Origin of the sequence: Faecalimonas umbilicata (assembly GCF_004346095.1) — a bacterium.
In the GTDB taxonomy this organism is placed as follows: Bacteria; Bacillota; Clostridia; order Lachnospirales; family Lachnospiraceae; genus Faecalimonas; species Faecalimonas umbilicata.
On record NZ_SLZV01000005.1, the window covers coordinates 1 to 57,671 of the forward strand.

General features: G+C 42.4%; 48 protein-coding genes and 5 tRNA genes. 8 read left to right on the forward strand and 45 right to left on the reverse strand.

Annotated features, from left to right (window positions below; genetic code table 11):
* Nucleotides 1-500 precede the first annotated feature (500 nt).
* From xylB to EDD74_RS03200, 17 genes are all read right to left on the reverse strand, one after another.
* Entirely contained in the window at nt 501-1,958 is a 1,458-nt protein-coding gene (xylB, locus tag EDD74_RS03115) for a xylulokinase (RefSeq protein ID WP_008977537.1), read from the reverse strand.
* Nucleotides 1,959-2,003: 45 nt separating this feature from the next.
* Complete coding sequence (locus EDD74_RS03120; protein WP_116440900.1) at nt 2,004-3,026, reverse strand: M20/M25/M40 family metallo-hydrolase; 1,023 nt, start codon at nt 3,024-3,026, stop codon at nt 2,004-2,006.
* Between the two features lie 21 nt (nt 3,027-3,047).
* The gene (locus EDD74_RS03125; RefSeq protein WP_116440901.1) at nt 3,048-4,253 is read right to left on the reverse strand and encodes a MalY/PatB family protein; all 1,206 of its coding nucleotides are present in this window, start codon (nt 4,251-4,253) and stop codon (nt 3,048-3,050) included.
* 213 nt (nt 4,254-4,466) lie between these two features.
* The gene (locus EDD74_RS03135) at nt 4,467-5,951 is read right to left on the reverse strand and encodes an L-fucose/L-arabinose isomerase family protein (protein WP_116440902.1); all 1,485 of its coding nucleotides are present in this window, start codon (nt 5,949-5,951) and stop codon (nt 4,467-4,469) included.
* Nucleotides 5,952-5,967: 16 nt separating this feature from the next.
* Complete coding sequence (locus tag EDD74_RS03140) at nt 5,968-6,579, reverse strand: DUF4867 family protein (RefSeq protein ID WP_008977545.1); 612 nt, start codon at nt 6,577-6,579, stop codon at nt 5,968-5,970.
* Nucleotides 6,580-6,786: 207 nt separating this feature from the next.
* Entirely contained in the window at nt 6,787-7,608 is an 822-nt protein-coding gene (locus tag EDD74_RS03145) for an AraC family transcriptional regulator (protein ID WP_008977546.1), read from the reverse strand.
* A gap of 58 nt (nt 7,609-7,666) precedes the next feature.
* Complete coding sequence (locus tag EDD74_RS03150; RefSeq protein WP_116440903.1) at nt 7,667-8,365, reverse strand: CvpA family protein; 699 nt, start codon at nt 8,363-8,365, stop codon at nt 7,667-7,669.
* A 15-nt stretch (nt 8,366-8,380) separates the two neighbouring features.
* Nucleotides 8,381-9,568, reverse strand: a complete 1,188-nt coding sequence (locus tag EDD74_RS03155; RefSeq protein WP_009263723.1) for a DUF5711 family protein — start codon at nt 9,566-9,568, stop codon at nt 8,381-8,383.
* Nucleotides 9,569-9,682: 114 nt separating this feature from the next.
* Nucleotides 9,683-10,813: a LysM peptidoglycan-binding domain-containing protein gene (locus EDD74_RS03160; protein WP_008977549.1), complete on the reverse strand. Its 1,131-nt coding sequence runs from the start codon at nt 10,811-10,813 to the stop codon at nt 9,683-9,685.
* A gap of 158 nt (nt 10,814-10,971) precedes the next feature.
* Nucleotides 10,972-11,514: an HDIG domain-containing metalloprotein gene (locus EDD74_RS03165; protein WP_008977550.1), complete on the reverse strand. Its 543-nt coding sequence runs from the start codon at nt 11,512-11,514 to the stop codon at nt 10,972-10,974.
* 11 nt (nt 11,515-11,525) lie between these two features.
* Complete coding sequence (locus EDD74_RS03170) at nt 11,526-12,467, reverse strand: transketolase family protein (protein WP_008977551.1); 942 nt, start codon at nt 12,465-12,467, stop codon at nt 11,526-11,528.
* The gene (locus EDD74_RS03175) at nt 12,455-13,291 is read right to left on the reverse strand and encodes a transketolase (protein ID WP_116440904.1); all 837 of its coding nucleotides are present in this window, start codon (nt 13,289-13,291) and stop codon (nt 12,455-12,457) included. The genes EDD74_RS03170 and EDD74_RS03175 overlap by 13 nt, the downstream gene beginning before the upstream one ends.
* A gap of 66 nt (nt 13,292-13,357) precedes the next feature.
* Nucleotides 13,358-14,011, reverse strand: a complete 654-nt coding sequence (gene fsa, locus EDD74_RS03180) for a fructose-6-phosphate aldolase (protein ID WP_008977553.1) — start codon at nt 14,009-14,011, stop codon at nt 13,358-13,360.
* A gap of 69 nt (nt 14,012-14,080) precedes the next feature.
* Nucleotides 14,081-14,677, reverse strand: a complete 597-nt coding sequence (recR, locus tag EDD74_RS03185; protein WP_008977554.1) for a recombination mediator RecR — start codon at nt 14,675-14,677, stop codon at nt 14,081-14,083.
* 20 nt (nt 14,678-14,697) lie between these two features.
* Entirely contained in the window at nt 14,698-15,054 is a 357-nt protein-coding gene (locus EDD74_RS03190; RefSeq protein WP_009263727.1) for a YbaB/EbfC family nucleoid-associated protein, read from the reverse strand.
* A gap of 13 nt (nt 15,055-15,067) precedes the next feature.
* Nucleotides 15,068-16,633, reverse strand: a complete 1,566-nt coding sequence (gene dnaX, locus EDD74_RS03195) for a DNA polymerase III subunit gamma/tau (RefSeq protein WP_116440905.1) — start codon at nt 16,631-16,633, stop codon at nt 15,068-15,070.
* 92 nt (nt 16,634-16,725) lie between these two features.
* Nucleotides 16,726-17,802, reverse strand: a complete 1,077-nt coding sequence (locus EDD74_RS03200) for a 6-phosphofructokinase (protein WP_008977557.1) — start codon at nt 17,800-17,802, stop codon at nt 16,726-16,728.
* Between the two features lie 240 nt (nt 17,803-18,042).
* Between EDD74_RS03200 and EDD74_RS03205 the strand changes: the two genes are divergently transcribed.
* From EDD74_RS03205 to EDD74_RS03215, 3 genes are all read left to right on the forward strand, one after another.
* Nucleotides 18,043-18,906 (forward strand): methionyl aminopeptidase, encoded by an 864-nt coding sequence (locus tag EDD74_RS03205; protein WP_116440906.1) that lies wholly within the window; start codon nt 18,043-18,045, stop codon nt 18,904-18,906.
* Nucleotides 18,907-19,003: 97 nt separating this feature from the next.
* Nucleotides 19,004-19,795, forward strand: coding sequence for a zinc dependent phospholipase C family protein (locus EDD74_RS03210; RefSeq protein WP_008977559.1), 792 nt, complete (start codon nt 19,004-19,006; stop codon nt 19,793-19,795).
* A 24-nt stretch (nt 19,796-19,819) separates the two neighbouring features.
* Entirely contained in the window at nt 19,820-21,082 is a 1,263-nt protein-coding gene (locus tag EDD74_RS03215; RefSeq protein ID WP_008977560.1) for an MFS transporter, read from the forward strand.
* 144 nt (nt 21,083-21,226) lie between these two features.
* Here EDD74_RS03215 and EDD74_RS03220 read toward each other — a convergent pair.
* From EDD74_RS03220 to EDD74_RS03250, 7 genes are all read right to left on the reverse strand, one after another.
* A tRNA-Gly gene (locus tag EDD74_RS03220) sits at nt 21,227-21,297 on the reverse strand.
* Between the two features lie 40 nt (nt 21,298-21,337).
* Nucleotides 21,338-21,408: transfer RNA gene (locus EDD74_RS03225), tRNA-Gly, on the reverse strand.
* 4 nt (nt 21,409-21,412) lie between these two features.
* Nucleotides 21,413-21,485 (reverse strand) — tRNA-Phe (locus tag EDD74_RS03230).
* Between the two features lie 205 nt (nt 21,486-21,690).
* A complete protein-coding gene (locus tag EDD74_RS03235) occupies nt 21,691-23,931 on the reverse strand; it encodes an alpha-galactosidase (RefSeq protein WP_116440907.1) in 2,241 nt (746 codons plus the stop codon).
* 22 nt (nt 23,932-23,953) lie between these two features.
* Entirely contained in the window at nt 23,954-24,784 is an 831-nt protein-coding gene (locus tag EDD74_RS03240; protein WP_116440908.1) for a carbohydrate ABC transporter permease, read from the reverse strand.
* A gap of 15 nt (nt 24,785-24,799) precedes the next feature.
* The gene (locus EDD74_RS03245; protein ID WP_116440909.1) at nt 24,800-25,714 is read right to left on the reverse strand and encodes a carbohydrate ABC transporter permease; all 915 of its coding nucleotides are present in this window, start codon (nt 25,712-25,714) and stop codon (nt 24,800-24,802) included.
* Between the two features lie 60 nt (nt 25,715-25,774).
* The gene (locus tag EDD74_RS03250) at nt 25,775-27,067 is read right to left on the reverse strand and encodes an ABC transporter substrate-binding protein (protein ID WP_116440910.1); all 1,293 of its coding nucleotides are present in this window, start codon (nt 27,065-27,067) and stop codon (nt 25,775-25,777) included.
* A gap of 368 nt (nt 27,068-27,435) precedes the next feature.
* Between EDD74_RS03250 and EDD74_RS03255 the strand changes: the two genes are divergently transcribed.
* Nucleotides 27,436-28,311: an AraC family transcriptional regulator gene (locus EDD74_RS03255; RefSeq protein ID WP_016441182.1), complete on the forward strand. Its 876-nt coding sequence runs from the start codon at nt 27,436-27,438 to the stop codon at nt 28,309-28,311.
* Nucleotides 28,312-28,437: 126 nt separating this feature from the next.
* Here the strand turns inward: EDD74_RS03255 and EDD74_RS03260 are convergent, their stop codons facing one another.
* The 4 genes from EDD74_RS03260 to EDD74_RS03275 all read right to left on the reverse strand — a co-directional run bounded on the left by EDD74_RS03260 (nt 28,438) and on the right by EDD74_RS03275 (nt 32,415).
* A complete protein-coding gene (locus tag EDD74_RS03260; RefSeq protein ID WP_242990021.1) occupies nt 28,438-29,169 on the reverse strand; it encodes an anti-sigma-I factor RsgI family protein in 732 nt (243 codons plus the stop codon).
* Entirely contained in the window at nt 29,166-29,642 is a 477-nt protein-coding gene (locus tag EDD74_RS03265; protein WP_008977562.1) for an RNA polymerase sigma factor, read from the reverse strand. The genes EDD74_RS03260 and EDD74_RS03265 overlap by 4 nt, the downstream gene beginning before the upstream one ends.
* 14 nt (nt 29,643-29,656) lie before the next feature.
* On the reverse strand, nt 29,657-30,010 hold the full coding sequence (locus EDD74_RS03270) for a hypothetical protein (protein ID WP_116440911.1): 354 nt from the start codon (nt 30,008-30,010) through the stop codon (nt 29,657-29,659).
* Between the two features lie 152 nt (nt 30,011-30,162).
* Nucleotides 30,163-32,415, reverse strand: a complete 2,253-nt coding sequence (locus EDD74_RS03275; RefSeq protein ID WP_116440912.1) for a glycoside hydrolase family 3 C-terminal domain-containing protein — start codon at nt 32,413-32,415, stop codon at nt 30,163-30,165.
* Between the two features lie 237 nt (nt 32,416-32,652).
* On the opposite strand from EDD74_RS03275, the gene EDD74_RS03280 reads away from it, so the two are divergent.
* On the forward strand, nt 32,653-33,519 hold the full coding sequence (locus EDD74_RS03280; RefSeq protein WP_016441185.1) for an AraC family transcriptional regulator: 867 nt from the start codon (nt 32,653-32,655) through the stop codon (nt 33,517-33,519).
* A 105-nt stretch (nt 33,520-33,624) separates the two neighbouring features.
* Here EDD74_RS03280 and EDD74_RS03285 read toward each other — a convergent pair whose 3' ends face one another.
* Nucleotides 33,625-33,804, reverse strand: coding sequence for a hypothetical protein (locus EDD74_RS03285; protein ID WP_008977566.1), 180 nt, complete (start codon nt 33,802-33,804; stop codon nt 33,625-33,627).
* Nucleotides 33,805-33,942: 138 nt separating this feature from the next.
* Here EDD74_RS03285 and EDD74_RS03290 point away from each other — a divergent pair, with 138 nt between their 5' ends.
* Nucleotides 33,943-34,791 carry a helix-turn-helix transcriptional regulator gene (locus EDD74_RS03290; RefSeq protein WP_116440913.1) on the forward strand — a complete coding sequence of 283 codons (849 nt, stop codon included), beginning with the start codon at nt 33,943-33,945 and terminating at the stop codon, nt 34,789-34,791.
* A gap of 146 nt (nt 34,792-34,937) precedes the next feature.
* Here EDD74_RS03290 and EDD74_RS03295 read toward each other — a convergent pair.
* Both EDD74_RS03295 and EDD74_RS03300 read right to left on the reverse strand, forming a co-directional pair.
* Nucleotides 34,938-35,024: transfer RNA gene (locus EDD74_RS03295), tRNA-Leu, on the reverse strand.
* Between the two features lie 199 nt (nt 35,025-35,223).
* Nucleotides 35,224-35,305 (reverse strand) — tRNA-Tyr (locus EDD74_RS03300).
* 227 nt (nt 35,306-35,532) lie between these two features.
* Here EDD74_RS03300 and EDD74_RS03305 point away from each other — a divergent pair.
* On the forward strand, nt 35,533-36,096 hold the full coding sequence (locus EDD74_RS03305) for a TetR/AcrR family transcriptional regulator (protein WP_116440914.1): 564 nt from the start codon (nt 35,533-35,535) through the stop codon (nt 36,094-36,096).
* Nucleotides 36,097-36,207: 111 nt separating this feature from the next.
* Entirely contained in the window at nt 36,208-38,175 is a 1,968-nt protein-coding gene (locus EDD74_RS03310; protein ID WP_008977576.1) for an oleate hydratase, read from the forward strand.
* Between the two features lie 119 nt (nt 38,176-38,294).
* Here the strand turns inward: EDD74_RS03310 and EDD74_RS03315 are convergent, their stop codons facing one another.
* The 14 genes from EDD74_RS03315 to EDD74_RS03380 form a co-directional block, all read right to left on the reverse strand.
* Complete coding sequence (locus tag EDD74_RS03315) at nt 38,295-39,407, reverse strand: DUF3048 domain-containing protein (RefSeq protein ID WP_116440915.1); 1,113 nt, start codon at nt 39,405-39,407, stop codon at nt 38,295-38,297.
* A 41-nt stretch (nt 39,408-39,448) separates the two neighbouring features.
* Complete coding sequence (locus tag EDD74_RS03320) at nt 39,449-40,846, reverse strand: alginate O-acetyltransferase AlgX-related protein (RefSeq protein WP_116440916.1); 1,398 nt, start codon at nt 40,844-40,846, stop codon at nt 39,449-39,451.
* A gap of 34 nt (nt 40,847-40,880) precedes the next feature.
* Nucleotides 40,881-42,362 carry an MBOAT family O-acyltransferase gene (locus EDD74_RS03325; RefSeq protein ID WP_242990023.1) on the reverse strand — a complete coding sequence of 494 codons (1,482 nt, stop codon included), beginning with the start codon at nt 42,360-42,362 and terminating at the stop codon, nt 40,881-40,883.
* A gap of 224 nt (nt 42,363-42,586) precedes the next feature.
* Nucleotides 42,587-44,083: a M81 family metallopeptidase gene (locus EDD74_RS03330; protein WP_116440917.1), complete on the reverse strand. Its 1,497-nt coding sequence runs from the start codon at nt 44,081-44,083 to the stop codon at nt 42,587-42,589.
* A gap of 30 nt (nt 44,084-44,113) precedes the next feature.
* Nucleotides 44,114-45,076, reverse strand: coding sequence for an ABC transporter ATP-binding protein (locus EDD74_RS03335; protein ID WP_009263755.1), 963 nt, complete (start codon nt 45,074-45,076; stop codon nt 44,114-44,116).
* A gap of 1 nt (nt 45,077) precedes the next feature.
* Nucleotides 45,078-46,073 (reverse strand): ABC transporter ATP-binding protein, encoded by a 996-nt coding sequence (locus EDD74_RS03340; RefSeq protein ID WP_009263756.1) that lies wholly within the window; start codon nt 46,071-46,073, stop codon nt 45,078-45,080.
* Between the two features lie 27 nt (nt 46,074-46,100).
* Nucleotides 46,101-47,018 (reverse strand): ABC transporter permease, encoded by a 918-nt coding sequence (locus EDD74_RS03345; protein WP_009263757.1) that lies wholly within the window; start codon nt 47,016-47,018, stop codon nt 46,101-46,103.
* Nucleotides 47,019-47,038: 20 nt separating this feature from the next.
* The gene (locus tag EDD74_RS03350) at nt 47,039-47,959 is read right to left on the reverse strand and encodes an ABC transporter permease (RefSeq protein WP_116440918.1); all 921 of its coding nucleotides are present in this window, start codon (nt 47,957-47,959) and stop codon (nt 47,039-47,041) included.
* A gap of 158 nt (nt 47,960-48,117) precedes the next feature.
* Entirely contained in the window at nt 48,118-49,722 is a 1,605-nt protein-coding gene (locus tag EDD74_RS03355; RefSeq protein ID WP_039930869.1) for an ABC transporter substrate-binding protein, read from the reverse strand.
* Between the two features lie 382 nt (nt 49,723-50,104).
* Complete coding sequence (locus EDD74_RS03360) at nt 50,105-52,132, reverse strand: glycoside hydrolase family 13 protein (protein WP_116441380.1); 2,028 nt, start codon at nt 52,130-52,132, stop codon at nt 50,105-50,107.
* A 35-nt stretch (nt 52,133-52,167) separates the two neighbouring features.
* Nucleotides 52,168-53,997, reverse strand: a complete 1,830-nt coding sequence (gene ftsH / locus EDD74_RS03365; protein ID WP_008977582.1) for an ATP-dependent zinc metalloprotease FtsH — start codon at nt 53,995-53,997, stop codon at nt 52,168-52,170.
* Between the two features lie 14 nt (nt 53,998-54,011).
* Nucleotides 54,012-54,539: a hypoxanthine phosphoribosyltransferase gene (gene hpt / locus EDD74_RS03370; protein WP_008977583.1), complete on the reverse strand. Its 528-nt coding sequence runs from the start codon at nt 54,537-54,539 to the stop codon at nt 54,012-54,014.
* Nucleotides 54,523-56,040 (reverse strand): tRNA lysidine(34) synthetase TilS, encoded by a 1,518-nt coding sequence (gene tilS, locus EDD74_RS03375; protein WP_116440919.1) that lies wholly within the window; start codon nt 56,038-56,040, stop codon nt 54,523-54,525. The genes hpt and tilS overlap by 17 nt, the downstream gene beginning before the upstream one ends.
* 92 nt (nt 56,041-56,132) lie before the next feature.
* Nucleotides 56,133-57,539: a SpoIIE family protein phosphatase gene (locus tag EDD74_RS03380; RefSeq protein ID WP_008977586.1), complete on the reverse strand. Its 1,407-nt coding sequence runs from the start codon at nt 57,537-57,539 to the stop codon at nt 56,133-56,135.
* Nucleotides 57,540-57,671: the final 132 nt, after the last annotated feature.

A 57,671-nucleotide genomic window follows, 5' to 3' on the forward strand; every position in this document is an offset into this window, starting at 1 on the left:
TCATTTGTTCGAAATTTTCAGGGTTGTGTTGTCTATTGTTTAATTATCAATGTTCTGTTTTGCTTTTCGTAATCAGCTGTTTTATTTTATCACAGTGTTTCTTACTTGTCAAGCACTTTTTTATTTTTATTTTTTCGTTATCGCTTGTCGCGACAACTTCTATATCTTATCACTTTATTCTTTCTTTGTCAACAGTTTTTTTATTTTATTTTTCATTTCCTGTTAACTCTGATTGAAACATTTCAAAAAAATATAGCCACTGCTGTTTGCAGCGACATTTATAATATCATCTTATTCAAAAACTGTCAATACATTTTTCATTTTATTTCAAAAAGCTTTACTCTTTCTTCTCTACCGCTTTCCTATCTCATCCATAATTCATTCGCAATTCCCGGCACGGGATCCGACTTTATGCTGATTTGCATTATTCTTCTTCGAATCCCCGTACCTCAGGAAAATTTTTAAACCTAGATAATCAAACGATTCCCACGCTTTTCAGACTAAAACAGATTTTTTACCGCCGGATAGATATTTTTGAATTTCTGATATCTTTCCTCGTATTTTTCTACAAGTTCCTTTTCCGGCTCTACGGTATCGATAGTCTTCACAAATTGCTTTGTCGCTGTTTCAACATCCGGATATTCTCCACACCCGACTGCTGCAAGCATGGCAGCTCCAAGCGCCGGTCCTTCTTCACTCTCTATCACTTCTACTTTTACGTTCATGACATTTGCAATAATCTTTTTCCAAAGTGGACTTTTTGCACCTCCACCGCAGATTTTCGTTCTCGCAATATTTATGCCAAGACTTCTCGCAACCTCAAGAGAGTCTCTTAATCCAAATGCCACTCCTTCTAAAACTGCCTGTGTCATTTCTTCCCGTGTTGTGTCCATAGACATTCCGATAAAAGCAGCCCGGACTTTTGGATCATTATGCGGAGATCTTTCTCCCATTAAATATGGAAGATAGAATACGTTATTCTCACCAAGTTTTGTAATACCTGCCTGTTCGTTTACAAAATCTGTTGTTTTCAATATTTCTTCTGACCACCACTTATTGCAGGATGCTGCACTTAGCATACATCCCATCAAATGATAGTTTCCATCTGCATGTGCAAAAGAATGAAGTGCATTATTTTCATCTACTTTAAATTTTTTACTGGAAATAAAAATCGTTCCGGAAGTTCCAAGGGAAATATTACACATTCCCTCTCCTACTGTGCCTGTACCCACCGCTGCCGCCGCATTGTCTCCGGCTCCTGCAATCACTTTTACCTCTTCCGTCATTCCAAGTTCCTCGGCAATATTCTTCTTTAAGGATCCTACGACCTCATAGCTTTCATATAGCTTCGGAAGCTGTTCTTCTGTAATACTGCATATCTCAAGCATTTCTTTTGACCAGCATTTATTTTTCACATCCATCAAAAGCATACCGGAAGCATCCGATACATCTGTACAAAATGTTCCGCACAATCGATAAGCAAGATAATCTTTTGGAAGCATGATTTTTTTAATTTTCTGAAAACGTTCCGGTTCATGACGTTTCATCCAAAGAATCTTTGGAGCCGTAAAACCGGCAAACGCAATATTGGCAGTATACTTCGAAAGTGTTTCTTTTCCGACTACTGTATTTAAATACTCTGTTTCTTCTCCTGTACGACCATCATTCCACAAAATCGCCGGTCTTATTACATTATCTTCTTCATCCAGGACAACCAACCCATGCATCTGTCCACCAAAACTGATTCCTGCAATTTGCGATTTATCACATTCTGCAGTCAGCTCTTTCAGGCCGTTCATAGATTGTTCGAACCAATCTTCCGGATTTTGTTCTGACCATCCAGGGTTCGGGAAAAACAAAGGATATTCTTTCGAAACTATTTTTTTAATTTCTCCGTTTCCATCCATCAGAAGCAGCTTCACAGCCGATGTCCCTAAATCGATACCTATGTATAACATATTTATTTCCTCCAACTACCTTCCTGTTAACTTACCACACATTCATTACGGCTCAGTAAACGAACACAAAAATTCTGCAATCACTTCAATACAGCCTTCTACATCTTTCATATCCGCAATTTCTCCCGGTGTATGCATGTTCCGCAGTGGAACTGCTGTAAATACTACCGGTACCCCTTGATTGGAAAAATGAATCTCATCTGCATCCGTATAGCTTCTTGCACTTGCCGCCTCACGCTGTGTATGAATGCCGATGCGTTCTGCACATTCCTGCATTTTTTTATTCAACCGTTTGGATGCTAACGGACTATTGCAAAGAGATGGTCCCCCTCCAAGAACAACATCTCCCGCTACTGCCGGATTTGGGAACCTGCTATAATCCGTACAATTCGTAACGTCTACAACGACGGCTGCTGTCGGCTGAATCCGTGTACTAGACCAATATGCCCCGTTTTTAACCGTCTCTTCGCCAACCGTCGCTGCAGCATAAACTCCTATCTCACAGCCTCTCTCCCTCGCTCTTTTTAATGCCTCCATAATTACAAAAACACCAATTCGATCATCGAATGCCCGCGCTGCAAGTCTGCCATTTGCAAGTTCTCTTACTCCTGCATCCAATACAACCGTATCTCCAAGCGATACATATTCTTCCGCATCTTTTTTCGAAGTAGCACCGATGTCAATCAAAAAATCAGAAGCTTTTAAATTCTCTTGTTTAAACAATTCCCTGCTGCACTCTACAACACCATACACAATCCCCTTTTGCGTATGAATCCGAACTTTCTGTCCCGGATAATTCTGATGAATGATACCTCCACGCTCAATCGCCTGAATTCTGCCTTCCTCTGTAATCCTCGTGACAAGAAGACCAATTTCATCTGCATGTGCAGACAGCATGACTCTAACCGGACTTTCCGGATTTAAAATACAGATTACATCTCCCATTTCATCTGTCCATATCTCATCTGAAAAGGGCTGCATGTGAGATTTTACTACCTCTTGTCCACACTCCTCACATCCAGATACCGATATCTGCTCTAATAGTTTATCCAAAAATTCCCTATCCATCTTCTACACCTCTAATTGCTTTTACTTTTTATTGTTTGGCGCTATTTTGTAATACTGTGCCCCAATCCTTTCTAATGCTTCCTGTAGATAACTCCTTGACGTTGCAATATTGATCCTTATGAAAGAATCAGTATGCTTCCCATATCTGCTGCCCATATAAACAGATACCTTTGCATCTTCGATAAAAAACTTTTCTAACTCCTCCGGACTGATCTGAAGCTTTTCTGTTTGCACCCATGCCATATAAGTACCCTCTGATGGGATCACTTCCAGTTCCGGCATATTCTTTTCAAGATATTTTTTCAAAAACTCATAATTCTCATACAGATATGTATTGACCTGTTCTATCCATTCATCACATTGCGTATAAGCCGCTTCCATAATACCGGCAGCAAAAATATTCGGATTATGAAGTCCCCAACGGTCCATGGTTTCTTTCATCCGTTCCCTGATTCCTTGATCCGGAATCAATAAGTTCGACAAGATAACTCCCGGTACGTTAAATGTCTTTGTAATCGAATTGCACACAATCATCCGTCCCTGAAGATCCTCTTGAAAGTGCAGGCACGACACAAATTTATGCCCTTTTTTCACAAAGTCTTCATGTATTTCATCCGATATCAAAAGCAGATCATATTCCTTACAAATATCAACTACTTGCTGCAGCTCCTCGATTTCCCAGACTCTCCCCGTTGGATTATGTGGATTACATAAAAGCATGATTTTTGCACAGACACCTTGCGCTTTCTTCTCGTCCAGATTTCTTCTCAACTGCTGAAAATCCATTTTATATCTACCGTTCTCCAACACAAGAGGACTTTCAATCATAACACGGTGATATTTCTCAACTGCATTTTGGAGCGCTGTGTAAGCCGGAGTATGAAGAACAATCCCATCTCCCTCATTTGTAAAAGTTTCCACTGCCATATTCAACGCCATATTAATTCTCGGAGAAAATACAACCCATTCGTTCTTAGTTTCTTGTCCATAACGACGCTTCATCCATTGAGAAACCAGTTCTTCATAATTCTCTGGCCAAATAGTATATCCAAACACACCTTTCTCAACAATGTTCTGCATTGCCTCTATGATTGGCTTTGGGGAGCGGTAGTCCATATCTGCCACTCCCAAATGCATCACGTCTGATCCAAACAACGCATCCATCTCATCAAATTTCGCGCTGTTTGTATTTCTTCTGTCTATTTGTTCATCAAAATCATATTTCATAGATTATCCCTTTACTGCACCAGCCATTGAACTTTCCAAAATCTTCTTTGAACAGAACATAAATAAAAGAAGAATTGGAATAACTGATAGTGTTACTCCTAAATATATAACACCATAGTCCGTCTTGTATACCCCTTGCATCTGCTGTACCAAAATAGGAAGTGTAAAATTGCCCATACGCAAAAAGTATAGGCAACTTATCGATTCACTTATTTATCCCCATGGATTTTCCGTAGGATATCTCACACCTTTTGGCTGATTGTATCCGATTTCTTCTACTGGAACTCCAATATATTTGAATACTTCAAATAATACTTTTCCATGTTTTCCAAACGCAACTGCTCCGTGGTGCGGGAAGTTTTTCTCAATCAACACATGACGATAGAATCTTCCCATCTCCGGAATCGCAAAAATACCGATCGAACCGAATGATCTTGTAGCAACCGGAAGAACTTCTCCCTGTGCAATGTATGCACGCAGCTTACAATCTGCTGTACTTTGGAGTCTGAAGAATGTGATATCGCCCGGAACAATATCTCCTTCCAAAGTTCCCTGTGTCACTTCTTCCGGAAGCGATCTTGCCATGATCAGCTGATATTTCATCTCGCAGAAAGAAAGTTTTTTGCTTGCAGTGTTTCCGCAGTGGAAGCCCATAAATGTGTCTTTATGTGTATAATCAAATTTTCCTTCAATATCCTCCCGATAGAGATCTGCCGGAACATTGTTATTGATATCCAGTAAGGTTACGATGTCATTACTTACTACTGTACCGATAAACTCACTCAAGGCTCCGTAAATATCTACCTCGCAAGATACCGGAATTCCCTGCGCTGTAAGACGGCTGTTCACATAGCACGGAACAAATCCGAACTGAGTCTGGAATGCAGGCCAGCATTTTCCTGCAATGGCAACATATTCTCTGTACCCTCTATGCTCCTCTACCCAATCTTTTAACGTCAGCTCATACTGTGCTAATTTTCTAAGAATCTCTGGTTTTTTATTTCCTGCACCAAGTTCCTCTTCCATTTCTTTTACAATTTCCGGAATTCTCTCGTCATCTGCATGTTTATTAAATGCTTCGAAGAGATCCAACTCAGAGTTTTCTTCAATCTCAACCCCTAAATTGTAAAGCTGCTGAATCGGGGCATTACAAGCTAAAAAGTTTAACGGACGCGGACCAAAGCTGATAATCTTTAAACTATGCAGTCCGATAATGGCTTTTGCGATCGGAGCAAATTCATGGATCATATCTGCACATTCTTCTGCGGTTCCCACCGGATATTCTGGAATATATACTTTGACATTGCGAAGCTTCAGATTGTAGCTTGCATTCAACATTCCACAATATGCATCACCACGTCCCTGGATCAAATTGTCTCCTCTTTCTTCTGCAGCTGCAACAAACATTTTTGGTCCGTCAAAATGCTTTGCAAGTAAAGTTTCAGAAATTTCCGGTCCAAAGTTTCCAAGGTATACAACCAATGCATTACATCCTGCTTTTTTGACATCCTCTAAAGCCTGAACCATGTGAATTTCACTTTCCACGATGCAAATCGGGCATTCATAGATTTCTGCTTCTCCATATTTTTCAACGTAAGCTTTGATAAGTGCTTCTCGTCTTGTAACAGATAAACTTTCCGGAAAACAATCCCGGCTTACTGCTACCACACCAATCTTAAGTTTTGGCATATTATTCATTTTTTCTCCTCCTGATTTACTCCAACGTAATATTCAGACCTTTGAGTCCATTAAAAGCTCCTTCAATCTTTGCATCTTCGTGAGCGATTAACCATTTGTTTTTTGCGACCATCAATTTTTCTTCACCCTCATCGGATGTTTCAAACGTAAGCTCTGTGTTCGTATCCTTTGGAAGTACGATCACACAACGAAATCCCTGATCTTCCACGTTACACGGTGCATAGTGAAGCGTCGTTGCATATAATTCTACCGCAGTTCCTGCCGGTACATAAAAAGCTTCTACCCGTTCCGTGTCATATGTAAAGTCGTCCTCTATATCCTGCTGACAGCCAAGCAACAGAATCAGATCATCCACCGCCACATCCACTTCTGAGCAACGGTGATATTCCAGTGCATTCAATGACTTATTATGTCCGTTGCAATATCCTATCTGAATATCTAAGCCGCCGTATATACTATTTTTCAATTTCTGCGCTACATCCGATTTTTCCAAGCATTCCATTGATGGTACATAAATAACATCCTCCGGAACTTGTGTAGCATTCATTTTTTCTAACAAATCCGAGAAATCTAAATTGCTTATCACTTTCCCGTATTTTTTAAAAGATTCATCCGTTACCTTTTTCATTTTTAAGCTTCTCCCCCCTCTTTTGGAAATTTTTTTATATTTTAACAAGTTTTTTTATTCTATTCAACCAATATATTGCCTTTTCAATGTCACTTTCTTGTCATTTTTCCACAGCACCCTCTTTATGACTTGCAACATAAAAAAAGCGTATGCGAAACACTTCTTTCCGATTTCATTCGGAAGCAGCTGTCTCTGCATACACTTCTTTTAGTTTTTCTCTTTTCTAAAATCACTTGGCAATCTTCCATACTTTTTACGAAATGCATTTGCAAAGGCTTTGCTATTGGCAAACCCATGATTCAATGCAATATCGCTAATCATGTGATCCGTCTCCATTAACTCCTTACTGGCACGCTCCAATCTCACATTTTGTACGTAATCCCTATAATTAATCTTTGCATACTTTTGAAACATCTTCGACAAATACGTTGGAGAATATCCGAAGATTTCCGCCAGACTCTCCAGCGACAATTCTTTTTGATAATTCTTTTTAATATAATCTGTAATTTCCGTAAGCCGACTTAATTTCTGATAACTTTTAACCGCCTCAGGACTAATATCCGTATCTCTATATTCCGTAACGAGTGTGTAAAGCAATTCATAAAAATAGCTTTGTACTCGAAATTCATATCCGCATTCTTTTTTCACATAGGTATCATACATTTTATGCATCAGCTTCATCAATTCCTGATTGCGGACGCGTGGCTCATGCGAAAAAGAAATAAATTGTTCATTTGTATAGTATTTTTTAAAAACGACAAGTGGAATCTGAATCACAACTGTTACATTCGGCTTTGGAGAAAAAATCGAATGTACTTCGTTGGAGTTTACTAAAAGGAATTCCCCCGCATTCATTTTATACTCTTCTTCATTCAAAAAGAAGCGTAAACTACCTTCAAAAATTGCAAAAATCTCTATTGAGCGATGCCAATGTTTTCCTCTGACATAGTTCCCATTTTTCCCTTCAAATAGAAACATTTTAAAGCTCAAATCCTCATTTGGCAAAATAATCTCATGACTATATCCCATCTCATCTCTTCCTCTTTTTAAATATGTTTTCTATTTCTGTTATCGAAGTCCTTCTTGCTTAAAGCAGCATTTCTCTTAAAATCACATTCGCTCTGTATAATTCTGACAGGAATCTACTTGACTGTATCTGTCGGAAACACTCCGCTCCCAACGGAGTACCTCCAAACAAAGTAAGCACCAAAAAGAACATCCACACAAAAATGACTCCTAGAAAAAAACCAAGTGCCGCTCCTGCCCATCGGTTCAATCCATGCAGGATCGGAATCTTTGTGATCACATCCAATGTAAACAAAGTCATCCTTACCACGATTGTAAGGAAAACAAATGTCGTCAAAAAAGCGATTACATTGATCACAGTCCTCGTAATATAACTGCTGATATAATCTGCAAATCGTTCCACTCCGAGTATCCCATAAATTTCCCGGTTATTGTTTTCCAAAAGGATCCGCTTGAAAAATTCTGGAAGTTCTGCCTGTTCGATCGTCTGAATCTGCTCTTGAAGGGAAACCTCTTCCTTTTCTGCAATCTCCGCCGGTGCAAAAATCTCCATGCAATTTTTCTCGATCACCTCATCCACAGACGTCCACTTCATGATTGCTTCCCCGACATGTGGCGTAAGGATACTCACCAGTATCACCGTAAAAATTGTCGCAACAAAAGAAACACAAAGCCTGAAAAACCCTTTTCGATAGCCATTGCAGATACTGATCACAAAAATTGCCATAACAATGACTGCCATCCAGTTTGTCTGATCCATTTCTCTTTTCCCCTTCTATTTTACCAGACGAACTTTCTGGATTCCGTTGATATTCATGACCGTATAAGTGTTGATCCCCCCCACCGGAACTATATCGAGAATCTTATCTTGAAATTGTCCGGCAAACCGCTTCACACCATTCGCAGTGTAAATACAGCAATTTACACCGTCATACATCATCACCGTTTCTCCGACCATCTTTACATGTGCATAATCCCCTTGAAACTTTTTAGACATCGTCCGCTGTCCTTTTTGATTATAAAGACAGATTTCATATCCCTTTTTGTCCTTTGCCTTTAAAACAAAACCGATATACTTCTCTGTATGATATACACTCTTGATCTCTGTATCAAATTTTACTTCTTTTTTCAATTTAGGCTTGTCTGTTCCCTCATAAATATAAAACCCAGACTCCCCGACCAGCACAGACGTCTCATCATCCATAAAAAAAGCACTTGGAACAATCTGACCCGTATAGCTTTCTCCGGCAACCTGATTATTTTTCTCTTCTCTTCCCGCATCCCCAAAGTTGTAATACACCACGTTGGAAGCAAGCGCTCCGCTTTGTACATGTAAATAGGACACGATCAAAGTTGTCCCATCATTGGAAAGTGCGATTTCCACTGGATAACCGTCTTTTGCTGCTGATACTTTATTTTCTACGAGAATATTTCCCGTCGAATCATAACACATCACCTTCGGAGAAACTTCATCTTTTAACACTGCTGCCACAATTCCATTCGTGGAAATAGACAACTTTTCGATTGGCTGTGTCGTCTCAATCTCTCCTTTGATCCCTTCATGGTCGATTACAATGATACTGTTTCCACCACTGTCTCCGATTGCTGCAACCTCATGATTGATCTCAATGATCGGATTCTTGATCTGATAAGAGTGATTCCATATTTCTTTTCCTTTTTGATCAATCAGTGTCATCCCGTCTTTTGTATATTTTAAAACGGAATCCCCGAACATCTTATAGCTTCCATCTGCCGAACTGTCTCCTTTGTATGTACGAATCACTCGTGTATTTTCATATGTGCGGTACTCCAAAAGCAGATAAGATCCAAAAATGATCATAAATCCCAGAAATGCTGCCGTAATAATTCTTTTCCACCTCATTAATTTATGCTTTCTGATCTTTTCTTTCAGATTTTGCATCGACTCTGACAAATGTAATTCTTTATTGATTTTATCAGTCATAGTTTTCCCCTTTGTTTTTTCGGGATCTAATCGTTATCCCGCTGTTTTACTTATATTCGCGTACATTATATCACACTTTTTCTTTCTGGTGTGTTTTTAATTTTCTTTTTCTGATTACGGAAGAAGCAGTTTTTGTCCTACATAGATAAAGTCATTTTCTTTCAAACCATTGATCTTACAGATAGAGGCAATATTTTCATCCGTACCGTAAACTTTTCTGCTGATAGACAAAAGCGTGTCCCCTTTCCGCACAACATAAATATCTCCCTGGCTTCCCTCCTCAAGTTCCTCCGCAGCGCCTTCTTTCCAGTCAGATGCTTCCTGTTTTGTTTTTTCTTCTGTGGTCTTTTCTCCACTTTTTGCCGCAGCATCTTCTTTGTTGATTTCTTTTTTCTCTACTGCATTCTCTTCCAGCTCCTTTTTTAATCCAACGGAAGGTGTCCGATCTACGCTGACTCTTTTTGCTTCCTGTTCCGATTGTGCAGATTCTGTGAGTGCTTCCAGCGATTTTTGTACCGACTGAATCTTGTCATAATTATTTATCATCGTTATCCCCATCACCAGCATGACTAAGATCAAAAACGAACTGGCGATACGCATAAAATGAATTGACTGTTTTTGATCTTCTAACTCCCCCTTCGTACGAATCAGGTTGCGAAAACTTTTTGCGGCCCTGTCCTCCACCGACTCACTGATCGTAAGTCCATTTTTTCTGCGCGATGCGATCATATAATTCTGCATCGCAGGATTTTTCTCATAGTAAATATAATATCCACTCACCTTCATCAGATCATTGAATTTATTCACATAAAAATAATCTTCTTTCTCCCGCAAATCCCGCATAACAAATATAGAATACGTATTTGGAAAAGCATTCTCGTGTGTCCGTATCACCTCATCATTGATCTCAGCCGGAATTCCCGGGGCACTTACAAACCATCCTACGATCGTTGCATTTCCAAAATAACGCTTGCAGTCTTCGTATGCATTTTTCCATGTTTCTTCCGTAATCTGAAATGTATTTCCGTCCCGTTTCAGTTCATACATCTGGATCGCTCCTGTGATGTATATGTAATCCGGATGCTCCTTGTCTTCCATCTCTCCTATTAAAAATGCTCCCCGAATTTCCTCTGTCTGATCCGAAATTTGCCCGAAAAATGTATCTACATAATCTTCTACATAGATTTTAGGACCGCCGGATATGTTCCCAATCTGTCTTACATTTCTAGGAATCTCTCTTTCCATCTTTACTCACCTCTCTGCGTATTTTCTTTAGCATAGCACACAAGGCCGACTGAATTTATCACTTGTTGTCGAGAGGTCGCTGGAATATTTCGACAAAAAGCGGAAGGAATCGTACAAACATTGTACTTTCCCTTCCGCGTTCTTTTTCTGCTTTACTTTTATTGATATGATCCGAGCATTACCTGTTTTCGTTGCTTAGGCTTTCTCTGACTCGTCTCACACGCTCCACAATATTTATCTGTCAAAGTGGTAATGAAACCTTCCGCTGTCCGTGGCACTCTGAAAAATGTCACAGGCCACATATGTCGATAAATAATATCCTTCTCAATTTCATTGAGATCAAAAAACTTACTTGCATTTTTCAATGCTGTCCTCGGGTGTGTCAATCCGTGAAACCGATCACCTGTCTTTTTTCTGTGTGTGTGCCAGTCATACAAAAACAAGTCATGAAGCATTGCTCCTCTCGCTGCAGATCTTGCATCCAAACCAAGAAACTTACACCACTGATAATTATAATACGCAACATGCAGACAATGTTCGTAGCAGTTGCTGTTACCATGATGGGGATACAATTTCATGCGAAGTACTACCGGATGTGTCGCGATGTCTCGGATGCTCTCACAAAACTCATCCTGCCACTCCTTACGCACATGGAGGACTTTCCGCTTCCAACTTTTATATCGATTACTCTTTCTGATCATAGTCTCTGCTCTTATGATACAAATGCTTTTACTTTTTTGTAAATGCTGTCCGCATCCAGTTCATATTTCTTGATCAGTTCTAATGCCGGTCCGGATTCTCCAAACACATCATTCACTCCGATCTTCAGCACTTTCACCGGATAATTTTCTGACAGCACGTCACATACAGCACTTCCAAGTCCACCAATCACAGAGTGTTCTTCTACTGTAACAACCTTCCCTGTTTCTTTTGCAGATTCGATCACTAATTTCTCATCCAACGGTTTGATCGTATGAATATTGATTACTTTTGCACTGATTCCGTCTGCTTCTAATTTCTTTGCAGCTTCCAACGATTCAGATACTTCCAACCCGGTTGCGATGATTGTCACATCTGTTCCTTCACGCAATACAATTCCTTTTCCAAGTTCAAACTTGTATTCTGGATTATCGTTGATCACCGGAACTGCAAGTCTTCCAAAGCGAAGATATACCGGCCCCTCATGTTCATACGCTGCTTTCACTGCCGCTTTTGCCTCTACATCATCTGAAGGGTTGATCACAACCATTCCCGGAATCGTTCTCATCAACGCAATATCTTCGTTACACTGATGTGTCGCTCCATCTTCTCCTACAGAGATTCCGGCATGCGTTGCCCCAATCTTCACATTTAACTTCGGGTATCCGACAGAGTTTCTCACCTGTTCAAATGCACGTCCTGCTGCAAACATCGCAAACGAGCTTGCAAACGGAACCTTTCCTGTCGTAGCAAGTCCTGCTGCAACCCCGATCATATTTCCTTCTGCGATTCCACAGTCAATATGACGCTCCGGAAATTCCTTCTGAAACATCGCTGTCTTTGTAGCACCTGCAAGGTCTGCATCCAGCACAACCAGATTTTCGTGAAGCTTTCCTAATTCTACCAATGCCTTTCCATAGCTCTCTCTTGTCGCAATTCTCTTTACATCTGACATAATGCTTCACCTACCTTCTCTAAATCTGCCATTGCCACTGCATACTGTTCTTCATTTGGAGCTGCTCCATGCCAAGAAGCTTCATTTTCCATGAAAGAAACATCTTTTCCTTTGATCGTCTTCGCGATGATCGCTGTCGGTTTTCCTTTTACTTCTTTTGCTTCTTTAAATGCCGCTGCGATCTCGTCAAAGTTATGTCCGTCAATATTGATCACATGGAAGTTAAATGCATCAAACTTCTTGTCGATCGGGTATGGAGAATTGACATCTGCAATATTTCCATCGATCTGAAGTCCGTTGTTGTCTACGATCACAACTAAGTTATCTAATTTTCTATGTCCTGCAAGCATGGCTGCTTCCCACACCTGCCCTTCCTGGATCTCTCCGTCTCCAAGAAGTGTGTATACACGATAATCATCTCCGGAAAGCTTTGCTCCGATCGCCATTCCAACTGCTGCTGAGATCCCCTGTCCGAGAGATCCGCTTGACATATCTACACCAGGAATGTGCTTCATGTCCGGATGTCCCTGAAGATAAGATCCCACATGACGAAGTGTTGTCAGATCTTCTACCGGGAAGAATCCTCTGTTTGCAAGTGTCGCATAATATCCCGGTGCTGTGTGACCTTTCGATAAGACAAAGCGGTCTCTGTCTGCTTTTTTCGGATCTGCCGTGTCAACATTCATCTCTTCAAAGAAAAGATATGTATAGATGTCTGCTGCGGATAATGATCCGCCCGGATGTCCTGATTTCGCATGGTAAACCGCCGTCACAGCGCCCTTGCGGATTTCATTCGCCATTTTCATTAATTCTAATTTATTCATTAGACTGCCTCCACATTTTGTTTTCCTACTCAATTATATCTGCTGCTTTCTCTTTATGCAAGCCGTTTATTCCCCGAACACAGCCCGGTAATCTGCCTGGAATTTTTCAATTCCCTGGTCTGTCAGAGGATGGTGTATCATTTTTTCGATCACTGCATATGGCACTGTCGCAATATCAGCTCCTGCCAGCGCACAATCCGTAACATGGATTGGATTGCGGACACTCGCTGCGATAATCTCGGTGTCAATACCAGAAACGGCAAAGATCTCTGCCACTTCTGTGATCAGATCCACGCCTCGCACAGAGATATCATCCAGCCTTCCGAGGAACGGAGATACATAAGCTGCACCGGCTCTCGCCGCCAGCAGCGCCTGATTCGCAGTGAAGATCAATGTGACATTGACTTTGATCCCTTCGGACGAAAGCACCTTACATGCCTTTAATCCTTCCGCCGTCATCGGAATCTTCACAACCATATTCGGATGGATCTTCGCAATCTTTCTGCCTTCCTCGATCATTCCTTCTGCATCTGTGGTCGTGGCCTTTACTTCCCCGCTGATCGGTCCGTCTACAATCGATGCAATCTCTGCGATCACATCTTCAAAAGCACGCCCTGCCTTTGCAATTAAAGATGGGTTTGTAGTTACTCCGCAGATGACACCCATGTCATTTGCTTTCTTGATTTCTTCCACTTTTGCTGTGTCAATAAAAAATTTCATACCCGTTTCCTCCTTGCATATTTGATTCTGTTTCCTCCTGCAGTATCTCATACAAATGCATCTTCATGTTTACAGCTGTGTTCTTCCTTCCAATGCACGCAGAAGTGTCACTTCATCGATGTACTCCAGATCTCCTCCTACCGGTACCCCGCTTGCGATACGGCTCACTTTAATTCCGGTCGGCTTGATCAGTTTACTGAGGTACATCGCTGTTGTCTCTCCTTCCAAGCTGGAATTCGTGGCGATGATCACCTCATCGACATCCCCCTGAAGCCGTTCCATCAGTTCCTTTAATTTAATATCTCCCGGTCCGATCCCAAGCATCGGAGAAATCGCACCGTGAAGAACATGATAGACTCCATTATATTTTCCTGTCTTCTCATAAGCCGCCAGATCTCTGGTCGTCTCCACGACCATGATTGTCCTCTGATCTCGCTTATTACTTCCGCAGATCGGGCAAAGTTCCTTGTCTGTCAATGTACAGCACTGCGCGCAGTACCTTACATTATTTCTCGCCTCCACCAACGTAGATGCCAGCCGCTCCACCTGATCCTTCGGCATATTAATAATATGAAAAGCCAGCCTCCCGGCTGACTTTGCACCAATTCCCGGAAGTCTTGACAGCTCTTCGATCAATTTACTGATCTGACTGCTGTAATAGTCCATATCCTCCGCTCCTTCTTACACTAAAATGGAAGTCCCGGCATTCCTCCGCCAAGACCGCCTGTCAATTTTGACATTGCTGATGCTGATTCTGCCTCCACTTTACGGAGCGCCTCATTTGTTGCAGCAACGATCAGATCCTCTAACATCTCGATATCATCAGGATCTACCACTTCTTCCTGTAATTTCACTTTCAAGACTTCTCTTGTACCGGAAACAGTCACTTCTACAGCGCCTCCTCCTGCTGTTGCTGTAAATTCTTTCGACTCCATTTCCTTTGCCTGTTCTTCCATCTGGCGCTGCATCTTCTGCGCCTGCTTCATTAAATTCGCCATGTTCCCCGGCATTCCTCCGCCCGGAAATCCTCCACGTTTTGCCATAATCATATCCTCCTTAATCTTCGACCGTAATTTCCATATGAATCACATCTTCTATATCCACAAAACTATCCTCGAACCTTCTTCCATCGTCTACCTGACGGACATCGAGCGTCACTGTCTTGCCGATTCTGTTTTCAATCAGAGCTTCCAGCTCCTTCTTATGTTCTTCTGTCCCCACAACATTTGCAGAAATCTCATCCGGCAGTACAACTAACAGCCGGTCGTCTCCGCCGAGACTTAGCTTCGCATACTTCAGATAATTGCGCAGCATCGGCGATGCCTCATTGGCAATTCCTCTAAAGTTCTGCACTACTTCCCGCACGTCATCCGGGATTGCTTTCTCAAGCTTCGGGCGCTCAACAAGCCCCGCCTGCTTCTCCTCCTGCACGTAAACAACTCTCTGCTCTCCCTGCATCGAAAAATCTGCTTTCTCCACCTTCTCTTCCACTGCACGGATCCGGTCGAGCAGGCTATCCTGCGTCGTCTCCATTGCCGGTGTACAGAGCTTGATCAATGTCACCTCCAGAAGCACTCTCTTCTGTGTGGCGTATTTGATCTGATTAGACAAATCTGAGAAAATACGGATATACCGAAACAGCATATCACTTTCAATCATCTTTGCCTCTTCCTTCAACTGAATTAAGTTCTCTGTGGAAACATCCAGAACATCTTCCATATTATCAGAACTTTTCACAAGAAGCAAGTTCCTTAAATACCATGTAAAATCTGCCACGAGCTGTGTCAGTTCTCTTCCCTGCATGACCAGTTCCTCTACCGTCTGAAGAACCCCTGCCACATCCCGCGCCATGACCTGTCTAAGCATCCTGCTGAAAATATCTGTGTCCACTGCGCCAAGTACTTCCAGCACATCATCATACTTCAATTTCTGTCCGAGATAGAATGCGATACACTGGTCGAGGAGACTTAGCGCATCACGCATAGAACCGTCCGCTGCCTTCGCAATATAGCGGATTGCTTTCTCTTCTACTTCCACATGCTCTGTCTCCATCAGCTGACTCATTCTCGCCGCGATCGTATCGATCGTGATCCGCTTAAAGTCATACCGTTGACATCTGGACAAAATCGTAATAGGTATCTTGTGTACTTCTGTTGTAGCCAAAATAAAGATTACATACTCCGGCGGCTCCTCCAGTGTCTTTAGCAGTGCATTGAACGCACCGATGGAAAGCATATGCACCTCATCGATGATATATACCTTATACTTTCCTTCCGTTGGACGATATGCGACTTCCTCACGAATCTCACGGATATTGTCGACACCATTGTTCGATGCCGCATCGATCTCGATCACATTCATCGATGTCCCTTCTGCAATCTTCTGACACATCGCGCATTGCCCGCACGGGCTTCCGTCTACTGGATGCTCACAGTTTACGGCCTTCGCAAAAATCTTCGCCACACTCGTCTTTCCGGTTCCTCTTGTCCCACAGAAAAGATAAGCATGTCCGATCCGCTCTGCCTTTATCTGATTCTTCAATGTCTGTACGATATGATCCTGCCCCTTTACATCCTCAAATCCACCCGGGCGAAACTTTCTGTACAATGCTGTATATGACATATTTTTCTCTCCTTATCTTCCTGTTGGTGTTTCATTCTTCTATATTCCGGAAAACAATCTACCGTTCCCTTTTGTATTTCCTGTAACCTCTGCTATTTATCACCGAAACTGATTCCTGTAATCTTCGCCTCCTGGACAATGCCGGAATCCGGCTGCACCGTCTTCAGCTTTCCTGCCACTTCCTTCAGCGGCACTTTTGTCGTCTCCCCGTTGCGGATTCCGACCATATAACCATACTGTTCTGTCATGATCAATTCCGCTGCCGCTGCTCCGAGTCTTGTCGCAAGCACTCTGTCATATGGGCAAGGAGAGCCTCCCCTCTGCGTATGTCCCGGCACTGTAATCCGGATTTCCTGACCCGTACGTTCTTTTAATTCCTCTGCCACCTCGTAAGCGATGGACGGATACTTTCGATTTCTTAATTTCTCTTTGTATTCCTTCTTAGAAAGCTTTGCATCCTTTTTGGAAATGGCACCTTCTGCTACCGCAAGGATTGTAAAATGCTTTCCTGCCTCTGTCCTTCTCCGGATTGCTTCTGCCACAACCTCAATATCATATGGGATCTCCGGAATCAGGATAATATCCGCTCCTCCTGCAATTCCTGCATGAAGCGTCACCCAGCCAACTTTGTGACCCATCACCTCGACAATGAAGATTCTGCTGTGGGATGTAGCAGTTGTATGAATACAGTCGATGGTATTTGTCGCAATGTCTACCGCACTCTGGAATCCGAACGTCATATCCGTTCCCCACAGATCATTATCGATCGTCTTCGGAAGTGTAATGATATTCAACCCTTCCTCCCTCAGAAGATTCGCCGTCTTATGCGTCCCGTTTCCTCCAAGGATCACAAGGCAATTCAAGTTCAGCTTATGGTAAGTGTGCTTCATCGCTTCCACTTTATCCAGTCCCTTCTCATCCGGAACCCGCATGAGTTTAAATGGCTGTCTCGATGTCCCAAGGATCGTTCCACCCATCGTGAGGATCCCCGAAAAATCTTTCGGAGTCAACATCTCAAAATTAGCATAGATCAATCCTTTATAGCCTTCTTTGAAGCCATAAATCTCCACGTCCTTGATCTTTGAACAAATACCCTTTACCACACCACGCATCGCCGCGTTCAGTGCCTGGCAATCGCCACCGCTTGTCAACATTCCTATTCTTAACATACAAGCCCTTCCTTTCTATGGAAATATTTCCATCCCTTCCGATTCACAGTCACTATTTCTCAACAAATATAGTATATCTTATTTTTCAGGTGCTAACAACAAAAAAATGCGGTATACTATATGAAGTACAAATCATCTGTTACTATTTTAAACCATTGCAAGGCAGAAAGGAAAAGACTGTATTTCTCCCTTTTTCTTTGCCTGACAATGTACATTATTTATAAAAAGGAGTCTTACATCATGGAAAGAAATGAATTATGCTGGTGCGGCAGTGGCAAAAAGTATAAACGCTGCCATATGGCGATGGAAGAAAAAATGGAGCAACTGAGGGAAGCCGGACACATTGTCCCGGGAAGAGAACTGTTAAAGACACCCGCTCAGATTGAAGCAATCAAAAAAAGTGCCGAATTAAACACCGCTGTGCTTGACCACGTTGCCAAACACATCCACGCAGGCATGAGCACAGAGGACATCGATGTACTCGTACACGATTTCACCGTTTCCCACGGTGGCATTCCGGCTCCGCTTGGCTATGAAGGATTCCCGAAAAGTGTATGCACTTCTCTGAACAACGAAATCTGTCACGGAATCCCGGATAAAAATGTCATCCTTCAGGAAGGAGATATCATCAATGTCGACGTCTCTACAATCCTTGACGGTTACTTTTCAGATGCGTCCAGAATGTTTAAAATCGGAACCGTCAGCGAACGGGCCGAGCGGATCGTGCGCGTAACTGAAGAATGTGTAGAACTTGGCTTAAAAGCGGCAAAACCTTGGGGACACCTCGGAGATATTGCCGATGCAATCTACACGCACGCACAGAAAAACGGATATTCTGTCGTAGAAGATATCGGCGGACATGGAATCGGACTGGAGTTCCACGAAGAACCTTTTGTTTCCTATGTAACCCCAAAGGGATCTGAGATGGTCCTTGTTCCGGGTATGATGTTTACGATCGAGCCGATGCTCAATGAAGGCAGCCCTGATTTCTTCGTCGATGAGGATAATGACTGGACGGTCTACACGATTGACGATGGACTTTCCGCACAGATTGAATATATGGTGCTCGTCACAGAGACTGGAATCGAAGTGCTGACAAAATAGCAAGCAGCTGTTTTACAAGTTTTTAACACAATACATACGACAAACTTAACATACAATACTTACACTTTATCATTGTAATTTCAAAGGAGGAATCGCCATGCCTGCAGCTTATGCACACTACACATTTGGAAAAAAAGTCCTTGCAAATATAGAAAATCCGGATATTCGGCGTATCATCACAGAACACCGTGCACTTTTTGACATCGGACTCCACGGTCCTGACATTTTATTCTTTTACAGACCGCTAAAGAGCAATCCAGTCAGCAAAGCCGGGCACTTGATGCACGCAGAAATTGCTGCTCCTTTCTTCCGACAGGCAAGACGTGTCATCAACCGGAGTAATGACAGAGAGGCATCCATTGCTTATATTCTCGGATTTATCTGCCACTACTCTCTCGACAGCGAATGCCACGGATATATCGGAGAGATGACAGAAACCGGAATCTCTCATACGGAAATTGAGACTGAGTTTGACCGGAGTATTCTTCTCCACTGTAAGAAAGATCCCATCACAACGAAGACGCTTTCTCACATCCAGGTAAGCAAAGAAATTTCTAACTGCATTGCACAGTTTTTCCCTGCAATTTCTGAGAAAGAAATGTTCGAAGCATTAAAATCATTCCGCTTTTATAACAACTTTCTGATCAGCCCTTGCAAAGTGCGCCGCGCAGTGATCAATGCTGCCTTTCGGCTCAGTGGAAGTTATGAGGAACTTCATGGTCTTGTGATGAACTTTCATCGCAATCCGGATTGCGCACCGATCTGCCGCAGACTCAGCCACCTGTATATCGAGGCAATTCCGGTAGGTGTACGCCTGACCGAAAGCTTTTACAATGCACTTTCTACCGGAGAGCCGCTGGAAGAGCGGTTTGACAGAAACTTTGAATAACAATTTAACAAAGGAGAGTCCCCTATGGACAAAAATCAACTGACAAAACTGGAAAAATACTGGATCCTCTATGATATCGGAAATTCTGCATTTGTCCTTCTGGTATCAACGATCATCCCAATCTATTTCAAAAACATTGCATCTGCCAACGGAATTTCCCTTTCGGACTCCACCGCCTACTACGGATACGCTGTGTCTCTTTCGACACTGATCGTCGCAGTCATAGGTCCTGTACTCGGCACGATCGCAGATACAAAAGGCTACAAGAAACCACTTTTTACCTTCTCCATGATGGTCGGTGTCATTGGCTGTGCTGCTCTTGCTCTGCCGTCCTCCTGGATCTTCTTTCTGGCTGTTTTCGTAGTTGCCAAAGTTGGATTTGCTTCCAGTCTCATTTTTTACGATGCGATGTTATCAGATGTCACTACTGATGACCGGATGGATAACCTCTCCTCTCTCGGCTATGCATGGGGCTATCTCGGAAGCTGTGTTCCATTTATCGCAAGCCTTATCCTTGTGCTGTTCGCAGAGCCGATCGGACTGTCGACTGCTGCGGCAACTGCAATTGCATTCCTCTTAAATGCTGTATGGTGGCTGGTCGTGACGCTGCCGCTTTTAAAAAATTATAAGCAGATCTACTATATTGAACCTGTACGCTCTCCGATCAAGAGCAGCTTTCAGCGCTTCGGAAATATCTTCAAAGAATTGCGTGAGAATAAAACCGTCTTTTATTTCCTTCTCGCCTTTTTCTTCTATATTGATGGGGTGTATACGATCATTGAGATGGCAACCTCTTACGGAAAAGATGTAGGAATTGACGACAGCAGCCTGCTTCTGGCTTTGCTCCTTACGCAGATTGTTGCCTTTCCATTTTCGATCCTGTTCGGAAAACTGACGAAAAAATATCGCACGACAGATCTGATCTCTATATCGATCGTAGGTTATATCGGAATCGCTGCCTTCGCCCTGCAGCTGGATAAAACATGGGAATTCTGGTTCCTTGCTGTGCTCGTAGCAGTCTTCCAAGGGGCAATTCAGGCACTCTCCAGATCTCATTTTGCCCGGATCATTCCGAAGAACAAGTCGAGCGAATACTTTGGAATCTATGATATTTTCGGTAAAGGCGCATCCTTCCTCGGCACAATGTTGATGGGAATCACAACCCAGCTTGCCGACAACTCCAAAGTCGGTGTAGCCGTAATTGGAGGAATGCTCGTACTCGGATTTATGATCTTCCACTTTAAGTGCAGGAATGTTGAGACAAAATACTCTGAAAGCGTCTCATGACCCAACAACAGAAAAAGCAAATAAAAAGAAAAGGGATTTTCGATAATAATGATAATTTTTATCGGCAATCCCTTTTCCTTTTGCTAAGACAACATTTCCACTGACAAAGAAAAAAACATGTACCAACTGTACATGTTTCTCCAAAGCGGGTGATGGGAATCGAACCCACGTATCTAGCTTGGAAGGCTAGTGTTCTACCATTGAACTACACCCGCATCTGCTATAAAATTGTGATACTGCTTTGGCTTTCACCAAAGCGGGTGATGGGAATCGAACCCACGTATCCAGCTTGGAAGGCTGGTGTTCTACCATTGAACTACACCCGCACAGTGCCCAGAGCCGGAATCGAACCAGCGACACGAGGATTTTCAGTCCTCTGCTCTACCGACTGAGCTATCTGGGCAACTCAGTATTGCGCTAACAACAAAAATTATTCTATACTAAGTTTTCGGATTTGTCAATACATTTTTAAATTTTTCTTCACTTTTTTGCATGAAGCGATTCTTTAGAATTTTTGAAACGTTTTGCTATAAGGAAGCTTCTTCTCTTCACTTATAGCAAAACTGATTCAAAGCCCTTTTATTCCTCCCCATATATCATAATTTTCTCTAAACTTCCCTAATTTCAAATAATCTTGAAAAGAAATCTCCCTGCTGCTCTCTTGCAACTCCCGGAAGTCCTGAGGAACAGTCAGATACGCTCAATCCTGCATACATTAATTCATCACCGTAATGCTCCCCGCAATCTATTTTTGCACCAAAGCATTCTTTTACCTGATATTTCTTTTCCGGATCCAATCCCTTTAAGTAAATTCGCTCAAACTTCCCGTGTGACGGCTCTAACACCCGAAAATATGCTGCAAATGCAGTATCTTTCTCCTCTGATACAACTTCCCACGCAGAACTGTTATTCTCAAATGGACTTTGCAGTCGATAAAATGTTCCCTGTTGGAGCAGCTTTCTATTTGCCTTCATAAATTTCACTTGAACTTTCATCTGATCCAGTTCTTTCTCCGGAAGTTTTGTAATATCAAGCTCATAACCAAATGTTCCAAAATAAGCAACATTTGCTCGAATATCCAACGAAGTATTTCGAAACACCTGATGATTCGGTGATGCCGATACGTGGCTTCCGATACTGCTGAGCGGGTAGACGTAAGAAGTTCCATACTGAATCTTAATTCGATCCACTGCATCTGTATTATCCGAAGTCCATGCTTGCGGCGCATAGTAGAGCATTCCCGGGTCAAATCTTGCTCCTCCGCTTGCGCAGGATTCAAACAAAACTTCCGGAAATTCCTGTATTAGCCGTTCATACAAATCATATACTCCCAGAATATATTTATGTCGTACTTTTCCTTGATAACTCTTGCCGTTTCCATTGGAAAACACTTCCGAAAAAGAACGGTTCATATCCCATTTCACATAAGAAATCGAGGACTCGCTTAGAATCTTCTGCATTTTTCTATGAATATGGTCCACCACTTCTTTTTTAGAAAAATCAAGAATATACTGATTCCGACTGTGACAGTAATTCCTTCTGATATCTGCCAAAAGCCAGTCCGGATGTTCCCGGAACAGATCACTGTCCTTGTTTACCATTTCCGGCTCAAACCAGAGCCCAAACTTCATTCCCATCTCTTCTATTTTTTTTGAAAGTCCGGCAATTCCATCCGGCAATTTTTCTAAATTTGGATACCAATCTCCCAGAGAACAATTATCCCAGTTTCTCTTTCCAAACCATCCATCATCAAGGACAAACAGTTCTATCCCGATTTCTTTTGCTTTCCGGGCAATCTGCAATATTTTCTCTTCATTGAAGTCGAAATAAGTAGCCTCCCAGTTATTGATTAGAATCGGTCTTTCTTTATCCCTCCAGATTCCTCTTGCAAGCCGTGTACGATACAGTTCATGATACGTCTGACTCATTTCATTCATACCATGTTCGCTGTATACCATCACCATTTCAGGTGTCTGGAATATTTCCCCTTTTTGCAGCTCCCACCGGAACTCATTTGGATGAATCCCCATCACGACTCTTGTTACATCAAAATTATCCACTTCTACCTGCCCGATAAAATCTCCGCTATATACCAGGCTGAATCCTAAAACTTCTCCCTGAAATTCATCTGCATTTTTACGTTTCAAAATAAAAAAGGGATTAAACTGATGACTGCTGCATCCACGCATACTATATACACTCTGTATTCCATATGTCAATTCCCGACTATGTGGATGGCGCTCCCTATTCCATGATCCGGCGAACTCAATCATCTCATACTCTTTGTCAGGAAGATCCAGACAACCACTCATACAGTTTAACAATGTAATTCCCTCAGGATGTTCACACTCAAACCGCACATGCTTCGTAATCACTGGTCTCTGTGAAAAAATCGTATACGATAAAATAATCTTTGTATGGATCTGTTCATCCTCCAGTGTAATTTCAAGCGTCTTCGCCTCATCCTCATTTTCTACGTATACTGCTGGAAGTCCTTCCAGCTTTCTTTTTCCTTTTATGATTTCATGTGATTGATATTTAAAATCAACCGCCCGACTTCCATCTTCCCGTTCTAATTCAAATGCTGGATAACGGGTGTCTCCCGAACCAAATGTCGGATATTCCTGTTTTAAATGTTCCAGAGAGAATGTACTGTCCCCCTCAAAGGAATACGGAGCCATATCTCGTCTTGCATATTCGACAAGATCTTCAAAACTTTCCTTATCTGTAAGTTTTTTGCCATAATATACATGACCCAGCTGACCATTTTTCAAAACTTTTATAACATAACTAATCTTTTCATTATAGAGATGAAACTCTTTTGATGTGTGATGAAACTTAATTGCCATATGTAATACCTTTCTCCCAATTTTATAATTTACCACCGGATGTCGCAATTCCCTCAATGAACTGTTTCTGGAAAATCAGATATAACACAATCATAGGTATACATGCGATCATAGATGCTGCCATCAATTCCGGAAAATTTGATGCAAACTGTCCCTGAAGTTTTGCCAGTGCTGCTGCCAGAGGCATAGAATTCTGTTCTGTATTAGCAATCAACGGCCACATTAAATCTTTAAATCCAAACAGTGCGGTAAAAATTCCAAGCGCGACCATAGAAGACTTGGTCAATGGCATCATTACATGCAAAAATGTCTGTCCGATATTACACCCATCCAGTCTTGCTGCTTCCTCCAACTCTTTTGGAAGCCCCATATAAGCCTGACGCATAAGGAACGTACCAAACGCAGTTACAAGTCCTGGAAATACAAGTGAAAAAATCGTATTCAACATTCCCATCTTACTTACCATCAAATATTGTGGAATAATAAAAATCTGTCCCGGAACCATCATTTGGAACAACACAAGTCCAAAACAAAAATCTCTTCCTTTAAATCTCAATCTTCCAAAAGCATATCCCGCCATTGTTGCCGTTAACACTGCACAAATAATTCTTCCAAGAATCATTAAAAGTGTGTTCACATATAACCTCACAAAATCCATTTTTTCTGCAACACTCACGAAAGATTCTGTTCTCCACTCTGACGGAAAAATTACAAATGGATTCATCTGCATTGCTTCTGTATTCGTTTTAAATGCTGTCAATATCATCCATGCAAAGGGAACCAGCATGATAATGGCTCCAATAAAAAGCACAAGATGTTTTGTAACTTTTAATGTTTTTTCCCTTCTTCTCATCTTGCCTGTCCCCCCTTAATTATAATGTACCCATTTTTTCTGTGCGACCATCTGAATCACAGTAATAACCATAATAATCATAAGTAGCAACACTACAATTGCCGAACCATATCCCTTATTATTCTCCACAAATGCATATCGATAGAATAAATATACGAGTGACTGTGTCTTCGGAAGCGCTTGACTACTCTTATCAATCATCATAAAGATGGAATCAAAGACCTGCAGTGATGCAATTACTCTTGTTACAACTACAAAAAACATCGTTGGGGAAATCAAAGGAACCGTAATCTTAAAAAACTGTTGAAACGCATTTGCTCCGTCAATCTCAGCCGCCTCATAATAGTCTCTTGGAATTTCCTGAAGTCCCGCCAAAAAAAGTACCATATTGTATCCAATTACTCCCCAGATTCCAACTACTGCAATGGAATAAATCGCAATGTTCGGATCAGATAACCAGTGTACTGATTTCAAACCTATACTGTTTAAAATATGATTGAGCAGGCCAAACTCGGAATTAAAAAGCCATTTCCACACCATAGCCACTGCCGCAGGCGCTACAACCATCGGAAGAAAGTAAATTGCCCGATATGTCGAACGACCTCTCATCTTCGAATTCAACATAACTGCGATGACCAGTGCAATCGCAATGGAAAACGGAACTTCCACAATCGCATATTTAAAAGTATTAATCAATGCCTGCCAGATACTGTCATCTGCAAACAACCTCTGATAATTTTCTAGTCCAATAAAAATATTTCCTCTTCCAAATGCTCCGGTCTTAAAAAAGCTTTGCCAGATTGTCTGGATGATCGGAATGATGTTTAGAATCATCAATCCTGTCATAGTGGGAAGAATAAACATCCATCCCCACAGAAATTCTGAACGCGCCCGTTTCGTGACTCTCTTCTTTTCTTTTCCTTTCCCCATAAAATCTACCTTCCTATTTTTAATAAAAGGGTATCCCACGAAAGAGATACCCTAAATCCTTTATTGCTCTTCTGCCAAGAATCCATTCATTTGTTCTGCAAACTCTTTACATACTGTTTCCATCGGCTCTTCACCGCTGAATCCAGCTACCATTTCCTCTAACATTGCCTGAAACCATACCTGTGTATTCTTAGAGCTTGGATATGATTGAGCATCTTCCATCATGTCTAAGTAAGCCTGCATGTTGAAATTCGGCTGTGCCTTTGCCCATCCATCAGATACACCCTCGTATGCAGACATTGTAACACCGAGGTCTGCCTGTTTCGTCTGTGCTTCTTTGGATCCAAGATATTCAATCAACTGCCATGCTTCCTCTGTATGTTCTCCTTGTGCAGAAGCTGCCCATCCAAGTCCGTTTGTAATTGATTTTGTTCCTTCCGGTCCTTTTGGAAGTGGTGCGATATCGCAGTTTTCCTTAATGTAATCATTGTTAGCCATCTCGGATACCATCCATGATCCTTGGAATGTCATCGCAACTGTACCAGATTCCATTAACGTAGAAGTTCCATTTTCGGATAATACACTGTACTCCGGCATAGATCCATCTTTGATAATATTCTCAATAACCTGCATTCCTTCGATTGTTTTTGGATTATCAAATCCTGAAGTTTTCTTATCTTCACTTAACACTTCTCCACCGTACGCATAGATTGTGCTATACCATGACTCCTGATATGCCCCTGGTGTAATTGCAGTTCCATACTGATTTTTTTCCGGATTTGTAAGTTTCTTTGCAATCTCTCGGAAGTCATCCCATGTCCAGTCTGCAGATGGATATTCTACTCCAGCTTCATCAAACATTGTCTTATTATACCATACAGCACATGTGTCGATATCCTTTGGAATCGCCAACTGATCTCCCTTATCATTCTGATAAATATTTACGATACTTTCTGGATAATTAGCAAGGTCAATCTTATCACTCTTCTCAATTTTATCTGATAAATTTAATAAAATATCATCATATTGTGCATAAGTCGCTATCTGGTCCGAGTGCATCCAGAATACATCTGGCATTTCTCCTCCAGTTGTTGCCGCCTCCAACATTGTCCAATAATCCTTCCATGGTGTCACCTGGATATCCACCTCAACTCCCGTTTTCTTTGTGAAGTCATCCATGATTTTTTTCAACCCTGGTTCCTGATTGCTGTCCCAAATTGCCACTGTCAGTTTCGCATCTTTGCTACTTGTCTTTTCTTCTGTTTCTTTTTCCTTTTCTTTTCCCCCACACGCGGTCATAGATAATGCCATTACCGATACCATTGCCAATGCTACTACTTTTTTCAACTTCATAAGACTTCCTCCTTATACTGATCGCGATTCAAATTTTTATATTCTTCCGGCCTTTTCTGTACTTAATTATAGACTTATTTTCTGTAATCTTGAATAGTATAATGTTTTTTTCACATGTCTTTTTGTTGTATATTTTCTGTGTTTTAAATTTATTATTGTGCATTTTATACAATCAGACTCTATTTCTTGTTTTTCCCCTAGCTGTTTCAAAATCTTTATATAATATAATTATAGTGCAATGTATCTTTACAGTATATATTTTCAGTTTTTTTATCTTTTATTTTGTCAATTCTCATTTACAATAGCTACTTATAAATGATAAAATAATGAACATTAATACATAACACTTTTATTGAGGTGAATTTTTTATGAGTAGAGACAATAGTTACCGAAATGTTGCAGGATTTCGCTGTCTAGAGTTAGTTGACCGTCAGACAGAAGATCTTTGTCTGACACGCTGTGGCATCCAGCAATGCCCCCCTGACCATCGATGGGGACCAAAATCAAGACCACAATACCATATGCATTTTGTTTTAGAGGGCAGAGGCTATTTTGAAATCCAAGGCAAAATTTATCATCTGAAACGTGGCGATATTTTTCTGATTCCACCAAACACTCTTGCCTCCTATCATGCAGACAGTTCTGATGCATGGCACTATGCTTTTGTCAGTTTTGTTGGAACAAATGCAGAAAAATATGTTCGACAGGCAGGATTTGGCCCACATACTTTTATCCGCGACTGCTACTTTCCACCAGAACAATTCAGCTCGCTGATATATGAAATGCTGGAGGCACATCAACTTACAATCACAAACGAATTGAGAAGAATCTCTCTCTTATTTCAATTATTCTCTCTTCTCACAGAATCTTATCAGTCTGTAACCCCCTCCTCCAAGCAAACTCATTATGATTACTGCAGTGATGCATATTTAGAACATGCCCTTCAATTTATCCAATTTAATTATAACCGTAATATTCAGGTAGCTGATATTGCAAATTATATTGGTATTACCCGTTCTTATCTGTTTAATATCTTTAAACAGAATCTGAATATGGCTCCAAAAGAATACCTTCTTCATTACCGTATGGATAAGGCCAAACAGCTTTTAGACGAAAGTTCAGACACCATTTCCGATATCGCACAGCATATCGGTTACAAAGATCCTTTTACCTTTTCGAGAATGTTCCATAATATGACCGGAATGTCCCCTTCCGAGTATCGACGCACAAAATCAAATTCCTAATCAGATTATAAAATATTATACATTGTATTCACCTTTGCAACTAAAAAAATTCCGAAGAATTGACATAAAACTTTATCATTCTTCGGAATTTTCTATAATCTAAAATCAGTGTGAACTACTTTCCTTCTACCTGCACCTTCCATGCCTTTTTCTTTTTTCGTGAGGCTCTGGCTTCTCTTGATCTGTTCCTGACAGCTCTTTCAGCAAGTCTCTCATTTCCTTCATCGACATATTCTTCACTTCTTTTGCCGTAATTCTCGGATCCAACTCCTGAATTTCTAAAAACACCTTATATTTCCCACAGGAAAGTCCTGCTTCGTGCGCATTCTCTACTTCTTCAGATTTTACATAATAGCAATAAATATTTTCGCTTTTGTTTGTACAGCCCTTTATATGATTCAGAATTTCTTTTGATTGTATTTGATCATCCCCGACAACCGAGACAGTCATAATTTCATCTGATGCCAGCAGCGATACGATTTTCTCCTGTTTCATAATCCGTTCTACTGCTTCGGAATAATTCAGAAACTTTACGTCAAGAGATTCCAACAATTCTTCGCCATCCCGATTGTAACTTTCCACTGAGATCACACGATTAAATCGATTAAGTTCCAACTCCACAGACGGATTGATATCGATGCTGATTTCTGCTGTCGGTTCAAAATAGAGCCAATGTCCTCCAAATACAAAAACAAGTATGCACAAACAAACCGGAACAACCTGCCGGTAATTTATCTTTTGTTTTCTGCTGACACTACTTGTTTTTTGAGAAAGAAACTCTTTTGTTTTCTTTTTCAGCTGATCCTCTGCCCGTATCTGACCAAAAGCTTCTTTCAATTGCTCATTCATACTCATCATTCATCACCTTCCAGTTTTTCCCGAAGCATTTGTTTCGAACGCGTCAAAAGTGTATAAACCGTGTTTACCTTTTTATTGAGGATATCCCCAATTTCAGAAGCAGTATATCCCTCGTAATAATGTAGATATACCACATCCCGATACTTCTGAGGAAGTGACAGCACCGCCTCCAAAACTTCCCTGTGGTCTTCCCGAATTTCCGCCGGCTGATCCAGAATGTCATCTAACGATATGACGCGACTGCGGAAAAAGCTTTTTAGAAAATCTTTACAGGCATTGATCGTAACACGAATGAACCATGCCTTCTCGTGTTCTTCATTTTCAAATGAAACAGAACTAAGGACATACTTCAAAAACACCGTTTGAAATATGTCCTCGGTATCTGCATAATTTTTTAAATGTATCATGCAAAGTCGCCGAATCATATCTGAATATTGCTCGACTACTCGATTTACATCTTGCTCACCTTTCATGAGTTTTTCACCTGCTACTTATTTTGTCTTGCCCGACATCCTTTTCCCTGTCTCATTCCCTTTCCGTCTGCCTGCGCTTTCTCTTGGCCAGATTTACAATGATCACAGATTTTATCACCATCAGCATCTACAAAATTTTTCCCATTCTCACATCTACAAAAGTGATCTGCACTATTGTGATCACAAATTTCATTTTGCTCTTCATCCACATAGGAACAGACCACTTTTGCATTGTCACAGATTCCATTGCCATCGACATCTGTAAAATTTCTTCCTTTTGCCTGTCCAGCAGCAAAGACACTCGCTGTCCCTGCGGAAACTACGATTATTGAAGTCAAAATACCAACTGTTGTTTTCTTTATACTCATAACGAAGTCCTCCCATACTATAAATGTAATAATTACGTTTCACTTATAATACGACTGTCAGGCAAAAATCCATTCAATATTTTTATTTTTTCTATTTTACATACTTTTTAGTTCTTTCCTCCCGGATGGCCATGCCAAAATTCATTTGCTTCCTATAGTCTTCTTAACTTTTCCAGTAGTTTCTCCACCTCTGCAAATGTCAGTTTTCCACCGCCAAATGCGGTCAGTCCACGCAATGGCATATATCGCATCATGGCTTCCATCATATCTCCGGTTCCCTCTCCAAGAGAATCTCCTTGCATTCCATCAAAAACAGAAATTGCTCCCATTGCTTCTGCCATAACTTCCTTCGCACCCGGAATTGTCATGATATCACCAAACATGGTATCCATAGTCAGTTCTGGTCTTTTCTGTGTTGTAGAGTGAACTTGAACTTCCTGATTTGCCAGAATGTTTCTGGAAGACTGCCCCAACGCAATCCGATAGCTTCCACTCTCTACATTCCATGCATGCAGATCTGTGTCATAGTAAGCAAATGCACGTTTCCCTAATGTAAATGTAACGGTCTTTGTCTCTCCCGGATGTAATCCAATCTTCTCAAACCCTTTTAACTCCTTGACCGGACGGATCACATTTCCTTTCGGAGGCATCACATAGAGCTGTACCACTTCTTTTCCGAAACGATCTCCGGTATTGGTCACATCTACCTGCACAGTCAGTGTCTCTGTGTCGTTCATCTCCGTCTTGTCTAACTTCATATTGCTGTAAGCAAATGTCGTATAACTCAGTCCGTGTCCAAATGGGAATAAAACATCCATCTCTTTTGTATCATAATAGCGATAACCGACGAACACACCTTCTCGATACTCTACTTTATTTCCTTCTCCTACGTAATATAAGTAAGATGGATTGTCCTGCAGTTTCAATGGAAATGTCTCTGCCAGATGTCCACTCGGGTTTACCTTGCCGTAAAGCACATCCACAGTCGCTCCGCCGACTGCCTGTCCGCCAAGATACACTTCCAAAATGCCTTTCACTTGATCTGCCCAAGGCATTTCCACCGGAGACCCATTGTGAAGGACTACCACTACATTTTCATTGACTTTGCAAATTTCCCGGATCAGATAGTTCTGACATTCCGGAAGGCGCATATGCTGTCTGTCATAGCCTTCGGACTCAAATGCATCCGGCAGTCCTGCAAAGATCACAGCAACTTCTGCTTCTTTTGCCGCACGCACTGCCTCTGCCACGAGTTCTTCATCAACCTGATCTTCCTTCGTGTCATATCCTTTCGCATATACAACCGGATATCCTGCTGCCATCTCCAGCGCAGATTCTGTCTGAGAGGCATTGATATGTGAACTTCCACCACCCTGGTAGCGAGGTTTCTCCGCAAATGCTCCGATAAATGCCGCCCTTCTCTCTTCTGCGAACGGAAGGATTCCGTCATTTTTCAGAAGTACTATACACTCAGAAGCTACTTTTCTCGCAAGGGCATGGTCTGCCTCACGGTCAAACACTGCTGTTGCATCCCGGTTCTCCTCAAAGCGATATACGATGTTCAGGATCCGTTCGACTGCCTGATCAAGCACCTCCTCTGCAAGTGTTCCAGTTTTGACTGCTTCTACAATCTTTTTGTCATTTAATCCAAAGGAAGTCGGCATTTCAAGGTCAAGTCCTGCTTCCAGATCCGGCACTCTGTCATTGACTGCACCCCAGTCACTGACAACAAATCCGTCAAATCCCCATTCATTTCTAAGTACTTCTGTCAGATAGGTTTTGTTTTCTGCCGCATAAGTTCCATTGATCTTGTTATAAGAACACATGACTGTCCACGGTTTTGCCTGTGTCACTGCTCCCTCAAATGCACCAAGATAAATCTCTCTCAGCGTTCTCTCATCTATTTCCGAGCTCGAAGTCATTCTTCTGTGCTCCTGATTATTTGCAAGAAAATGCTTGATGCTTGTTCCGACATTCTTACTCTGTACCCCTTTGATCTGACTTGCCGCAATCTCTGACGCAAGATAAGGATCTTCTGAGAAATACTCAAAGTTCCTTCCACAGAGCGGAGAACGCTTAATATTGACCGCAGGTCCTAAAATAACCCCGACTCCCTCTGCCTGACATTCCTTTCCCAGCGTCTCTCCTACTTTGTAGAGAAGCTCTCTGTCAAAAGAAGCGGCGGTCGCACATCCGGCCGGAAAGCAGACTGCTTTGATACTTTCATTGATTCCCAGATGATCTCCACTCTCATCCTGTTTCCGGAGCCCATGAGGTCCGTCACTGACCATCATTGCCGGAATTTGCAGCCGTTCTACTGCTTTTGTATGCCAGAAATCCTGTCCGGAACAAAGTCCCGCTTTTTCTTCCAGTGTCATTTTTGCAACTAATTCTTTTACGTTCATACGATTTCCTCCAATCTGATCGAATACACTCTGTTTTTTTATTATACTACCGCATACACTTTTTTTGTAAGTCCTTATCCTTACTTTTATATAGGTCGATTTTATCTTTTGGGAATTGTTTTTCGATTGTTTCAGGCAATTTCCTGTGATATTATAGAGAATATGTGAAAAGAAATGAAAATAAAAAAGCTGATCGTAAATACTCTTTCATTTTTTATAAAAAAGGAGGAACTTCCTATGTCAACAGAAATTTCCGCTGCACATGAGCACATTGAACTTTCCCACAATTTGGATATCCGCTTTGATCTTTTTCATGCATCAGATATCTACATTATGCCTCACTGGCACAATGCACTTGAGATTAATTTTGTTCTGGACGGCACTTTTGAGGTGACTGCCGATGGTCAGACTTTCCTTCTGCAGTCAGGAGACTGTATCATTATCAATTCCAAAGTAATACATGCCACCAGATACGTGAAGAATACCAAAAGTCTTCTTATACAGATTCCATATCCCCTTCTCAAAAAATACATTCCGGATATGCCAAAGATTTTTTTCGATGTACCTGTCTTTGCACAAGACCGCGAAACGAAGGCGAAACTAGATACACTCAAAACAATCCTGCAAAATATGATCTCAGCTACCGACAAAGCATCCTTATCTTCTGCCAATACACTCCGTTTTCAAAGCCTTCTGTTTGATTTTCTCTATCATCTTTACAGAGATTTTCGCCGGGAGCTGCCGCTTCGCTTTACCGACCGTCGTTTTAAAAGTCTCTCTCTTCTAGAGCCGGTGATCGAATACACTAAGCAGAATTACCATTTGCAGATCTCTATTCCGGAGATTTCAAATATTGCCTCTCTGCAACCCGAATATTTCTGCCGCTTTTTCAAAAAGCATATGGGGTGCACTTATTTGGAATATATTAACGAAATTCGCCTTTCCCATATTTACCAGGATCTCACCTCCACAGATTACCCTCTCTATCAGCTGTTGGAAATCCATGGGTTTAAAAATTACAGAGTATTTCGCCGTATGTTTCACGAACATTTTCACACCACTCCCGGCGCACTTCGAAAAGAACTAAAAGGTCAAAACCAGTAAAAAAAGATTCTAATGATTTTTCCACAAAAAAAACAGCAGGACACTTGTTAAAGTTGTTCCTGCTGTCATTTATCTTTTTGTTTTTCCATTTGCTTATGCCCCATCCTATTTGTGATCTGGGACATAAGTTCTTCCGTCTAAAGTACAAGCATATGCTTCTAATGCATCTGCATTTTCCATAATAAATGCTCCGATTTTTGCCCATACAGACATTTTCTTTTCTACCTTTTTCTCAGCTTTATTGTTTACATATACGTTCTGATTGTTTAATGCGATTGTTGACATAATAATCTCTCCTTTATTTTAACTTTTATAATTAACTTTTCCTTGCTACGTGTATTATGTTATCATACTATTATATTGCTTTTTAGATATAAAATTGACTACTTTTAGGTCAAAATTGACATAAGGAGATATTATCACATGATTGCATTTAAATATAAACAATTATATAACGTGGACGATACTGGAATTGCTATCAAGTATTATACAGAGAGAGGTTACTATACACCGCCTCACTGGCATTCTCCACTGGAACTGATCTTCGTATTAAACGGTTCTGCCGAGATGAGCATCAATGGGCACAGACATCTCGTTGTTCCGGGAGATTTTGTCTTAATTGACTCCAATCAGATCCACGAATCGAAATGTGCCACAATGACAATGGGGCTCTGCATCCACTATTCCCGTCAGCATTTACAAAAATATATCCCTGATCTTGACCATCTGAACCTACAGTTCAGCCGGGATCTCCTCGTCAAAGAGAAGCTCGATATCTATCTCCAGATCTGCGAATTGCTGAAAAAGCTTCCTCCACTCTATGTCCAGCAGCCTCTTGGCTACCGCCTCGAATGTGAGTCCATCGCAATGGAAGTTCTCTATCTGATCCTGACACATTTTGCCCGCCCTGCCGAAGAATCACTGATTCCTGAAAATATCGGGAGCCTTGACCGATTGAGTGCGATCACTTCTTATGTAGATGATCATTACAGCGAACCAATCTCCCTTGAGAAAGCTGCACAGAAACTGGGGCTAAGCCGGGAATATTTCTGCCGCTTCTTTAAACAGAGCCTCGGTGTGACGTTCACGCGGTACGTCAACCAGATCCGCCTGATTCATATTTACCATGATATCTGCAACACGGAGGACGGTATCATGGAAATTGTGGAACGGCATGGATTTACAAACTACAAGCTGTTCAATAAGATGTTCAAAGAGATCTACGGATGTACACCGCGGGAAATCCGGCATAAGCTTGCGACAGAAAAGTAACCTCCTATTACCTATTACAAAGAAATGCCGTAAACGCCGTCTGACATTTATAATTGAAAAGTATTCAAAGGTGTTCAAAATAAATGAGATTAAAAAAAGAAGAGAGAAACGCGATAAAATCAACGTTTCTCCCTTCTTTTCAATAATGCCGCAGACCGGAATCGAACCGGTACGGGAGTATAAGTCCCGCAGGATTTTAAGTCCTGTGCGTCTGCCTGTTCCGCCACTGCGGCATACTAAATATTTACTTATTCCATTTAAGAAAATCACCAGCCAACCGCACATTTGCAGCCAACCGTGCCAGTTTCGTTTACGAAACTGTGTACATCATCATCATTCATTTAAAATACAAAGTATTTTAAATGGATGGAGAAGGATTCGAACCGTTTTGGTTTTAGCAAACCGGTTACTTTACCTTTTCCTTATGATCAATGGATGGAGAAGGATTCGAACCTTCGAAGGCGTTGCCAACAGATTTACAGTCTGCCCCCTTTGGCCACTCGGGAATCCATCCATTTTCTTGAAGCAAATTGCCTCAACTAGTATATATTTATATCATATCTGTTCTGAAAATGCAAGCAATTTTTTATCATTTTTACATCCTTCTGTTTGTATGCTATACTTAGCTTATCTTAGCAAAATCATTTTCCAATTTTGTAAAATATCATTTTTTCATAGGCACGGAAATCCGCGACTCCTTCCTCCGTGCCTGTTATCGCGGATGATCTGGAGGAATGGCAAATGTCTAATATTACGAAATACGCGCTGGAAGCATCATTAAAAAAACTCTTATTAAAAAAACCCCTCGACAAGATTACGATCAATGATCTCACATCAGACTGTGGAATCAGCCGCATGGCATTCTACTATCATTTTAAGGATATTTATGATCTTGTAGAATGGTCATGCCTGGAAGATGCAACGAAAGCACTTCAGGGAAAGAAAACTTATGACACCTGGCAGGAAGGACTTCTTCAGATTTTTGAAGTCGTTTTTGAAAATAAACCTTTCATCCTAAATGCTTACCGCTGCCTCAGCCGGGAACAGATTGAAAATTATCTCTTTCACCTTACTTACGAGCTGATCGCCGGTGTCGTCGAAGAGCAGGCCGCCCAGACACCAATCTCTGAACATGCAAAGAAATTTATTGCTGAATTTTACAAATACAGCTTTGTCGGTCTTATGCTCGACTGGATCAAACAGGGCATGAAAGAAAATTATGAAGAAATCGTACATAATATCTGCGTTACCATGCACGGAACAATTGCAAATTCCATTCATAATTTTACAAAACAAGGGGAATGATAAAAAAATAATCATCTCCCTCTCTTTGTAAATTGCCACAAAAGAAAAGAACGTCTATGCTGAAAGTACAGAAGAAAGCAATGTAGTTATTTCAGAAAGGTGGTCATCTATATGGCAAAGAAAAAATTAGCGATCGGTGTTGCCTCCGCAGTTGCCGCAGGAGCAGGCGCCGCCATTTTATTAAAGAAAAAATCCGATGCAGAATCTCACACTGCTTCCTCAAAAAGTGTTTCCAAATCTTCCGACTATCGGAACACAGAACGAGGCAAGCATGAAAAAAACAGCAAAGGAATCTACTATTCCAACGGAAATTATGAAGCGTTTGCACGTCCGGAAAAACCTGACGGAGTTGACGAGAAACACGCTTACATTGTAGGAAGCGGGCTCGCAGCACTCGCAGCCGCATGCTTTCTCGTAAGAGATGCCCAGATGCCGGGACCTCATATTCACATTTTAGAAGCGATGGATATTGCAGGAGGAGCCTGCGACGGAATTTTCGATCCTTCCCGCGGCTATATCATGCGAGGCGGCAGAGAGATGGAAGATCATTTTGAATGCCTTTGGGATCTCTTCCACAGTATCCCTTCTCTTGAGACCCCTGGCGCTTCTGTTCTTGATGAATATTACTGGCTCAACAAGCATGATCCGAACTATTCTCTTTGCCGTGCAACCGTACAACGCGGAAAAGATGCACACACAGATGGAAAATTCAATTTAAGTCAGAAAGGTTGCATGGAGATCATGAAACTGTTTATGACAAAAGACGAAGATCTCTATGACAAAACCATCGAAGATGTCTTTGATGACGAAGTTTTCAACTCTACCTTCTGGCTATACTGGAGAACGATGTTCGCTTTTGAAAACTGGCACAGTGCATTAGAAATGAAGCTGTATTTCCAGCGCTTCATTCACCATATTGCAGGACTCCCTGATTTCAGTGCGCTGAAATTCACAAAATACAACCAGTACGAATCTCTGATTCTTCCAATGCAGAAATATTTGGAGAATGCAGGTGTCGACTTCCAGTTCAACACTGAAGTAACGAATGTTGTCTTTGAATTTAAAGATCATAAGAAAATTGCATCCGCAATTGAATGCAAGGTAAAAGGTGTCGAAAAGGGAATCCTGCTTACAGAGAACGATCTTGTCTTTGTGACAAACGGAAGCTGTACCGAAGGAACGATTTACGGTGACCAGAACCATGCACCAAATGGCGATGCAGAAGTACGCACAAGTGGATGCTGGAACTTATGGAAAAATATCGCACGGCAGGATCCATCTTTTGGACATCCTGAGAAATTCTGCTCTGATATTTCCAAAACAAACTGGGAATCTGCGACGATCACAACACTGGATGATAAGATTATTCCTTACATCACAAAGATCTGTAAACGTGATCCAAAGAGTGGAAAAGTCGTAACCGGAGGAATCGTGAGCTGCCAGGATTCCAAATGGCTCATGAGTTGGACCATCAACCGTCAGGGACAATTCAAAGAACAGGATAAAGATAAAGTATGTGTCTGGGTATATGGACTATTTACCGATGTTCCGGGAGATTTCGTCAAGAAACCGATGCGGGAATGTACCGGAAAGGAGATCACGGAAGAATGGCTGTACCATATCGGTGTTCCGGTAGAACAGATTCCTGAACTGGCAGAACAGAGTGCAGTCTGTGTTCCGACAATGATGCCGTATATCACTGCATTCTTCATGCCTCGAACAAAAGGAGACCGTCCGGATGTCATCCCGGATGGATGTGTAAACTTTGCATTCCTTGGACAGTTTGCCGATACTCCTCGCGACACGGTATTTACAACAGAATATTCTGTTCGTACTGCGATGGAAGCCGTATACGGTCTTCTCGGCGTAGACCGTGGTGTACCGGAAGTATGGGGCAGTGTCTACGATATCCGCGACCTGCTCGACAGCTCTGTCAAGCTCATGGATGGAAAATCCCCTCTCGACATTCAGCTTCCGGGACCGTTAAATGCACTGAAGAAACCACTGATCCGTGTGATAAAAGGAACGGTAATTGAAAAATTACTCAGAGATCATGACATCCTGACAGATGAAATGTAACTTCGTTCTCCCCTAAGCACTGCTTCAAATACTATCTAAATAAAAAAATACGTCTCCGCAGAAATTGTGACTGCCTTATGTGAAAATCACAGCATTTCTGCAAGACGTATTTTTTTCTGTTATTGGAAAGTCGCCTGATCGGCGTAATTTACTGCAATATAGCTCTTTCCTCTGTTGATCTTAATTTCCTTCCCATTCTGATCATAAAATTTCAGCCTGGACTGCTCATTTTTTTCTTCCTTTGACCAGTGAATTTTCTGCACACCACCGTTGGAAATATAGTATCCAACCGAATCGCTGGCACCATCCCAGTCTACCTCTTTATGTCCAATCTCATCTCTCACTGTAATCGATGTTTCCAGAACAAATACGTTTGTAAATGCAAGCTGCTCTCCAGTATTTCCATCGATCTGCGGTTTTCCATTTAAGTCTTTGACATATACTTTTTTTGCTTCATCATAAGTAAGTGTCGCTCTGGCAGCTCCAAAATTAATATCTACTTTCTGACAATCCTCTCCGTCCGGTTTTACCTGCTCATTGAGTCCGTAAAACGAAAAAGCTGCATCCTTCTTATCTTCCTCGATATCCGTTCTCAATCCTCTGGACTGCACGACACTGGCAAACTGAGTACCATCAAAATATCCTGTATGCTCGAGATCATATCCTGCACTTAGACGTGCCTGATCTCTTCCGAACAGACCGCTTCCATCACTGATTCCATCAATCTGGTCCAGATTCAGCGAAGCAATGTATTCTCCGATTGTGTCATCGCTTCCCCAGTTGACATAAAAGGCATCGAATCCTTCTGACAGCGCCGGAAAATATGCGCGGCAGCTTCGGATCGCACAGATTTTCGGGACAGCCGTATAATCACCGTACAGCGCCATAAATCTTGTCGCATCCCCCTCTACCGGGATTTCAAAAATAATATCTGCCTTTCCGACCCCATACTGCGGCATCGCCGGATCCACGTTATTGACCATGACTGCCACTGGACGTTTCCCGATCGCACCCTCTGTCAGATCCAAAACTCCGGTCAGAAGATTCTGATTTGCGGGAATCTCCTCCGACGATGCACGCTCCTCTGATCCTTTCGTATCCTCACTCTTCTGCTCTTTTGCATCCGACTGGCCTGCCTTTACAGATTCCTCCTGTTGTTTCCCACTTTTTCCACATCCCGGAATAACCGCGAGCATCAGGCACATGGACAATAGCAACATTCTCTTCTTCATACGACTTCCTCCTTACCCTTCCTAGATTTCTCCCTCTGCATTTACCTGTTTTCTTTATGATAGCAGACTTTTTTTCCACTTTCCACAGCAATTATAGAAATGTTATCCACATTTAACAGCTGTTTTTCCACTGTTGTTGTGTAAACTCCGTCTTCTCTTCTCACCAAGTCAAATACCTGATTCCCTTCCTGCAAATATGCATATTGGGTATCGGCCGAAAGCCCCTCTATCGATATTACTTCATAGATTTGCCCCTCTTCTACTTGATACATCGTCTCCGGCATCGTAAGATTTTCCTCCGGCATCTCCTCAAATGACTCTAACACCGGTGGGAGATTCATCGTTTTTATCTGCTCATACGGAAAATAGTCTTCTATAAAAGTATACTCTGCCACTTCAAAAACAACACATTCCGGCTGAAACATCGTAAAATAATAATCAAAGTCAAAAATGTTCCGATAATCATGAACAGAAATATATTCTCCAAGACTGTTCTCCAAAAATTTAGAACCTAGACCATTTAAATAACTTCCTTGAAAAACAAGTGTTCTCGGCACCCCTTCGGCAACTTTCTGCTCATTTACATAATAATTGAAATGATTAAAGCTTTCGTCTCTTCTGACTTCCGGGCTGTACTGCTCCGTCAGACACTCCACATCTGCTTTTCTTTCATAGACAGGAATCTTCTCGTGGATCGGAATATCTGAGAGCAGTAATTTTTCCATCGTTTCCTCATGAATGAGAAATTCCTCTTTCGTATTAATATGAACGGGAACTCCCTGCTCGCTCAATCCCTCTAAAATATGGTTGACTCCATAGAACGCCCCCAGTTCATTCCAATGCCCTCCATCATATTTCTTATTAAATACCGCCTCTCCTTCCTCTGTCTTTTCCTCCAATATCTCTGTATTATCTACATAGTGAATTTCTCTTTGATCCAGTTCTTTTAAAAACTGCTGCACCCACCGATTGTCATAATTCCATCCCTCTTCAAGTTCCTCTTGCAAAACAGTTGTTTTCGCAGGCTCAAACACGAATAGGAACGGAATCTCTCTTGCTTCACAGTAATCCTGGATTGTTTTTATCATGTCCGCAAAAGCAATATGGTAATCACCGAAGACCGGATTTCCCCCTGTATTTAAAAATACATACCCATCCTGTCCATATACATAACTAGGATGGATCATCTCATGAAAAATCTTATCATGCCCCACTGTATAAAGCTTGATCATCTCATTTCGCAGTCCAATGCGGTCATTTACATAGTTTTCAATTGCCTGAGTGGCATCTTCTCCCTCCCGTATTGCCGAGACAGGATTTGCAGCGAGCATCCGGTTATCCACCTCTGAAACTGCATTTTCTTCGGTATTGAAGGTCACAACAGGAATCGCAAGCAGTACAAAAAATATGACAATAAAAAATATCTTTAGTTTTTTCATTTTCTTCTCCTAACTAATTCTTACCTGTTTCCTACTAATATTGAAAATACAGGAAAGGGCTGTACGAGCTATTGATCAGAAAGATCACCGATAGGATCATCAGCAGGATCAGTCCGGTCTCTTTGATAAAAAGTCCCGTCTTTGTCCGATCAAAATAATTTTTCACTTTCTCCGCCCACGGCATACAAAAGGTTGTCGCCCCAAGTACCGCAATCGCTGACAATCCAATCAGTTTTGCTGTCAGGTAGTGCCGATAGGTATATTCCACTGTACCTGCTGCGTTGGCGGCGCTGATACCGATCAGACTTTTCATAAACACTTCCAGCCGGTTAAAGTCTGAAAAATAGAATACCTGCCAGCTAAAAAATACAATCGCCATCGTAGCAGCCCATTTAACGATATCAGGAATCTTCTGATAGAAACTTTTTTCCCTTGCACAGCGCTCTGCCAGTACACAGATCCCATTGATCACACCCCATAAAATATAGTTCCATGATGCTCCATGCCATACTCCGGTCAGCAAAAAGACGCAGAACAGATTCCATAAGGTTCTTTTCATCCCTTTTCGGTTTCCTCCAAGCGGAATATAAATATACGACCGGAACCATGTGCCGAGTGAAATATGCCAGCGTCTCCAAAATTCTGTAATAGATTTTGACCGATAAGGAAACTGAAAATTCTCTTTAAAATGGAATCCAAATAGCCGGGCCAAACCAATCGCGATATCTGAATATCCTGAAAAATCATAGTATATCTGCATCATATAAAAAAATGCAAACAACCATGCGGTCGGCACATCTATTCCCACTCCGACATAAGGATCGATCCGGCTGATCACAGCCCCAAACGAATCTGCCAGAATCACTTTTTTTGCAAATCCGATCATGATCCGGTTCAATCCGTCTAAAAATGCGTTCTCATCTGCCTGCCGGTGTACCGTCTGCTTCTGAAAATCTTTCCACTGTACGATCGGTCCGGAAATCACTTTCGGGAAAAAAGAAAGATATAAAAATACATCCAAAAGGCTTCCCGCTTCTGCATCTCCACGAAAGACATCCACAAGATAAGATATTGCCGTAAAGGTGATAAAAGAGATTCCCAGGGGAACGATCCACCGGCTCATTGCCAGACTGATTCCGAAAAAGTGATTCAGATTTTCCGCAATAAAATTATAATACTTATACCAGATCAAAATGCCTGTCACAGCCAGAATTGAAAGTGTCATACCATACACTTTCCACTTATGTTTTTCTTCCTTTCCCAAACGACAGATTCCCTTTCCCGCCAGCCATACTCCAAGCACATAGATACTCAAAAGGGCAATTCCTTCCAGTCTGGCCCATCCGTAAAAGCAAAGGCTTACGAGAACCAGAAACAGATTGCCGATCCGGTCGCCCCACTTCTCATTTCTATTTCCCACAAGCTTTATAAAATAATATCCTGCAACCGATGCCGGCAACACTGCAAATAAGAAAAAAACAGTTGTAAACGCCATATTCTTTCTTTTCCTTTCCAAACATTTCCCCTATTTTATCATAATTTCAATCTGTTACCAAGAAAAAAGATTTTCCCCCGGCCCTTGACAAAAGACCAATTTGTCATCCCAACTCTTGACCAAAATCCAAAAAAGAAGTCTCCTGCCACATTTTGATAGCGGAGACTCCTTTTACTTTTTCTATTCAGCTATGTATTCGTTCCCTTTTTCTTTTAACGTGGTCGAACACCGGTCTGACATTTCCCTTATTTCACAACAAGATTGTCCTTTGCCTCATATGCAAACTCTTCATCCAGCGGAAAGATCGGTCTTGGCACTTTCGTGTAATTTAACGTCTTCAGATCTTCATTTGTACTTCCTTTTGTGAGCGCCATAATGCTTCTCTTGGCGATCGCATCCTGGTCTGCAGTCAGATACCCTAATTTACATACGACAATATCTGCTTCCTTCGGATCTCTTCCAAGATCTGTGAATACGTCCGGAGAAACATAACCGATATGACCCTCTGCAAGTACAACGTCAACACCACAGGAACTAAACAGTGCAATATCGCAAGGGATCGATGTCTTCTTCCATTTCTCCACATAAGCCTTGACCGTTCCGGTCGCTGTGATCGGCTGTGTTGTCGTCGTGTCAAACTTTGCACCGAAGGTGATCGTAACCTCTTCCCCGACTTTTCCCTTACAAGCCAGCGTCGCTTCCGGGTCATAAATTCCACCGTAGAGAACCGGTGTTTTTAACTGCTCTGTACGAGGATCATCCATGATTCGTTTTAAGAATCCGGTACAGTCCGAAGAAGATCCTGCTGTCGGGTTGTCCCCGGAATCAGAAAGGTATACCGGAAGTTCCTGTCCGTTTGCAATCGCATCAAAAGCGACATTTAATGTCTCTTCCTCTGTATATGTCTCTGTCTGAAAACAGAAATCATTTCTTGTATTCCAGATGATCTCCGCAAGACGAAGCGCCTCGCGGTCAGCCAGTTCCTGCTCTTCTGCTACCACATAGACTGCGACAGAACTATCCTCATTGTCTGCCCAAGGAAATCCCATCAGATAAGAAGCCGCGAGGATTCCTTCTTTCTTCTCTGTCTCGCGTAGCTTGGTGATCAGTCCTTTCATAGGCTCTACCGTTGTGGAAGACTGCTCTCCTGCGATCAGAATCGGAACCTTTACCCAGGCAGATTTTGCCTGCACATGATTCTCCAGAGCCGCGATCGTCATCTGTGCCGCATGTATCCCGGTCTCATACCGGTCTGTGTGCGGAGCACATTTAAATCCGACAAATCCGTCACAGTTCTCGTGCATACGCACAGTCATCGTTGTGTGCATGTCCAGCGCGCAGAAGATTGGAATGTCCGGGAACATCTCCCTTAATTCTTCCAGCAGATATCCTTCTGCATCTCCAAGTCCTTTCACTCTCATAGATCCGTGAAGTGCAAGTGTGATCGCATCCAGCGGCTTTTCTTCCTGCGCCTGACGCGCTCTCTCAAGGATCTCTGCTTTCAGTCCCATATAAAAGTCATGATCTACTTCCCCATTTGGAACTGCGCTTGCAAAAAGTGTCGGTACTACTTCATATCCTTGTTCCTGAAGCGTATCCATCACTCCGCGCAGCGGATCATTTTTTGGATTTCTCTCAAAAAGTTTTTCTCCCCGGACAACACCGAAGTCATTTTCTCCGGCAATGATTGGATTGAATGAATTAGATTCATGCATCATCGATGCAACTAATACTCGTTTCATTTCTATTCCTCCTAAGCAAACGATATACTTCTAATATAAATGACATGCCACTACATGTCCAGGCTCAATCTCTTTTGCTTCTGGTTTCGTCTTCAGACATTCCGGCTTGCAGTATTTACATCTCGTTGCAAACGGACATCCTTCCGGCAGATTTACCGTACTTGGAATATCCCCTTCCAGAATGATCCGCTCTTTCTTCCGTCCCGGATCCGGAATCGGCACCGCCGATAACAATGCCTGTGTGTACGGATGTGACGGATTGTTGTAGATCATCTCTTTTGGCGCCATCTCCACAATAAATCCAAGATACATTACTGCAATCCGGTCAGAGATCATCTCTACAACCGATAAGTCGTGAGAGATAAACATATAAGTCAGATCGAAGCTTTTCTGAAGATCATGAAGAAGATTCAGTACCTGCGCCTGAATGGAAACATCCAGCGCTGAAATCGGTTCATCGGCGATGATCAGTTTTGGTTTTACTGTCAGTGCTCTCGCAATTCCGATCCTCTGCTTCTGTCCACCTGAGAACTCGTGCGGAAAACGCTGTGCATGCTTTGCGCTTAATCCTACAATCTCCAAAAGCTTATGTACTTCTTTCATCCGCTCTGCCTTTGTCATCTTTGTATGGATCAAAAGCGGCTCTTCCACAAGATCCTCCACTCTCATACGCGGATTTAAGCTTCCCGCCGGATCCTGGAAGATCATCTGCATCTCTTTTCGCAGAGGTCTTACCTGCGCCTGTGTCATCTGATCGATCCGCTGTCCGTCAAACCAGATCTCTCCGCTGTCCGGCATCAACAGATGATTGATCAGCCTTCCTGTCGTACTTTTTCCACATCCGGATTCTCCTACGACAGAGAACGTCTCACCTTTATAGATATCAAAACTTACATTATTTACCGCATGTACAAATTTATCCGGTTTCCCAAGCAGTGTCTTTCCGACCGGGAAAGTTTTTGTCACATTTTTTACAGAAACTAATGTATCCATACTACTTTTCCCCCTTTCTGTCTTCGCTGGCAAGCCAGCATCTGCTGTAATGATTTTCACCTACTTCAAATAACTCCGGCTTTCCTGCCCGGCATTTTTCTGTCGCATATTTACAGCGCGGTGCAAATCTGCAGCCAGACGGCAGAGAAGACAGATCCGGTACACTTCCCGGAATACTCGGAAGCACTTTGACTCCTGAGCCAAGCTTCGGTACAGATGCGATCAGACCTTTTGTATATGGATGCTGCGGCGCATTGAATAATTCATCAATCGGCGCCTCCTCCACAATCTCTCCTGCATACATAACGATTGCTCTTGTACACATCTCTGCGACAACACCAAGGTCGTGAGTGATCATCAGGATACTCATTCCCTTTTCTTCCTGGATCTTTTTCATCAGATCAAGAATCTGTGCCTGGATCGTAACATCCAGCGCAGTCGTCGGCTCATCGGCGATCAAAAGCTTTGGCTGGCAGCTCATTGCCATCGCGATCATCACACGCTGGCTCATACCTCCTGACAGCTGGTGCGGATAATTCTTCAGGACACGCTCCGGATCAGGGATCCCCACCTGCGCCAGAATTTCCGCTGCCCGCTTTCTTGCCTCCTCTTTGGAGAGATCTGTATGAAGACGGATTCCCTCGATCATCTGCTTGTCAATCCGCATTGCCGGGTTCAGACTGCTCATCGGCTCCTGAAAGATCATGCTCATCTCTCCGCCGCGGATCTCGCGCATCTCTTTCTCACTAATCTTTAACAAATCTTTCCCTTCAAAAAGCACTTCACCTTTTGTAACCTTTCCGCTGGTAGCTGTGAGAAGCCCCATAATCGACAGAGAAGTAACACTTTTCCCACATCCGGATTCTCCTACCAGTCCGAGGATCTCTCCTTTTCCTATTGAAAAACTAATCTCATTTACCGCAGTCACACTGGAAGTCTTACTGGAAAAGAATTCCGTTCTTAACTGCTTTACTTCAAGCAAATTTTCTTGTTTCATCGTATACTCCTTTCACTGCCTCTCCCACTACTTAATCTTCGGATCAAGTGTATCTCTCAGACCGTCACCAAACAGATTAAATGCAAGTACCGTTATAAAAATGATCAGACCAGGAAAATATACCATATGTGATGCAATTCCCAGGTAACTTCTTCCCTGCGAGAGCATTGCTCCCCATTCCGGCTCTGAGACATTTGCGCCAAATCCCAAAAAGCTCAAGGATGCTGCCGCCATGATCGCACTTCCGATTCTCATTGTAAAATTGACGATCAGTGACTGGATCGTTCCCGGGAAAATATGTACGAACAATAACCGGAAATCATTACATCCAAGGCTCTGTGCCACTTCTACATAGAGAGAATTCTTTACCGCCAGCGTCGAACTTCGCATAATTCGTGCAAAACTCGGCACCGTAAATACCATAACCGCGATAAATACGTTGATAATACCAGGTCCTAAAATTGCCACGATCGCAATCGCAAGGAGAATATCAGGGAAACTGAAAAGCACATCTGAACTTCTCATAACCAGCATCTCGATGATCCCGCCATAATACCCTGCCAGAAGTCCGAGAATACTTCCGAGCGCAGCGCCGACTACTACGGAAGACAATGCCACACCAAGTGTCAGTCTTGTTCCTACGAGCATACGGCTCAAAATATCACGTCCATAGTTATCTGTTCCAAACCAGTGCTTCGCGCTAGGCCCTGCAAGTGTATTTGCATAATCATATTCTGTATAATCATACGGAGTAACATAAGGTCCGATGATCGCAATGATCACCAGAAGGAAAATAATGATCAGACCTGCGACAGCCGTTTTTCTTTTTAAAAATTTTTTCAGAAACGACTTGAACCGCCCGTCTTTATCGGACTGTATATTTTCATCAATATATGTTTTTTCAAACTCTGTATTTTCTTGTTTTTTTACTTGTTCTTCAGCCATTATACATTCCTCCCTCACAACTAATCATATCGAATCTTCGGATTGATCACACCATACAGCAAGTCAACGATTAAGTTGATGATAACGTACTGGAACGCAAACAGCATCAGCAGCCCCTGGATCACCGGGTAGTCACGGAATGCAATGGAATCCACCAGAAGACGTCCCATTCCCGGGATAGAAAATACTGTCTCTGTCAGAACAGATCCTGACAGTAATCCACCAATCTGAAGACCTAAAATCGTAATAACCTGAATCAGCGAGTTACGGAATGCATGCACGAACATAACTAAAAATTCTTTCTGTCCTTTTGCTCTTGCTGTTCTGACATAATCTTCTCTCAATGTCTCTAACATGGAAGAACGGGAGTATCTCGCCAGAACCGCCATGATTCCACATCCCATTGTAAACGATGGTAAAATGTATCCGGTCCAGGAATCCAGTCCTCCTGACGGAAGCCATCCTAACTGTACCGAAAAAATCTGGATTCCCATCAGACCAAGCCAGAATCCCGGTGCGGAAAGCCCGGTGATCGCCAACAGCATACAGCCGTGATCCAGTGCTTTTCCTCTCTTGATCGCTGAGATCACACCGATAAAAATACCTAATACCGGCGCCCATAAAATTCCTGCGAATACAAGCTTTAATGTATTCTGCATTCTGTCTACGATCAGTTCTGCTACCGGAGTATCAGATTTTAAACTTCTTCCAAGGTCTCCGGTAAACAAACCTTTCATATAGTTCACATACTGCACGATCAGCGGATCGTTTAATCCGTACTCTTCGCGAATCGCCTCTACTTCTGATTGTTCTGCATCCAGTCCTGCCATTGTTCTCGCCGGATCTCCCGGGATCATATGAATAAATAAAAATACTAAAATCGAGATTACCAGCATCAATGGTATCGTCTGCAGGATTCGCTTGACAAAATATCGACTCATATCTTCTCACTCCAACTTCATTTTCTCCGATGTTTCATCGGGTATCTCTGCTGTCATATCCTGAAAAGGACAAGTTCTGTATCCATACATCACAGATGTATCTTGAAAAAAGGGCAGCTTACGGCGCTGCCCTTTTCCTAGTATCAACCACATATTGATTAGTGATTCAGTCCGGCATTTGTTACAATAAGACTTCCACCTGGTAAGTATTTCACACCTGTTACATAAGCTTTCTGACCAATGATCGCATTGTCACATCCTAAGAACATCCAAGGACACTCTTCCCATGCGATTTCCTGTGCTTTTGCATAACTTTCTGTAATTTCTTTTTCATCTGTTGTCACTAAAGCTTTATCTAATGCAGCATCAAACTCTGCATTGCTGTAAAATGCTGTATTGTATCCTGCTGGCGGGAATTTCTCTGTATGTAAAATACTTCTCATACATCCGTCTGCATCATAAGATCCCGGACTCCAGTTTACATACCACATCTCAACCTCTGTCTCATTCTCCGGTGCGCTTGTCATATCAGCGATGGTTGTAGATTCCATCGGAAGAACGTTGACTTCAATATTGATCTCTGCAAGCTGCTGTTTTACGAACTCTGCGCCCTGCATCTCAAGTGTTGTATTGTCCACCCAGAGATCGATCGGGAAGCCATCTTCATATCCGGCTTCTTTCATCAGAGATTTTGCCTTCTCTAAATCAAGTGAGTACGGTGTCTGCTCTGAATAGTAAGGAACTGCCTCTGAGAATAAAGAAGTAGGTTCTTTTGCATATCCCTGGAATACGACTTCACAGTATGCTTTACTGTCAAATGCATAGTTCATTGCCTGACGAACTTTCACATCTTTTAACGGCTGTCTTCCATCATCCAGTTTGTAGTTCTGATTTAATGTTACATAGCGGTATGTCAATCCGTTCAGATTCACTACTTCTACAGATTTGTCGTTCTCAACTTTTTCTACCTGGATCGGAGGTACCGGATAAATGATATCTGCCTCTCCGGTCTGTAACATCGCAATACGTGCACCGTCTTCCGGAACAACCTGGAATGTCAGAGAATCCAGTGTAGACTTTTCACCCCAATAGTCTTCGTTCGGAACTACTTTTGTATATCCGCCGTCAACACGGTCTGCCAGTTTAAACGGTCCTGTTCCTGCGGATTCTTTTGCAAGTCCGTCAGATCCTTTTTCTTTGATCGCTTTCGGGCTTACCATTCTTACCTGTGTCACTTTGTTGATAAATGTGTTGTTCGGCTCGTCCAGTGTGATCGTAACTTCATACTCGCTGTCTGCTGTCACATTTACCCAGCTCTTAATAGAGCTTGCAAGACGAAGTGATTCGTCCTCTTTTCCTCTCTGCCAGTTTGCTACAACTGCCTCTGCATTGAAAGGCTCTCCATCGTGGAATTTAACTCCCTCTCTCAACTTAAATGTGTAGCTTAATCCGTCCTCAGACATCTCCCAGCTTTCTGCTAATAATGGCTGGATTTCCAGATTTTCATCAAATGCAAGAAGTGTCTCGTACATAGAATTTGTAACAAGATTGGAATTTCCGTTTGAAGAAACATGCGGATCCAGATGTGTCGCATCCGTCTGCACCGCGATCACCATATCATTATCTGGAGATTTTACATTTGATACCGCTTTCTTCCCCGTATCGTCTTTTTTGCTCTCGGAAGATTTATCATTTCCTCCTCCGCAGCCTGCCAGGCTTACTGTAAGCATGGCCGTAAGAATCAGTGCTATTTTCTTTTTCATCTTTTCTCCTTTCTGCGGCATGCTTTCCTCTCTCTGTGCCGCCTTTCCTATTAGTCATTATATATATTTTTCAATTTATATTCAACTAATTTTAGTGTCTTTTTACTAGATACTTTATTTTTAAAGTTTTTTATTGTCTATTTGTTATTATTTTTACTTCTCCCACATTATTTTTTTATTTATTTTCGCACATCATCCTCTTTTTTCCCTTTCTGCAGACTGTGTGGTCTCTCGCGAAGCATGTTTTTTATTCTATAGAAAATTTCTGCAGAATTCGATATAAGAAAAAACCGCCCTCGCCCACCGGTTCCCCGGCAGACAAAGACAGTCTTTCCCGTTTGATACTTTTTCTGTTTGATTTTTCTTATATGTTCTCTGAAGCTTATCTTGAGCAAAGGACGATCGCGGAATGCCGCCCCATGTTCAGCACAACCTCTCCTTGATCGATCAACACATAGTCCGGCTCCATCGTATACCCCTGCTCATAGGTATACAACAATCTGTCCATCTTCCCTTTCATCGGAAGTTCTGCCATCCAGACCGGTACAGTAATTTCTTTTAGTTTCTTACTGTTATTAATGATCACAACAATCTGCTGTTCTTGTGTGAAGCGGCTGTATGCCAACACATTCTCATCCCAGAAAAGCATCTTAAGTGACCCGCACCGAAGTACACTTTCCTCCTTGTGTATCCGGATCATATCTTTGTGAAATTGTAGCAGTTCTTTGTCTTCCTGCCCCCATGGATATGTTCTCCGATTATCCGGATCGGTAAATCCACATACACCAGCCTCATCCCCATAGTAAATGGTCGGTGCTCCTACCCATGTCATCTGCATCACGACTGCGCTGCGCATGACCGCCGAATTAATTCCCTCTCTGGCCGCCTTGTAGCCAAGATTCTGCACTCGCCCCACAATGTGATTGGTTCTTGTCAAAAATCGGGAATGATCATGATTTGATAACTCATTCATCGCCACCTGCAGAGATGGTGTCTGCATTGCTGCCATGTGATGATTCATCACACTGACAAAATGATCTGCATTTCCCCAGAGATCCTGCCGTCTCTCATCACTATGCTTCTCCATTCCGGTAAAGAACCATGTGAGCGGCTCCATGAACGCATCGTAATTCATAACAGTATCCCATTCATCACCTTGAAGCCATTCTCTCGGATCTCCATAGTGCTCTGCAAGGATAAGTGCTTTCGGATTTGCCTCTTTGACAGCAGTCCGAAATTTCTTCCAGAACTCATGATTAAATTCATTGGAATAACCCAGATCTGCCGCCACATCAAGCCTCCATCCATCTACATTATACGGTGGAGATACCCATTTCTTCGCAATGTTCAAAATATATTTCTGTAATTCCTCGGAACCTTCATAATTGAGTTTTGGCAGGGTATCGTGCCCCCACCAGCCATCGTAATTATGATTGTACGGCCATTCTTCTTTAAAAAATCGGAAGAAACTGTGGTAATCACTGTCCGCTGAGACGTATGCACCTTTCCCATACCCCTCCTGCTTCTCGTAGATCCGCTCTCTGTCCAGCCATTTATTAAAGGAACCACAGTGATTGAACACACCGTCGATAATGACCTTGATCCCCCGTCGATGGAATTCCTGCACAAGTTCTGCAAAAAATGCATTGCTCGCCTCAAGATTCTTTCGATTTGTCGTCCGAATCTGATATTTTGTCGCCTGGCTGTTATCCAGACATCCATCCGTCAACACCTCTCCGCCGTCTTCCACAATCACTCCATAGTGCGGATCGATAAAATCATAGTCCTGAATATCATATTTATGATTGGATGGAGATACAAAGAGCGGATTAAAATAAACCGCCTCCACGCCAAGTTCCTGAAGGTAATCTATTTTTTCCAGAACTCCCTTTAAATCTCCTCCGTAAAATTCTCTCACACCCATAAATGCAGGGTATTTTGACCAGTCTTCCACACGGACACTGTGCTCTCCGATGTAAGCATACTCACCAGTTTCCACATCATTCGTGCGGTCCCCGTTGTAAAAGCGATCTACGAAAATCTGATACATGACCGCCCCTTTTGCCCAATCGGGTGTGGAAAATCCTGGTGTGATCATAAAAGAATAGAACTCTTCCCGGTTACCGGATACTCCACAGCGGTTAAAGTACTTTACTTCTCCCCCTTTGGACACCTGAAATCCATAGTGGAATTCTTTCTCTCCCAGCTGCCATTCCATCTCGTAATAGTCAAATGTCCCTCTCGTTTCCTTTTTCTCCATCTCATAAAACTGCTCACCAACAAGCAGAAATACTTGATCAACATCATCTTTTGCCGTCCGGAAACGAAGGCGAATCTTTTCATTTTTCTTTGGTTCTGGCGGTATCACATAATTGCTTGTACCGTCACAGAACAATGCGTCTATATTCATAAAGAAAACCTCATTTCCCAGACTTTCCATTCTGTTTATTCACCATCGAACAATGCTTCAAATTCTTCTCTTGTGATTTTTTCTTTCTCCAGCAAAAGGTCTGCACACGCATGAAGCACACGATCATATTTCTGAATGATTGATTTTGCATTGGCATAGCATTCGTCAATGATCCGCTTTACTTCTTCATCGATCGTTCCTGCCACTGCCTCACCATACCCGCGTGATGCATGTGCAAGGTCTCTTCCGATAAATACTTCATCCTCATCGTTGTCATAATTGATCAGACCTAATTTCTCAGACATACCAAATTTCGTCACCATCGACCTTGCAATGCCGGTTGCCTGCTTAATATCCTGAGAGGCTCCTGTCGTAATATCATCAAATACAAGCTCCTCGGCAATCCGTCCTCCCAATGCGACTGTGATATCCTGGATCATCTTTCCTCTTGTATTGAACACATCATCTTTCTCCGGAAGCGGCATCGTATATCCCGCTGCCCCAACTCCGGTTGGAATGATAGAAACACTGTATACCGGTCCGACATCCGGGAGCACATGGAATAAGATTGCATGTCCTGCCTCATGGAATGCTGTAATCCTCTTCTCCTTATCCGAAATGACTCGACTCTTCTTCTCTGCTCCGATACCGACTTTGACAAATGCATGCCGAATATCTGACTGCTGGATATATACCCTTCCTTCTTTGGCTGCCATGATTGCCGCCTCGTTGAGCAGGTTCTCAAGATCTGCCCCTGTAAATCCCGCTGTCGTCTGTGCTACCTGTTTTAAGTCTACGTCCTCGCTGAGTGGTTTTCCCTTCGCATGGACTTTTAAGATTTCTTCTCTTCCCTGAATGTCAGGTCTTCCGACCATTACCTTACGGTCAAATCTTCCCGGACGCAGAATTGCCGGATCAAGGATATCTACACGGTTTGTGGCAGACATCACGATAATTCCTTCGTTGACTCCGAATCCATCCATCTCTACAAGCAGCTGATTCAATGTCTGCTCTCTCTCATCGTGTCCACCGCCCATACCTGTTCCACGTCTTCTTGCAACTGCATCGATCTCATCGATAAAGATAATACACGGCGCATTTTTCTTCGCCTCCTCAAAGAGATCCCTCACACGGGAGGCTCCGACACCGACAAACATCTCCACGAAATCAGAACCGGAAATAGTAAAGAACGGTACACCTGCTTCCCCTGCCACTGCCTTTGCAAGCAATGTCTTACCGGTTCCCGGAGGTCCTACAAGAAGTACCCCTTTCGGGATTCTTGCTCCAACCTGAATATATTTTTTAGGTTCTTTTAAGAAATCTACGATTTCCTCTAACTCTTCTTTCTCTTCTTTCAGACCTGCGACATTGGCAAATGTCACTTTCTTATCCCGATCGGTGCTCAATCGCGCCCTGCTCTTGCCAAAGCTCATTGCTTTTGCATTTGCTCCACCACCTGCCTGACGGTTCATCAGCACAAACAGTAATAATACAACCCCTACCGTAAGTACAAGCGGAAGCACTACCGTCGTAAATACGGAAGGTTTTGGCATATCTGCAATTTTGTATGCCACCCCATTTTCCTCAAGAATCTCCTGCACTTTTTCTGTATTCAGCACATTCATACTCTTGGAATAATCTTCATCCTTCAGATAAATCTTCAGTGTTCCTGTCGGTGTTTCTTTGTTTGGATTGATCACCACAGAATCTACATTGTCTTCCTTTAAATCTTCCTGAAACATCGCTTCTGTATACCGCTGTTCTGTACTTTGCATCCGGTCTGAAAACCAGAATACCGCAAACAGAACGATCACCAGCATCAAAAGCGAAGCACCGCTGGCTCCTCTATATTTCTTACTATCCAATTTATGTCCCCTTCCTATTCTACGCCTTCCACAACTCCGATGTATGGAAGATTTCTATATTTCTGCGCATAATCCAGTCCATATCCCACAACAAATTCATCCGGGATATTAAATCCTACATAATCTACATTGACATCCATCACTCTTCTCTCTGGTTTATCTAACAGTGTACAGAGTTTCATGCTGTTTGGATTTCTCTTCTTGAGAATCTCAAGAAGGTAAGATAATGTACGTCCAGAGTCAATAATATCCTCTACAACAAGCACGTCTTTTCCTTCCAGACTTTCATCCAGATCTTTTGCGATCTTGACAACTCCGCTGGATGTCGTTCCATCTCCATAGCTGCTTACGCTCATAAAGTCCATAGAAACCGGAACAGTAATTCTCTTCGCCAGCTCGCACATAAAGAACACACCGCCCTTCAGTACACAGATCAGATGTACCTGCTTTCCTTCGTAGTCCTTGCTGATCTTCTCTCCTAAGTCTCTGATTCTCTTTTCTACTTCTTCTTCTGAAACTAATACCTTAATTGTCTCTGCCATGGCTTTCTCCTCCATCTATTTGTATTTGTAAAATTCTTTTTGTATGTTCGTCTGGTCTCCCGCAAAAACTCAGGCGATGTCCAACTACCCATAAAATATGGCTTCCATCTGCAATCAGCAGTATCTCTCCCCGCTCACTTGCAGGAATCTTCTCATTGATCAGGTAAGATTTCAATTTCTGTTTCCTTCCCTCCCGGTCAATGACAATGTAATCACCTGGTCTTCTTGTTCTCACACACAAATCATGTTTAATTATATCATAATCAAAACAGTTCGTGTGACTTTTTTGCATATTTCCGGGGGTCTCTGCCAAATCCACGATTCTGCATGTAACTGCGGTCTTTTTCCCCTTAGGAGTTTGGTAAAAGACCGTTCCCGGAATACGGCATTTTACTTCTAATGGAAGCTCCTCCTCCCGGAGCAGTATCCCTTTTTCTTTTTTTTGCCGTACTTCCTTTTCTTTCTCTCTGGCTGCATGTACTTTCTCAAGTGTCACTCCCTCATATCCCCGCACTGCCCGCATATGATACGGAAGCATGATCTGTCTTCCACATTGCTTCCCGAAAAGTGTGCTGACGTCTGCAACATGGACTGCTGACAGATCTTTTGCCTGCCCCGCCACTTCCTCCATACAGGAAAGCACTGTCATCTCTCTGAGTATCTTATCTCCACTCTGAAAAGGCTCTGTCCGGATCAGAAGTTTTTCACCCTTCCTGCTGACACAGTTTTCTTTAAATACTTTCAGCTGCTTTTCCAGAAATTCCTGCACGCCCCGGAGCTGCTCTGCCGCCTCACTTAAATGCGCTGCCGCCCGCGGATTGATCTGGTTTTCCATATAAGGAATGACCCGGTTGCGGATTTTATTGCGTGTATAGTCTTCTGTCAGATTTGTCTGATCTGTCTGATATCGTATTCCATTTTGTTCCAGAAATCCCTCGATCTCCCTGCGTTCCAGACAAAGAAGCGGGCGAACATAACGATCCCTGACCGGTTTGATCCCTGTCATTCCATTGAGTCCTGTTCCTCTTACAAGATTCATCAAAAGTGTCTCTGCATTGTCATTCTTGTGATGTGCCAAAGCAATCTTGGCTGCCCCATATTTCTGTGCCGCCCTCTCAAACGCTTCTCTTCGGATATTTCTGCCGGCTTCCTCCATAGATTGTTTCCTCTTTTTTGCAATTAATTCCAGATTGCAGCGTACAATTTCCAGAGGAATACCAGCTGTCTCACAAATGTTTTGGACAAATCTCTCATCCGCATCTGCATCCTCGCCGCGGATCCCATGATTGACATGCACCGCCACGAGCTTCACCCCCAATTCTTCCTGCAGATAATGCAAAATGAAAAAAAGGCATACCGAATCCGCCCCTCCCGATATGCCTGTAATCACTGTTTCTCCCCGCTCAAACATCCGGTGCTCTTGTATATAAGCTCGCACCCGCGCAGGAATCTCCTTGTTCTTATATTGATATGCTCTTGTTTTTTGCTCTTTTTCAGCCATATCTACGTTCCTTTTCCCTTTTGTTCTCCTACACGTTTTGTGTATTTCCTCTCTATGATACTATGATTATCCAAAAGAATCCAGTCACACTTCTATCCTTTCCACACTCCTGCCACCAAAACTGTCATGTCATCCTTTGGGGTCTCGCCGGTAAACGCAAGCACCTGATCTAAAATGTATTGTGCCATCTCTTTTGGATTGACAAGCTTCATTCCGCCTATGATTGTCTCCATCAACATCTCCTGCTCCACAACCGGAAGAGCATCCAACACCCCGTCTGTCATCATCACGACAAATTCTCCGCTTCTCAGTGTCCGTTTTACCATGTCAATCTCCAGATTGTGCAGAACCCCAATAGGGAGGCTTGTCGAGGATAATCGTTCCACCCCATTGCGATATTTAATAAAAGTTGTCGATGCGCCCACTTTCAAAAATTCACATTCCCCTGTATACCGATCAAAAATTCCCATATCTACCGTAGAAAAATGAATTTCCTCACGCCCCATCACAAGCGCTGTATTAATCATCTGGATCGCCAGTTCCCCAGGAAAACCTGAAGTCAGAAGTTCTTCCAAAAGTTCTACGACCATCGCACTCTCCTGAAACGCCTTCCTGCCCGATCCCATCCCATCTGAAAGAGCAGATGCAACCCTTCCACCTGGCATCGCCACTTCCAGAAAACTGTCTCCGGATATTGTATCTCTTCCTTTTCCTATTTTAGCAACCCCCTGCATAATATGGAACTGATACGGCTCGATACAGACATACGGTTCATACTCTTTTCCCAACATTGTGCGGCTCTGTTCCTCAAATACAAATTTCCTGCCATACGTTCTGGAAATGATTTGAATCATCTCCTTCGTCTCCACTCCCACATCTTGTACTGCCTTTGCATTCAAGTGAATCTCATGCTTTCCTCGCTCCGTACAAAGAAAAGTCATATCCAACACTTTTACCCCTATTTTCTGCAGCCGTTTTCGAATTTTTTTCTCCATCCGAACATCAATCAGAATGCTGTCCTCAAATTCTTTTGCCGTACTTTTAATGATCTGCGCAAACAAATCCATCTGCACCGCACATCCCTCCCGGTTTTTTACAAGCCGGTTCGACCAGAGCATATTTTGTTTTGCTTCATGAAAGACCTCTATGAGCGCGCTCTGGAACTTTGGCGCCATCACACATTTTTTCTGTAATTTCCGCTTTGTTTCCAGATTCAATTCTTTTCCATATTCCTCGATGGCATGCAGAACTTCATATCCCAGCTGGTAAGTATGGACATAGTCCTCTCCCCAACACCGCTCCATATGATCACATTTTGTACAGACACTCTCCTCCACCTGAAAAAACATCTCCTGCAGTTCATCTTTTGTAAATACCTGCTTCTGCCGCTCCAGTTTTAAAAATACCTTCGATAAATGTTCCAGTGAATCCGCCAGTTTTCCAATCTGTACTGCATAAGGGCCCGAAATCCCAGCCTGTCCCATTCCAGCCTTCTCCATTTTTATTCTCCCCCTGTCCGTTCTTTTCCTTTTTTGTCTGCTGAACAGAACAAAGAATCTCGCAAACGAGATTCTCACGCGAAACGTATTTTTTATTACATAGGATTTTGTGAAAATTTCCTATGTAATAAA

Coding starts and splice junctions, on each gene's coding strand:
- EDD74_RS03190 (WP_009263727.1), bottom strand. CDS start 15,054: ATGGCAAAACGTGGAGGATTTCCGGGCGGAGGAATGCCGGGGAACATG.
- EDD74_RS03265 (WP_008977562.1), bottom strand. CDS start 29,642: ATGAAAGGTGAGCAAGATGTAAATCGAGTAGTCGAGCAATATTCAGAT.
- EDD74_RS03250 (WP_116440910.1), bottom strand. CDS start 27,067: ATGAAGTTGAAAAAAGTAGTAGCATTGGCAATGGTATCGGTAATGGCA.
- EDD74_RS03210 (WP_008977559.1), top strand. CDS start 19,004: ATGCCTGCAGCTTATGCACACTACACATTTGGAAAAAAAGTCCTTGCA.
- EDD74_RS03270 (WP_116440911.1), bottom strand. CDS start 30,010: ATGAGTATAAAGAAAACAACAGTTGGTATTTTGACTTCAATAATCGTA.
- EDD74_RS03260 (WP_242990021.1), bottom strand. CDS start 29,169: ATGATGAGTATGAATGAGCAATTGAAAGAAGCTTTTGGTCAGATACGG.
- EDD74_RS03205 (WP_116440906.1), top strand. CDS start 18,043: ATGGAAAGAAATGAATTATGCTGGTGCGGCAGTGGCAAAAAGTATAAA.
- EDD74_RS03245 (WP_116440909.1), bottom strand. CDS start 25,714: ATGGGGAAAGGAAAAGAAAAGAAGAGAGTCACGAAACGGGCGCGTTCA.
- EDD74_RS03315 (WP_116440915.1), bottom strand. CDS start 39,407: ATGAAGAAGAGAATGTTGCTATTGTCCATGTGCCTGATGCTCGCGGTT.
- hpt (WP_008977583.1), bottom strand. CDS start 54,539: ATGGCAGAGACAATTAAGGTATTAGTTTCAGAAGAAGAAGTAGAAAAG.
- recR (WP_008977554.1), bottom strand. CDS start 14,677: ATGGACTATTACAGCAGTCAGATCAGTAAATTGATCGAAGAGCTGTCA.
- EDD74_RS03320 (WP_116440916.1), bottom strand. CDS start 40,846: ATGAAAAAACTAAAGATATTTTTTATTGTCATATTTTTTGTACTGCTT.
- EDD74_RS03345 (WP_009263757.1), bottom strand. CDS start 47,018: ATGGCTGAAGAACAAGTAAAAAAACAAGAAAATACAGAGTTTGAAAAA.
- EDD74_RS03290 (WP_116440913.1), top strand. CDS start 33,943: ATGATTGCATTTAAATATAAACAATTATATAACGTGGACGATACTGGA.
- EDD74_RS03335 (WP_009263755.1), bottom strand. CDS start 45,076: ATGGATACATTAGTTTCTGTAAAAAATGTGACAAAAACTTTCCCGGTC.
- EDD74_RS03170 (WP_008977551.1), bottom strand. CDS start 12,467: ATGTCAGATGTAAAGAGAATTGCGACAAGAGAGAGCTATGGAAAGGCA.
- EDD74_RS03160 (WP_008977549.1), bottom strand. CDS start 10,813: ATGGAAAGAGAGATTCCTAGAAATGTAAGACAGATTGGGAACATATCC.
- EDD74_RS03145 (WP_008977546.1), bottom strand. CDS start 7,608: ATGGGATATAGTCATGAGATTATTTTGCCAAATGAGGATTTGAGCTTT.
- EDD74_RS03140 (WP_008977545.1), bottom strand. CDS start 6,579: ATGAAAAAGGTAACGGATGAATCTTTTAAAAAATACGGGAAAGTGATA.
- EDD74_RS03200 (WP_008977557.1), bottom strand. CDS start 17,802: ATGTTAAGAATAGGAATGTTGACAAGCGGTGGCGATTGCCAGGCACTG.
- EDD74_RS03285 (WP_008977566.1), bottom strand. CDS start 33,804: ATGTCAACAATCGCATTAAACAATCAGAACGTATATGTAAACAATAAA.
- EDD74_RS03255 (WP_016441182.1), top strand. CDS start 27,436: ATGAGTAGAGACAATAGTTACCGAAATGTTGCAGGATTTCGCTGTCTA.
- EDD74_RS03355 (WP_039930869.1), bottom strand. CDS start 49,722: ATGAAAAAGAAAATAGCACTGATTCTTACGGCCATGCTTACAGTAAGC.
- tilS (WP_116440919.1), bottom strand. CDS start 56,040: ATGGCTGAAAAAGAGCAAAAAACAAGAGCATATCAATATAAGAACAAG.
- dnaX (WP_116440905.1), bottom strand. CDS start 16,633: ATGTCATATACAGCATTGTACAGAAAGTTTCGCCCGGGTGGATTTGAG.
- EDD74_RS03150 (WP_116440903.1), bottom strand. CDS start 8,365: ATGGATCAGACAAACTGGATGGCAGTCATTGTTATGGCAATTTTTGTG.
- EDD74_RS03380 (WP_008977586.1), bottom strand. CDS start 57,539: ATGGAGAAGGCTGGAATGGGACAGGCTGGGATTTCGGGCCCTTATGCA.
- EDD74_RS03340 (WP_009263756.1), bottom strand. CDS start 46,073: ATGAAACAAGAAAATTTGCTTGAAGTAAAGCAGTTAAGAACGGAATTC.
- EDD74_RS03330 (WP_116440917.1), bottom strand. CDS start 44,083: ATGAAACGAGTATTAGTTGCATCGATGATGCATGAATCTAATTCATTC.
- EDD74_RS03215 (WP_008977560.1), top strand. CDS start 19,820: ATGGACAAAAATCAACTGACAAAACTGGAAAAATACTGGATCCTCTAT.
- EDD74_RS03240 (WP_116440908.1), bottom strand. CDS start 24,784: ATGAGAAGAAGGGAAAAAACATTAAAAGTTACAAAACATCTTGTGCTT.
- EDD74_RS03360 (WP_116441380.1), bottom strand. CDS start 52,132: ATGAATATAGACGCATTGTTCTGTGACGGTACAAGCAATTATGTGATA.
- EDD74_RS03165 (WP_008977550.1), bottom strand. CDS start 11,514: ATGATCAGAAAGAGTAATCGATATAAAAGTTGGAAGCGGAAAGTCCTC.
- EDD74_RS03305 (WP_116440914.1), top strand. CDS start 35,533: ATGTCTAATATTACGAAATACGCGCTGGAAGCATCATTAAAAAAACTC.
- EDD74_RS03175 (WP_116440904.1), bottom strand. CDS start 13,291: ATGAATAAATTAGAATTAATGAAAATGGCGAATGAAATCCGCAAGGGC.
- EDD74_RS03155 (WP_009263723.1), bottom strand. CDS start 9,568: ATGACTGATAAAATCAATAAAGAATTACATTTGTCAGAGTCGATGCAA.
- fsa (WP_008977553.1), bottom strand. CDS start 14,011: ATGAAATTTTTTATTGACACAGCAAAAGTGGAAGAAATCAAGAAAGCA.
- EDD74_RS03310 (WP_008977576.1), top strand. CDS start 36,208: ATGGCAAAGAAAAAATTAGCGATCGGTGTTGCCTCCGCAGTTGCCGCA.
- EDD74_RS03125 (WP_116440901.1), bottom strand. CDS start 4,253: ATGAAATATGATTTTGATGAACAAATAGACAGAAGAAATACAAACAGC.
- EDD74_RS03350 (WP_116440918.1), bottom strand. CDS start 47,959: ATGAGTCGATATTTTGTCAAGCGAATCCTGCAGACGATACCATTGATG.
- EDD74_RS03135 (WP_116440902.1), bottom strand. CDS start 5,951: ATGAATAATATGCCAAAACTTAAGATTGGTGTGGTAGCAGTAAGCCGG.
- EDD74_RS03235 (WP_116440907.1), bottom strand. CDS start 23,931: ATGGCAATTAAGTTTCATCACACATCAAAAGAGTTTCATCTCTATAAT.
- EDD74_RS03275 (WP_116440912.1), bottom strand. CDS start 32,415: ATGAACGTAAAAGAATTAGTTGCAAAAATGACACTGGAAGAAAAAGCG.
- EDD74_RS03280 (WP_016441185.1), top strand. CDS start 32,653: ATGTCAACAGAAATTTCCGCTGCACATGAGCACATTGAACTTTCCCAC.
- EDD74_RS03120 (WP_116440900.1), bottom strand. CDS start 3,026: ATGGATAGGGAATTTTTGGATAAACTATTAGAGCAGATATCGGTATCT.
- xylB (WP_008977537.1), bottom strand. CDS start 1,958: ATGTTATACATAGGTATCGATTTAGGGACATCGGCTGTGAAGCTGCTT.